Annotated in this window: 55 protein-coding genes and 1 tRNA gene (2 of these 56 running past the window's edge); 39 read left to right on the forward strand and 17 right to left on the reverse strand. The window is 73.2% G+C overall.

All coding sequences use genetic code 11. The annotated features are described in order from the left end of the window. Together AB0B63_RS17950 and AB0B63_RS17955 are read right to left on the reverse strand one after the other, a co-directional pair. On the reverse strand, positions 1 to 294 hold the 5' portion of the coding sequence (locus AB0B63_RS17950; RefSeq protein WP_208568580.1) for a hypothetical protein. The gene continues 60 nt to the left of window position 1, outside the view; the window shows 294 of its 354 coding nt (coding positions 1–294); the start codon lies at positions 292 to 294; the stop codon falls past the left edge of the window. A gap of 162 nt (positions 295 to 456) precedes the next feature. Further along, positions 457 to 897, reverse strand: a complete 441-nt coding sequence (locus tag AB0B63_RS17955) for an XRE family transcriptional regulator (RefSeq protein ID WP_208568579.1) — start codon at positions 895 to 897, stop codon at positions 457 to 459. 265 nt (positions 898 to 1162) lie between these two features. Here AB0B63_RS17955 and AB0B63_RS17960 point away from each other — a divergent pair, with 265 nt between their 5' ends. From AB0B63_RS17960 to AB0B63_RS17985, 6 genes are all read left to right on the forward strand, one after another. Beyond that, on the forward strand, positions 1163 to 1507 hold the full coding sequence (locus AB0B63_RS17960) for a hypothetical protein (protein WP_208568578.1): 345 nt from the start codon (positions 1163 to 1165) through the stop codon (positions 1505 to 1507). Positions 1508 to 1538: 31 nt separating this feature from the next. Then, positions 1539 to 1946, forward strand: coding sequence for a hypothetical protein (locus AB0B63_RS17965; protein ID WP_357019775.1), 408 nt, complete (start codon positions 1539 to 1541; stop codon positions 1944 to 1946). Positions 1947 to 2315: 369 nt separating this feature from the next. Then, positions 2316 to 3731, forward strand: a complete 1416-nt coding sequence (locus tag AB0B63_RS17970) for a PhoH family protein (protein ID WP_208568576.1) — start codon at positions 2316 to 2318, stop codon at positions 3729 to 3731. Positions 3732 to 4018: 287 nt separating this feature from the next. Then, positions 4019 to 4717, forward strand: a complete 699-nt coding sequence (locus AB0B63_RS17975) for a transglycosylase SLT domain-containing protein (protein ID WP_208568575.1) — start codon at positions 4019 to 4021, stop codon at positions 4715 to 4717. Between the two features lie 114 nt (positions 4718 to 4831). Further along, the gene (locus AB0B63_RS17980) at positions 4832 to 5485 is read left to right on the forward strand and encodes a rhomboid family intramembrane serine protease (RefSeq protein WP_208568574.1); all 654 of its coding nucleotides are present in this window, start codon (positions 4832 to 4834) and stop codon (positions 5483 to 5485) included. A gap of 133 nt (positions 5486 to 5618) precedes the next feature. After that, a complete protein-coding gene (locus AB0B63_RS17985; protein WP_208568573.1) occupies positions 5619 to 6587 on the forward strand; it encodes an NAD(P)/FAD-dependent oxidoreductase in 969 nt (322 codons plus the stop codon). 98 nt (positions 6588 to 6685) lie between these two features. On the opposite strand, the gene AB0B63_RS17990 is transcribed toward AB0B63_RS17985, so the two are convergent. Next, positions 6686 to 7372 carry a TetR/AcrR family transcriptional regulator gene (locus AB0B63_RS17990; protein WP_208568572.1) on the reverse strand — a complete coding sequence of 229 codons (687 nt, stop codon included), beginning with the start codon at positions 7370 to 7372 and terminating at the stop codon, positions 6686 to 6688. A 142-nt stretch (positions 7373 to 7514) separates the two neighbouring features. Here AB0B63_RS17990 and AB0B63_RS17995 point away from each other — a divergent pair, with 142 nt between their 5' ends. Beyond that, on the forward strand, positions 7515 to 8468 hold the full coding sequence (locus AB0B63_RS17995; RefSeq protein WP_357019782.1) for an NAD-dependent epimerase/dehydratase family protein: 954 nt from the start codon (positions 7515 to 7517) through the stop codon (positions 8466 to 8468). A 95-nt stretch (positions 8469 to 8563) separates the two neighbouring features. On the opposite strand, the gene AB0B63_RS18000 is transcribed toward AB0B63_RS17995, so the two are convergent. Together AB0B63_RS18000 and glpX are read right to left on the reverse strand one after the other, a co-directional pair. Beyond that, positions 8564 to 9535 carry a DMT family transporter gene (locus tag AB0B63_RS18000; RefSeq protein ID WP_357019786.1) on the reverse strand — a complete coding sequence of 324 codons (972 nt, stop codon included), beginning with the start codon at positions 9533 to 9535 and terminating at the stop codon, positions 8564 to 8566. Further along, positions 9532 to 10563, reverse strand: a complete 1032-nt coding sequence (glpX, locus tag AB0B63_RS18005) for a class II fructose-bisphosphatase (RefSeq protein ID WP_208568569.1) — start codon at positions 10561 to 10563, stop codon at positions 9532 to 9534. Before glpX ends, AB0B63_RS18000 begins: the two co-directional genes overlap by 4 nt. A 158-nt stretch (positions 10564 to 10721) precedes the next feature. On the opposite strand from glpX, the gene AB0B63_RS18010 reads away from it, so the two are divergent. Both AB0B63_RS18010 and AB0B63_RS18015 read left to right on the forward strand, forming a co-directional pair. Then, positions 10722 to 11432 (forward strand): DUF4245 domain-containing protein, encoded by a 711-nt coding sequence (locus tag AB0B63_RS18010; protein WP_357019790.1) that lies wholly within the window; start codon positions 10722 to 10724, stop codon positions 11430 to 11432. A 266-nt stretch (positions 11433 to 11698) separates the two neighbouring features. Further along, positions 11699 to 12544: a hypothetical protein gene (locus AB0B63_RS18015; protein ID WP_219467125.1), complete on the forward strand. Its 846-nt coding sequence runs from the start codon at positions 11699 to 11701 to the stop codon at positions 12542 to 12544. Positions 12545 to 12631: 87 nt separating this feature from the next. On the opposite strand, the gene AB0B63_RS18020 is transcribed toward AB0B63_RS18015, so the two are convergent. From AB0B63_RS18020 to AB0B63_RS18030, 3 genes are read right to left on the reverse strand one after another with little or no spacing between them, the layout of a single operon-like run. Beyond that, positions 12632 to 13546, reverse strand: a complete 915-nt coding sequence (locus AB0B63_RS18020) for a PLP-dependent cysteine synthase family protein (RefSeq protein ID WP_208568566.1) — start codon at positions 13544 to 13546, stop codon at positions 12632 to 12634. A gap of 1 nt (position 13547) precedes the next feature. After that, positions 13548 to 14951, reverse strand: a complete 1404-nt coding sequence (locus tag AB0B63_RS18025; protein WP_208568565.1) for an EamA family transporter — start codon at positions 14949 to 14951, stop codon at positions 13548 to 13550. Positions 14952 to 14963: 12 nt separating this feature from the next. Continuing rightward, complete coding sequence (locus AB0B63_RS18030; protein ID WP_357019795.1) at positions 14964 to 16046, reverse strand: serine O-acetyltransferase; 1083 nt, start codon at positions 16044 to 16046, stop codon at positions 14964 to 14966. A gap of 222 nt (positions 16047 to 16268) precedes the next feature. Here AB0B63_RS18030 and AB0B63_RS18035 point away from each other — a divergent pair, with 222 nt between their 5' ends. Together AB0B63_RS18035 and AB0B63_RS18040 are read left to right on the forward strand one after the other, a co-directional pair. After that, complete coding sequence (locus AB0B63_RS18035) at positions 16269 to 17687, forward strand: PLP-dependent aminotransferase family protein (RefSeq protein ID WP_357019798.1); 1419 nt, start codon at positions 16269 to 16271, stop codon at positions 17685 to 17687. A gap of 39 nt (positions 17688 to 17726) precedes the next feature. Next, positions 17727 to 18464: an alanyl-tRNA editing protein gene (locus tag AB0B63_RS18040; protein ID WP_208568562.1), complete on the forward strand. Its 738-nt coding sequence runs from the start codon at positions 17727 to 17729 to the stop codon at positions 18462 to 18464. 7 nt (positions 18465 to 18471) lie between these two features. Here AB0B63_RS18040 and AB0B63_RS18045 read toward each other — a convergent pair whose 3' ends face one another. Both AB0B63_RS18045 and xseA read right to left on the reverse strand, forming a co-directional pair. Further along, complete coding sequence (locus AB0B63_RS18045; protein WP_208568561.1) at positions 18472 to 18684, reverse strand: exodeoxyribonuclease VII small subunit; 213 nt, start codon at positions 18682 to 18684, stop codon at positions 18472 to 18474. Continuing rightward, on the reverse strand, positions 18681 to 19907 hold the full coding sequence (gene xseA / locus AB0B63_RS18050; RefSeq protein WP_357019803.1) for an exodeoxyribonuclease VII large subunit: 1227 nt from the start codon (positions 19905 to 19907) through the stop codon (positions 18681 to 18683). Before xseA ends, AB0B63_RS18045 begins: the two co-directional genes overlap by 4 nt. 179 nt (positions 19908 to 20086) lie before the next feature. Here xseA and AB0B63_RS18055 point away from each other — a divergent pair, with 179 nt between their 5' ends. Both AB0B63_RS18055 and AB0B63_RS18060 read left to right on the forward strand, forming a co-directional pair. Next, positions 20087 to 21073 (forward strand): 4-hydroxy-3-methylbut-2-enyl diphosphate reductase, encoded by a 987-nt coding sequence (locus AB0B63_RS18055; protein ID WP_219467161.1) that lies wholly within the window; start codon positions 20087 to 20089, stop codon positions 21071 to 21073. Positions 21074 to 21330: 257 nt separating this feature from the next. Further along, positions 21331 to 21798, forward strand: coding sequence for a hypothetical protein (locus tag AB0B63_RS18060; protein ID WP_357019807.1), 468 nt, complete (start codon positions 21331 to 21333; stop codon positions 21796 to 21798). Positions 21799 to 21887: 89 nt separating this feature from the next. Here the strand turns inward: AB0B63_RS18060 and AB0B63_RS18065 are convergent, their stop codons facing one another. Further along, positions 21888 to 23039, reverse strand: coding sequence for a DNA recombination protein RmuC (locus AB0B63_RS18065; RefSeq protein WP_357019810.1), 1152 nt, complete (start codon positions 23037 to 23039; stop codon positions 21888 to 21890). A gap of 53 nt (positions 23040 to 23092) precedes the next feature. Here AB0B63_RS18065 and AB0B63_RS18070 point away from each other — a divergent pair, with 53 nt between their 5' ends. Further along, positions 23093 to 23878, forward strand: a complete 786-nt coding sequence (locus AB0B63_RS18070) for a hypothetical protein (RefSeq protein ID WP_208568556.1) — start codon at positions 23093 to 23095, stop codon at positions 23876 to 23878. Positions 23879 to 24060: 182 nt separating this feature from the next. On the opposite strand, the gene ppc is transcribed toward AB0B63_RS18070, so the two are convergent. Then, complete coding sequence (gene ppc / locus AB0B63_RS18075) at positions 24061 to 26847, reverse strand: phosphoenolpyruvate carboxylase (protein WP_357019815.1); 2787 nt, start codon at positions 26845 to 26847, stop codon at positions 24061 to 24063. 164 nt (positions 26848 to 27011) lie between these two features. Further along, positions 27012 to 28034 carry a hypothetical protein gene (locus tag AB0B63_RS18080; protein WP_357019818.1) on the reverse strand — a complete coding sequence of 341 codons (1023 nt, stop codon included), beginning with the start codon at positions 28032 to 28034 and terminating at the stop codon, positions 27012 to 27014. A gap of 83 nt (positions 28035 to 28117) precedes the next feature. Between AB0B63_RS18080 and AB0B63_RS18085 the strand changes: the two genes are divergently transcribed. After that, entirely contained in the window at positions 28118 to 29158 is a 1041-nt protein-coding gene (locus AB0B63_RS18085; protein ID WP_357019821.1) for a S66 peptidase family protein, read from the forward strand. 306 nt (positions 29159 to 29464) lie between these two features. Here AB0B63_RS18085 and AB0B63_RS18090 read toward each other — a convergent pair whose 3' ends face one another. After that, positions 29465 to 30361: a helix-turn-helix transcriptional regulator gene (locus AB0B63_RS18090; protein ID WP_219467173.1), complete on the reverse strand. Its 897-nt coding sequence runs from the start codon at positions 30359 to 30361 to the stop codon at positions 29465 to 29467. A gap of 151 nt (positions 30362 to 30512) precedes the next feature. Between AB0B63_RS18090 and mfd the strand changes: the two genes are divergently transcribed. From mfd to AB0B63_RS18110, 4 genes are all read left to right on the forward strand, one after another. Further along, positions 30513 to 34160: a transcription-repair coupling factor gene (mfd, locus tag AB0B63_RS18095; RefSeq protein ID WP_357019824.1), complete on the forward strand. Its 3648-nt coding sequence runs from the start codon at positions 30513 to 30515 to the stop codon at positions 34158 to 34160. Between the two features lie 123 nt (positions 34161 to 34283). Continuing rightward, complete coding sequence (locus AB0B63_RS18100; RefSeq protein WP_208568550.1) at positions 34284 to 35069, forward strand: hypothetical protein; 786 nt, start codon at positions 34284 to 34286, stop codon at positions 35067 to 35069. After that, positions 35066 to 36055, forward strand: a complete 990-nt coding sequence (locus tag AB0B63_RS18105) for a nucleoside triphosphate pyrophosphohydrolase (RefSeq protein ID WP_357019977.1) — start codon at positions 35066 to 35068, stop codon at positions 36053 to 36055. Before AB0B63_RS18100 ends, AB0B63_RS18105 begins: the two co-directional genes overlap by 4 nt. Before the next feature lie 137 nt (positions 36056 to 36192). Next, positions 36193 to 37812, forward strand: a complete 1620-nt coding sequence (locus AB0B63_RS18110; protein ID WP_357019828.1) for a DUF885 domain-containing protein — start codon at positions 36193 to 36195, stop codon at positions 37810 to 37812. A 55-nt stretch (positions 37813 to 37867) separates the two neighbouring features. Here AB0B63_RS18110 and AB0B63_RS18115 read toward each other — a convergent pair whose 3' ends face one another. Together AB0B63_RS18115 and AB0B63_RS18120 are read right to left on the reverse strand one after the other, a co-directional pair. Then, positions 37868 to 38704, reverse strand: coding sequence for an NUDIX domain-containing protein (locus tag AB0B63_RS18115; RefSeq protein ID WP_357019831.1), 837 nt, complete (start codon positions 38702 to 38704; stop codon positions 37868 to 37870). Between the two features lie 275 nt (positions 38705 to 38979). Then, complete coding sequence (locus AB0B63_RS18120; protein WP_208568548.1) at positions 38980 to 39672, reverse strand: hypothetical protein; 693 nt, start codon at positions 39670 to 39672, stop codon at positions 38980 to 38982. A 222-nt stretch (positions 39673 to 39894) separates the two neighbouring features. On the opposite strand from AB0B63_RS18120, the gene eno reads away from it, so the two are divergent. The 20 genes from eno to AB0B63_RS18220 all read left to right on the forward strand — a co-directional run bounded on the left by eno (position 39895) and on the right by AB0B63_RS18220 (position 56980). Then, complete coding sequence (gene eno, locus AB0B63_RS18125) at positions 39895 to 41178, forward strand: phosphopyruvate hydratase (protein WP_208568547.1); 1284 nt, start codon at positions 39895 to 39897, stop codon at positions 41176 to 41178. A gap of 31 nt (positions 41179 to 41209) precedes the next feature. Continuing rightward, positions 41210 to 41833, forward strand: coding sequence for a septum formation initiator family protein (locus AB0B63_RS18130; protein WP_357019836.1), 624 nt, complete (start codon positions 41210 to 41212; stop codon positions 41831 to 41833). 34 nt (positions 41834 to 41867) lie between these two features. Then, positions 41868 to 42425 carry a DUF501 domain-containing protein gene (locus AB0B63_RS18135; protein WP_357019980.1) on the forward strand — a complete coding sequence of 186 codons (558 nt, stop codon included), beginning with the start codon at positions 41868 to 41870 and terminating at the stop codon, positions 42423 to 42425. Beyond that, positions 42422 to 42928, forward strand: coding sequence for an amino-acid N-acetyltransferase (locus AB0B63_RS18140; RefSeq protein WP_357019839.1), 507 nt, complete (start codon positions 42422 to 42424; stop codon positions 42926 to 42928). The genes AB0B63_RS18135 and AB0B63_RS18140 overlap by 4 nt, the downstream gene beginning before the upstream one ends. Before the next feature lie 166 nt (positions 42929 to 43094). After that, on the forward strand, positions 43095 to 44336 hold the full coding sequence (locus AB0B63_RS18145) for a hypothetical protein (RefSeq protein ID WP_357019842.1): 1242 nt from the start codon (positions 43095 to 43097) through the stop codon (positions 44334 to 44336). Between the two features lie 213 nt (positions 44337 to 44549). Next, positions 44550 to 45491 (forward strand): Ppx/GppA phosphatase family protein, encoded by a 942-nt coding sequence (locus tag AB0B63_RS18150; protein WP_219470674.1) that lies wholly within the window; start codon positions 44550 to 44552, stop codon positions 45489 to 45491. A 370-nt stretch (positions 45492 to 45861) separates the two neighbouring features. Further along, positions 45862 to 46194: a PadR family transcriptional regulator gene (locus AB0B63_RS18155; RefSeq protein WP_088642881.1), complete on the forward strand. Its 333-nt coding sequence runs from the start codon at positions 45862 to 45864 to the stop codon at positions 46192 to 46194. Next, positions 46191 to 47264: a hypothetical protein gene (locus AB0B63_RS18160; protein ID WP_357019846.1), complete on the forward strand. Its 1074-nt coding sequence runs from the start codon at positions 46191 to 46193 to the stop codon at positions 47262 to 47264. The genes AB0B63_RS18155 and AB0B63_RS18160 overlap by 4 nt, the downstream gene beginning before the upstream one ends. A 108-nt stretch (positions 47265 to 47372) precedes the next feature. Beyond that, complete coding sequence (locus AB0B63_RS18165; RefSeq protein WP_244252778.1) at positions 47373 to 47864, forward strand: hypothetical protein; 492 nt, start codon at positions 47373 to 47375, stop codon at positions 47862 to 47864. Positions 47865 to 48079: 215 nt separating this feature from the next. Continuing rightward, the gene (locus tag AB0B63_RS18170) at positions 48080 to 48766 is read left to right on the forward strand and encodes a dienelactone hydrolase family protein (RefSeq protein ID WP_208568659.1); all 687 of its coding nucleotides are present in this window, start codon (positions 48080 to 48082) and stop codon (positions 48764 to 48766) included. Between the two features lie 33 nt (positions 48767 to 48799). After that, positions 48800 to 49609 (forward strand): uracil-DNA glycosylase, encoded by an 810-nt coding sequence (locus tag AB0B63_RS18175; RefSeq protein ID WP_357019850.1) that lies wholly within the window; start codon positions 48800 to 48802, stop codon positions 49607 to 49609. Positions 49610 to 49628: 19 nt separating this feature from the next. Further along, positions 49629 to 50366: a DUF4129 domain-containing protein gene (locus tag AB0B63_RS18180; RefSeq protein WP_357019985.1), complete on the forward strand. Its 738-nt coding sequence runs from the start codon at positions 49629 to 49631 to the stop codon at positions 50364 to 50366. A gap of 72 nt (positions 50367 to 50438) precedes the next feature. Continuing rightward, entirely contained in the window at positions 50439 to 51026 is a 588-nt protein-coding gene (locus AB0B63_RS18185; RefSeq protein WP_357019853.1) for a hypothetical protein, read from the forward strand. Then, positions 51026 to 52033: a MoxR family ATPase gene (locus AB0B63_RS18190; RefSeq protein WP_208568540.1), complete on the forward strand. Its 1008-nt coding sequence runs from the start codon at positions 51026 to 51028 to the stop codon at positions 52031 to 52033. Before AB0B63_RS18185 ends, AB0B63_RS18190 begins: the two co-directional genes overlap by 1 nt. Beyond that, positions 52033 to 53403, forward strand: coding sequence for a DUF58 domain-containing protein (locus AB0B63_RS18195; RefSeq protein WP_208568657.1), 1371 nt, complete (start codon positions 52033 to 52035; stop codon positions 53401 to 53403). The genes AB0B63_RS18190 and AB0B63_RS18195 overlap by 1 nt, the downstream gene beginning before the upstream one ends. 5 nt (positions 53404 to 53408) lie before the next feature. Continuing rightward, a complete protein-coding gene (locus tag AB0B63_RS18200) occupies positions 53409 to 53969 on the forward strand; it encodes a hypothetical protein (RefSeq protein ID WP_219470682.1) in 561 nt (186 codons plus the stop codon). 91 nt (positions 53970 to 54060) lie between these two features. Further along, positions 54061 to 55398: an NAD(P)/FAD-dependent oxidoreductase gene (locus AB0B63_RS18205; RefSeq protein WP_208568539.1), complete on the forward strand. Its 1338-nt coding sequence runs from the start codon at positions 54061 to 54063 to the stop codon at positions 55396 to 55398. 153 nt (positions 55399 to 55551) lie between these two features. Next, positions 55552 to 55635 (forward strand) — tRNA-Leu (locus tag AB0B63_RS18210). A gap of 110 nt (positions 55636 to 55745) precedes the next feature. Further along, positions 55746 to 56567, forward strand: a complete 822-nt coding sequence (locus tag AB0B63_RS18215; RefSeq protein WP_208568538.1) for a Bax inhibitor-1/YccA family protein — start codon at positions 55746 to 55748, stop codon at positions 56565 to 56567. A 92-nt stretch (positions 56568 to 56659) separates the two neighbouring features. Continuing rightward, a complete protein-coding gene (locus tag AB0B63_RS18220) occupies positions 56660 to 56980 on the forward strand; it encodes a hypothetical protein (protein ID WP_208568537.1) in 321 nt (106 codons plus the stop codon). A gap of 4 nt (positions 56981 to 56984) precedes the next feature. On the opposite strand, the gene AB0B63_RS18225 is transcribed toward AB0B63_RS18220, so the two are convergent. Continuing rightward, a protein-coding gene (locus tag AB0B63_RS18225) for an acetyl-CoA C-acetyltransferase (protein WP_357019859.1) crosses the window boundary here: on the reverse strand, positions 56985 to 57142 show its final stretch. Its footprint extends 1105 nt past the window's final position; 158 of the gene's 1263 nt are visible here — the last part of the coding sequence; its start codon lies beyond the right edge, outside the window — the gene reads right to left on this strand; the stop codon is at positions 56985 to 56987.

A 57142-nucleotide genomic window follows, 5' to 3' on the forward strand; every position in this document is an offset into this window, starting at 1 on the left:
CTGGTTGAGCAGGTAACCCTCGACGAAGCCGGTGTTCCGGTCGCCGGTGCGGGCCTCGATCTCGTTGAGCCGCGCCACCATGAAGTCGGTGAGCGCGCTGACCCGGTCGTCGAGTCGGTCGTGCAGTTCGGCGACCACCGCCAGGACGACGGCGGTGCCGGCGGCGGTGAGGGCGAAGAGGTTGACGACCAGCGGAATCTGCCCACCGGTGCCCAGACCGACCACCAGGTTCGCGGTCACGCACGCGGTCAGGGAGACTGCCGCGACCACGACTGCCCACCATTTCAGGGTCATGGACAGACCCCTCCTTCTGTCCCGCAGGGCTGAGTTCGGCCTTGTCCCGTCCCCCCGCCGACGACGAGCCCAAGCAGTACGGATACGGACGCTAGCGTGCCCGTTGCGGCCCCGGAGCGAAACGGTCGGGTCTGCTCAGGCGTTCTTTCGCCATCTGAGGAACTACCCGGCCTGCTCGCCTCCATTTCGGACATCGAGGGGGAGCGTAGGGCGGTATGCGAGATAACGGATGGTTTCCCGGATGTGGAACTTCTCCGCGTCCGACACGGCGGGATCGACCAGCCGGCGCAGCAGCGCCTCGACGTCCGGGTCCATCGGAGGGGTGTTCGCCGCACCCCGGGGAGCGGCGGCCCGGTCCCAGCCGAGGGCGGTGAAGGCGGCGGCGGGGTTGAGGCCGAGCCCCTCACAGAACGCCACCACCCGTTCGGCCTCCGGGTCGCTGGCCCAGTCGCCGCGGACCCACCGGTTGATCGTCTGGCGGGAGACGCCGGTGCGGCGGGAGACCTCGGTGCCGGTCCAGGCCCGCATGGCCCGGGCGTCGTCGAGCGCCCGGCGAACGAAGGTGGCGAATGCGATCTTCCGGGCGGGGGCGGTCTCGGTCACCCCGTGACGGTACGGCCGTAACGCCCGTCCGGGGTGCCCGGGGCGGATCTTTGTCACGCATGTGAGACGCGCTCACCGTGCGACCCGACGCCTGGTGATTCCTCGCTTCATGGGTGTTTACCTGGGCATAATAGCCGCGTTGCGGGTCGGGGGGAACCGGGCAAAAAGCTGATACTGTCACGCTCATGGGACATTCTACGGTTTGTCACGTGCTTGAGACGATCACTGCTCACATGCGTCACGCGTCCGGTGCCAGGGGGGCGCGGTGACCGAACTCACGACCCGCGCCCAGGCGTTCGGCCTGATCGCGGAGGGGGTCGCCGCAGGACTCAGCGCACCCTGGCGGCTCTACCTGGCCCGCGGTTGCCGCTACCTGTCCCTGAGCGTCGGCGACCGGGACGAGTGGAACGCCTGGCGGACCCATCTGGGCTGCCCGGAGATGAGCGTCCGGGTCTACGACGCCGGGGGCGAGATCCGACGGTCCTCAATGGCCGAGGTCGTCCTGGACGGCTGCCGGATCAGCGTGGAGCTGGTCGAGGAGGTCAGCACCGAGGACCTGGAACGGTTGCTGGTCGTCGATCCGAGCCCGGCCGAGCCGGAGGACCGGTGATCCGGCCGACGCGGCCCACCGGAGCCGCCCGATGAGCCCGCTCCTCGCCGTGTTCCTCGTCCTCGTGCTGGGTGCGACCAGTTACGCCGCCGGTCGGTTGCACGGCCAGCTCAGCTACCGGATCGGCTACCGCTTCGGTTACCGGCAGGGTTACTTCGACGGGGACCGGGGCGCCTGGAACCGGCGTCGGCGTGACGCCCAGGCGGTGCTCGCCTCGGCGCTCGCCGTCCCGACCGGGACGGCTGCGGCTGCGGCTGGACCGTCCGCCCCGGCGGTCCGCCAGGGCACCACCTACGCCGGCTCCTCGTTCACCGCCCCGCCGGGCCCGGTCGCCGTCCGTCCTGGCCCGATGGTCGCCCCGCCTGGCCCGGTCGCTGCCCGTCCGGGGCCGGTCACCGGTCGGCACCCGACCGGCACGCTGGTTCGCCGGACCGGCTGAACCGCAGGGGCCACCTCCGTCGGTCACGGCGGACGCGGCCCAGCAGCTGGCTCGTCACCCTCCACGGCGTCGTCGACGATGTCGACCGCGTCGGACGGGTGACGCGGTTCCACCGGCCGGGATGCGCGCAGGGGGCTGGCATCCCGGCCGGTCCGCCGTCGGTCACCGCACCGGGGGCGGATCCTCGTCTGCCTCTAGCCGAGGCGGCCCGACGCCGCTAGCGTCTAGGCATGACCCGGGGTTCTCCCGGGTCAGCCGGCCGCCCGGATCTGCGACCTCGCACACGGGGTTCCGCATCCGACCCCGTGTCCCCGGGCACCGGAGGAGGCGGAACGCGGATGGCGGATGCCCGTCCGTCGGAGCAGGCCTGTGACGACTCGCCGTACGCCCGCCGGTGTCGACCAGATCCCGGCCGCGACTGCCACGACCCGCCGATCCACCCGGAGCCGCCGTACGACGGCCGCTGCTCCGCCCGGCCCCGAGGAGCCCGGACCAACCGGCCAGGTGTTCGTCCTGGACACGTCGGTGCTCCTGTCCGACCCGGCGGCCTTCCACCGCTTCGCCGAGCACGAGGTGGTCCTGCCCCTCGTGGTGATCTCGGAGCTGGAGGGCAAGCGGCACCACCCGGAGCTGGGTTGGTTCGCCCGCCAGTCCCTGCGGATGCTCGACGAGCTGCGGGTCCGGCACGGTCGGCTGGACCGCCCGGTGCCCGCCAACGAGTCCGGCGGCACGCTCACGGTGGAGCTGAACCACTCGGACGGCGGCGTCCTGCCCCCGGGCTTCCGCAACGAGTCCAACGACGCCCGCATCCTGTCGGTGGCGCTGAACCTGGCCGCCGAGGGGCGGGAGGTGACCCTGGTCAGCAAGGACATGCCGTTGCGGGTCAAGGCCGCCGCGGTGGGCCTGCGGGCCGACGAGTACCGGCACGGCCAGGCCAGCGATCCGACCTGGACGGGGATGGCCGAGCTGGAGCTGGGTGAGGACGAGATCGGCCGGCTCTACGCCGGGGACTGCCTCGACCTGGACGCCGCCGCCGGGCTGTCCTGCCACACCGGCCTGGTGCTGCACTCCACCCGGGGGTCGGCCCTGGGTCGGGTGCTGCCCGACAAGACGGTCCGGCTGGTCCGGGGCGACCGGGAGGCGTTCGGGGTGCACGGGCGGTCGGCCGAGCAGCGGATCGCGCTGGACCTGCTGCTGGACGAGTCGATCGGGATCGTGTCGCTGGGCGGTCGGGCCGGCACCGGCAAGTCGGCGTTGGCGCTCTGCGCCGGGCTGGAGGCGGTGATGGAACGCCGCCGGCACAAGAAGGTGGTGGTCTTCCGCCCGCTCTACGCCGTCGGCGGCCAGGAGTTGGGCTACCTGCCCGGCTCGGAGTCGGAAAAGATGTCGCCCTGGGCGCAGGCCGTCTTCGACACCCTCGGCGCGGTGGTGCACGAGAACGTACTGGAGGAGGTCACCTCCCGGGGCATTCTGGAGGTCCTCCCGCTGACCCACATCCGGGGCCGGAGCCTGCACGACGCCTTCGTCATCGTCGACGAGGCGCAGTCGCTGGAGCGGGGGGTGCTGCTCACCGTGCTGTCCCGGATCGGGCAGGGCTCGCGGGTGGTGCTGACCCACGACGTCGCCCAGCGGGACAACCTGCGGGTGGGCCGGCACGACGGGGTGACGGCGGTGATCGAGGCGCTGAAGGGACATCCGCTCTTCGCGCACGTCACGCTGAACCGGTCCGAGCGTTCCCCGATCGCGGCGATGGTGACCGATCTGTTGGAGGACATCCCGGGCTGAGTCCTGCGCGGGGTGGGGTCGCCCCCCATCGTCCGCATTCACTTTGTGGCACAGGTCACAATTCGCGCGCCGGGTTTCCCATCAGCCTCACTGTGCGCGATCGTGTCCCACGAGCGCCCACGTCCCGGTGGGGGTCATTGGTGAACGTTCGTCCCATCCGTGGACGAGCCGCCACCGCCCGCCGGTACGTCGGCGGCGACCGGCTGAGGTCGGGGCGCTCGTGGTGCGACCACGCCCGGCACGGGCTGGTCCGCGCCGCGCCATTGCCCCCGACGAAGGGATACTTCGTGAGTCGGCTGTGGAGCCGGTTCGGTGCCCGTACGGCCGCTGTCGCACTGCTCTCCGTGGGCGTTGCCGGCGGTTTCTACCTGGGCGAAGACCGGGAAACCCAGCAACAGGGCCTGACCGCACAGGTCGGCCTCCAGGTCGACCAGGCCGAGTACGACTACCAGCGTGACCGGCAGGCCGACCACCGGCGGGAGTCCGCCAAGCAGCGGTCCGCCGAGTACCAGGCGCGGCAGCGGGCCGCCGCAGCGGCCAAGGAAGCCGCCCAGCGGGCCAAGGCCGCCGAGGCCGCGGCGGCGTCGCGCAAGAAGGAACGTGATGAGGCCGAGGCCAAGGCCAAGTCGGAGGACGGGAAGATCAAGCCCTTCGCCGGCCCGGTCCCGGCCTCGTGCAGTTCCTACAGCGGGCACCGCAAGACCGGTTGCGCGATGCTCCTCCAGGCGGGCTTCAAGATCGACCAGATGCCCTGCCTGGACAAGCTCTGGAACAAGGAGAGCGGCTGGAACCCCAAGGCCAGCAACTCCTCGTCCGGCGCGTACGGCATCCCGCAGGCCGTTCCGGGCAACAAGATGAGCTCGGTCGCCAGCGACTGGCGGACCAACCCGGTCACCCAGATCAAGTGGGGCCTCGGCTACATCGAGGGCCGGTACGACAGCCCGTGCGGGGCCTGGGCCAAGAGCCAGAGTTCCGGCTGGTACTGATCGACGGGTACGACGGCGGGGCGGGTGGGCGACCACCCGCCCCGCCGTCGTCGTACCCCCGGTGGCGCGGGACCCGGGTGGCGGTCGGCGAAGAATGCTGATAGCCATGGTGGGGTGACCCTGCACCCGACGGGCGGCGACCCCGACCGGTTCGGCACCGAGGCGTTCTACGCGTCGCTCGGCCGGGCCTTCGTCGCCATGTGCGCGGTGGTGCCGTTCCTCTTCCTCATCGAGGCCCTCGACCAGGGGCTCGGCTTCGGGCTCGACGTGGCCGCCGGGATCATCCCGCAGCGCATCCAGGGACTCGACGGGGTGTTCTTCTCGCCGTTCCTGCACCACGGCTTCGACCACCTCTACAGCAACAGCATCCCGCTGATCCTGCTCGGCACCTTCGTGCTGGCCGCCGGTAGCCGCCGGTTCCTCTGGTCCACCCTGGTCATCATCCTGGTCAGCGGCCTCGGCGTCTGGTTCACCGGCTCGCCCAACTCGGTGGTCGTCGGTGCGAGCGGGGTGATCTTCGGCTACCTGGGACTGCTGTTCACCCGGGGCGTCGTCGAGCGGAGCTGGTGGAACTTCGGGGTGGTGCTGCTGGTCGGCCTGCTCTACGGCTGGCAACTGCTCGGCATCCTGCCCACCGACGAGCGGATCTCCTGGCAGGGGCACCTGTTCGGGCTGCTCGGCGGGGTAGTCGCGGCGATCCTGTTCCGGCGTCGCCGCCCGTACGACCCGTACGGGGAGTACCGGGTCGAGTCCACGCTGAGGTCCTGAGCGGGGCGCGACCCGCCCGGCACACGGTACGGCCGGGAGATGCTTGCCCGGACGGGGTGGCGGGCCTACCGTCGGCAGCAGCACGCGTTGATCCAACTGTGTGTGCCCGCCAGCGGAAAGCGACGGTACGCCCATGCGCGAGGTCGATGTCGCCGTGATCGGAGCCGGTCCGACGGGGCTGTTCGCCGCGTACTACGCGGGTTTCCGGGGTCTGTCGGTGGCGGTGGTCGACGCGCTGCCCGAGCCGGGCGGGCAGATCACCGCCATGTACCCGGAGAAACTGATCCTCGACGTCGCCGGTTTCCCCGCCGTCAAGGGCCGGGAGCTGGTGGCCAACCTGGTCGCCCAGGCCGCGCCCTACCACCCGGAATACCTGTTGGGCACCCGGGCCGAGAAGCTCGCCCACCTCGACGGCCGACCGGTGCTGGGCCTGGCCGGCGGCGAGCAGCTGCGCTGCGGTGCGGTGGTGGTCACCGGGGGGTTGGGCAGCTTCACCCCGCGTCCGCTGCCGGTGGCGGACAGCTTCCTCGGTGGCGGGATCGTCTACTTCGTACCGGAGCCGGCCGCGCTCGCCGACCGGGACGTGCTGATCGTGGGCGGTGGTGACTCCGCGTTCGACTGGGCGGCGACCCTGCAACCGTTGGCCCGTTCGGTGACCCTGGTGCACCGCCGGGAACGGTTCCGGGCGCACGCCGGCACGGTGGCCCGGGTGCTGTCCCTGCCGGTGCGGGTCGTCGTCAACGCCGAGGTGACCCGGCTGTACGGCGACGACACGGTGACCGCCGCCGAGATCACCGTACGGGGTGGCGCGGCGGAGACCCTGCCGGTCGACACGGTGGTCGCGGCGCTCGGTTTCACCGCCGACCTGGGGCCGCTGGCTGAGTGGGGGCTGCGGCTGGACCGGCGGCACATCGTGGTGGACAGCGCGATGGCGACCAACCTGCCCCGGGTCTTCGCCGCCGGGGACATCACCGAGTACCCGGGCAAGGTGCGGCTGATCGCCACCGGTTTCGGTGAGGCCGCCACCGCCGTCAACAACGCCGCCGTGGCCATCGACCCGGCGGCGCATCTCTTCCCCGGCCACTCCTCCGACGCCGGCTGACCCGCGTGACGTCGGCTGGCCCGTGCGACGTCGGCTGACCGGTTGGATGCGCACCGGCCTGCGGCGACCCGCCCGGCACCGGCCGGCGCACCACCGGGTCAGGGGAGGCCGACGAGGTCGGCCATCAGGGCGGTCTGGTGGTCGAAGTAGGCGTCCCGGTGGGGCAGGGCCGGGCCGAGGCGGCCGAAGAGGTCGAAGCTGATCAGTCCGAAGAGCTGGGTCCAGCCGGCCATGCCCCGGGCCAGCAGGGCCTCGGGCAGGCCGGGGAAGAGGCCGGTGGCGATCTCGGCGAGGTCGGAGCGGACCGGTTCGGGCAGGTCGTCGTCGGGTGGGGCGAGCCGGCCGTCGGCCACCCCGTCGCGGAGGATGCCGATCAGGGTCCGTGGCGGGCGCTGGGCGGGGAGCACGGTGTCGACCGGGGCGGCGTACCCGGGGACCGGGCTGCCGTAGAGCAGGGCGTACTCGGCGGGGTGCGCCAGCGCCCAGGTGCGGGCGGCCCGGCACGCGGCGTGCCAGCGTCCGCGCAGGTCGGCCCGGTCGACGGCGGCGTCGGCGGACTCCACCGCTTCGCCGAGTGCGTGGTACGCCTCGATGATCAGCGCGGTGAGCAGGTCGTCGCGGCTGGGGAAGTAGCGGTAGATCGCGGACGAGACCATGCCCATGTCCCGGGCGACCGCCCGTAGGGAGAGGTCGGCACCGTCGGTGGCGAGGTGGCGGCGGGCGGTCGCCTTGATCTCGTCGATCATCTCGGCGCGGACCCGGGCGCGGATCGAGGAAGCCGGCATGGCCCCACTCTGCCACGACCCAGAGCGGCAATCAAAATAGAGAGCACTGCTCTTGACGGGGGGTGGTCGGTCGGACATGCTGAACACGAGTTCAACGAGAGCACTGCTCTCGATTCAGTCTTCCGCTCTGAAGGGTTCTCCCATGTCGCTGCACGTGATCGTCGGTGCCGGTCCGGTCGGCACCGCCACCGCCCGCCACCTCGCCGAGCGGGGCGAGCAGGTCCGGCTCGTCACCCGACGGGGCACCGGCCCCGTCGACCCGGCCATCGAGCGGATCGCCGCCGACGCCGCCGACACCGACCGGCTGACCGCCCTCACCGACGGGGCGGTCGCGCTCTACAACTGCGCCAACCCCGCCTACCACCGGTGGGCCACCGACTGGCCGCCGCTGGCCGGCGCGCTGCTCACCACCGCCGAGCGCACCGGCGCGGTGCTCGCCACCGTCGGCTGCCTCTACGGCTACGGCCCGGTCGACGCGCCGATGACCGAGGACACCCCGCTCGCCGCCACCGGCACCAAGGGGCAGGTCCGCAACCGGATGTGGACCGAGGCGCTCGCCGCCCACCGCGCCGGCCGGGCCCGGATCACCGAGGTACGCGGCTCGGACTACCTCGGTGCCGAAGGCAACTCCCTGCTGCCGTTGGTGCTGCCGAAGGTGCTCGCCGGGCAGCGGGTCTTCCTGCCGGTGAACTGGGACGCCCCGCACAGCTGGACGTACGTCGGGGACGTGGTGCGCACCCTGGTCGCCGCCGCCACCGACGAGCGGGCCTGGGGACGGGCCTGGCACGTGCCCAGCAACCCGGCTGTCAGCGCCCGCGAGCTGGCCGGACGGGTGGCGCAACTGACCGACGCCCCGGCGCCGAGGCTGGTCCGGATGCCCTACCCGTTGCTCTGGCTCGGTGGCCTGAACGACCCGTTCGCCCGCGAGCTGCGGGAGACCGCACACCAGTTCGCCCGGCCCTTCGTGCTGGACTCGACCCGGGCCACCGAAACCCTGGGCATCACGCCGACCCCGCTGGACGAGGCGTTGGCCGACACCGTCCGGGTCCTCGCCGCGACCATCCGGACGCCCGCCCCGGCGGGCGAAGCGCACTGACCGCCGCCCGCCGGCCGGGCCGCGCGGACGGTCGACCGGCCGACGGCCGGGCCACGCGGACGGCCGACCGCCCGACGGGCGGTCCGGTGCGCAGGTCAGCGACGGTGCACCGGACCGAGCGCCGCGACCAGCACCGCGACCAGGGTGAGTGCCGCGCCCGCCAGGGTGGCCGGGCCCGGGTGCGACGCCGCCGTCGGGAGCACCACGTCCAGGACGACGGCCCCGACGACCTGACCGGCGATGGTGGCGAGCCCCAGCAGCAGCACCCCGGTGAACCGGACGAGTGCCGCCGCGACCGCGATGAAGACGATGCCGATCGGGCCACCCAGATAGAGCCACGGCTCGGTCGGCAACCGGCCGGCGGGGCCACCCCGGATGGCCACGTCCACGCCGAAGGCGACCAGCAGGGCCGCCGTACCGACGGCGAAGTTGACCAGGGTGGCGGTCAGCGCGCTGCCCGCGGCCGCGCGGACCAGGCCGTTGACCGCCTGCTGCCAGGCCAGGCCCAACCCGGCCAGCAGGGGCAGCAGAGCCAGCGCCAGGGTGCCCGGGTTACCCAGCCGGTCACCGACCGCCAGCAGCACGGCCAGCACGGTCAGCACCGCGCCGGCCAGCCGGGCCACGGTCACCGGCTGACGCCCACCCGGCCCGATACCCGCCCGGTCCACGGCCAGGCTGCTGGCCGACTGCCCGGCGACCACCGCCACCGTGAAGACCGCCACGCCGAGCACGCCGATGGTGAGGCCCTGGGTGGCGACCAGGAACGCCCCGCACACCCCGCCCAGCATCTGCCAGGGGCGCAACGTGCCGGAGCGCAGCGCGGCACGCAGGTCGGTCAGCCCGCGTCGCCCACCGGGCAGCGCGGGGACCAGCACCAGCAGCACCAGCAGGCCGAGACCGAAGGAGACCACCGCCGCGGCGATCCCGTCGGCCAGGCGTACGCCCAGCTCGCCGTTGATCCGGGACTGGACGGCCACCCCGACCCCGGCGGCGGTCGCCAGCCCGATCCCGGCGATCCGGCGGGAGGTGGGCAGGACGGCGGGAACCGCCGTGCCGGTCGCGGTCACTCCTGCTCTGCCAGGGGCCTGCCGTCGAAGTCCACCGCCGAGTAGAGGGCCAGCTTCTCCAACCGGTGGTACGAGTCGATCACCCGGATCGTGCCGCTCTTGGACCGCATCACGATCGACTGGGTGTACGCCCCACCGGCCTGGTACCGCACCCCGCGCAGCAGGTCACCGGAGGTGACCCCGGTCGCCACGAAGAAGCAGTTGTCCCCGGTGACCAGGTCGTCGGTGCCCAGCACCCGGTCCAGGTCGTGCCCGGCGGCGAGCGCCTTCTCCCGCTCCTGTGCGTCCTGCGGCCAGAGCTTGGCCTGCATCGCCCCGCCCATGCACTTGAGCGCGCACGCGGAGATGATCCCCTCCGGGGTGCCGCCGACGCCCATCAGCACGTCGACGCCCGACTCGCCCCGGGCGGCGGCGATCGACCCGGCGATGTCGCCGTCGGAGATGAACCGGATGCCCGCCCCGGTCCGCCGGATCTCGTCCACCAGGTCCGCGTGCCGGGGACGGTCCAGCACGCAGACGGTGACCTCGGCGACGTCGGTGCCCTTGACCTTGGCGATCCGTCGGATGTTCTCCGCCGGCCCGGCCTCGATGTCGACCACGTCGGCGTACTCCGGGCCGACGGCCAGCTTCTCCATGTAGAACACGGCGCTCGGGTCGAACATCGCCCCCCGCTCCGAGACGGCCAGCACCGCGAGCGCGTTGGGCATGCCCTTGCTCATCAGCGTGGTGCCGTCGACCGGGTCCACCGCCACGTCCACCTCGGGGCCGGTGCCGTCACCCACCTGCTCGCCGTTGAACAGCATCGGGGCGTTGTCCTTCTCGCCCTCGCCGATCACCACGACGCCGCGCATCTGGATCGAGTTGATCAGCTTGCGCATCGCGTCGACGGCTGCCCCGTCGCCGCCCTCCTTGTCGCCCCGGCCGACCCACCGACCGGCGGCCATCGCCGCGGCCTCGGTGACCCGGACCAGGTCGAGGGCGAGGTTGCGGTCGAGATCCTGTGGGACCCGCGTCCTGGTGTTCGTCATGGCGGCTTTCCTCCTCGCGACGGTGCGGGGTGGACCGGCAGGGGCTGCGCTCGCCACTGCCAGCTTTGTCGCTGATCCTCACACGATGCCAGGTCCGGCGGCGGGGCGGGGCGATGGTGGGCGGGATCGCCCCACCGAGCGGCTGCCAGAATGGGCCGGTGGAGCCCGCACAGCCTGCCGACCGCGTACCCGCCGATCCGACCCCGCCGGACGGCCAGCCGCCGCTGCCCCCGGGTGACGGGCCGGTGACCGGTGCCGCCCCCGCCGGGCCCGCCCCCGCCGCCGAACCGGCGCTGGTCGCGGCGGCGGACGACCGGGCGGGCGAGCCGGTGCCGGTCCGCTCCGGCCGGGCGGAGAAGTCCCGCTCCGAGCGCTCGCCGAAGGACATGGCGTTGTCGCTGCTGGTGCTGCTGGTGCCCATCGCCCTGCTGCTCGCCTTCTACCGGGGCTTCCTCGGTGGCGAGCAGCCCACCACCGTCGACGCCGTCCCCGCCTACGAGCAGGCCCGCGCCGCGAACGTCTTCCCCGTCACCGAGCCGTCCGGGCTCGGCTCCGGGTGGCGTACGGTCAGCGCGAGCTTCCGCACCGTGGACGACGGGGCGAACCTGCGGGTGGGCTATCTCACCCCGGAGGGGCGGGGCGCCCAACTGGTGCAGAGCAACGTGCCGCCGGAGCGGTTGCTGCCCGCCGAGCTGACCGCCGAGGGGCAGCCGCAGGGGCCGGCCGACCTGGGCGGGGCGAACTGGCAGCGGTACACCGGGCGGGGCAACGAGCAGGCCCTGGTGCTGCTCGAACCGGGCCGTACGGTGATCGTGGTCGGCGACGCCCGGGACAACGAGCTGCGCGAACTGGCCGGCGCACTGCGCTGACCGGCCGCGTCACCATGGTCGGCGCGGTCCTGCCGACGGTCGGTGCGGTGCTGATCGTGGTCGGGCCGTGCGGCGTCGGTCAGGAAGTCCGCGGCAGTTGCGGGCGGGTGGATTGCGGAAGGCGACGCGCGGGAACAGAAGGGACGCGACCCCCGGGGTCCGGCGCGACCGGGCGGGGATCGCGCGCCACGCGGGAAGCGTCACGCCCGCGACGCCACGCCCCCGACGCCCGCCGGGGGTCGGACGACCCGACTGGAGAGCCTGACGTGACCATTCGACGTTTCAGCGCGGCGGTCTTCGCCGCAGCGCTGCTCACCCCCGGCCTGGCTGCCTGCAACAACGCCGGGAGCGGCGAGGCGGGGGCCTCCGCATCCCCGACGGTCTCCGGCGGCGCCGCCTCGGGCAGCGCCTCGCCGGGCACCTCCGAGGCCAAGCAGGCCCTGCTGAACTCCACCAACGAGATCCGCAACGGCAATTTCCGGTTCACCATGACCGGGGTGGGCTCCACCGCCGAGGGGCAGGTGCACCAGCCCAGCCAGAGCGCCCAGATGAAGCTGAGCATCGGTGACGCGTCCTCGGACCTGATGATGAACCTGGACCTGATCCACGCCAAGCCGGACAGCTGGGTGAAGCTGGACCTGGGCGGCAAGTCCGCCAGCAGCATCCCCGGCGCGCAGAAGCTCAGCCTCGGCAAGTACCAGCACCTCGACCAGACCCGGATCAAGGGCAACAAGTCGCTCGGCTTCGACTTCGAGAAGGTCGACCCGGCCGGCAGCGCCGTGCTGACCCAGGGCATCACCGAGGTCCGGCAGACCGGCGAGGGCGCCTACGCCGGCACCCTGGACGTGTCGAAGGCCGCCGAGGCCGGTTCCGTCGACCAGACGGTGATCACCGCGTTGGGCGCCCAGGCGCAGTCGGTGCCGTTCACCGCGAAGCTGGACCCGCAGGGCCGGCTCAGCGAGCTGGTGGTGCAGATCCCGGCCGCCGGCCAGGTCGCCGCGCAGGACATCAAGATCACCTACTCCGACTACGGCAACGCCACCGCCGCCCAGAAGCCCGCCGCCGACCAGGTGGTCGAGGCACCGCAGGAGCTGTACAACCTGTTCAGCTGAGCGTGTGTACCGACGGCGGGGTGGCCCCGGGGCCACCCCGCCGTCGTCGTGTCCGCCTCAGCACCCGGTGATGCGGTCAGCCCCGGTTCACAGCAGTTCCAGGTAGTCGTTGACCCGGTCGTAGGCCACCGTCAGCAGGGTCAGCGGCTCGTCCGAGGCGGCCAGCAGCCGGCGGCACGCGGCGATGTTCGCCCCGGTCGACGGCCCCGCGCCGATGCCCTCGCACTCCATCAGCCGACGCATCCCGTCGATGGCGTCCGCCTCGCTCACCGTGACCATCTCGTCGATGATCCCGGTGTTGAGCACCGGCGGGATCATGCCGATGGACAGCCCCTGGATGCGGTGCGGGACGAACACGTCGGCGAACATGTCGCAGCCCTCCGGCTGCACGCCGAGGATGCGCAGCCCGCCCTGGTGCTGCCGGAGCACCTCACCGATGCCGGTCAGGTGACCGCCGGTGCCGATACCGGCCACATAGGCGTCCACCCGGGTGCCGTCCAGGTCGGCGATGATCTCGCGGACGGTGGTCAACCGGTGGATCTCCGGGTTGGCCGGGTTGGCCGCCTGGTTGAGCATCACGTACTCGGGGTGCTCGAACTGGATCTCGGTGGCCAACTCGCCGTGCGAGTTGTTGCCCCGGGTGCTGTCCGAGAGCCGGACGTCCACCCCGAAACTGGCCAGCAGGCGACGCTTCGACTCGCTGTAGTTGTCCGGAATGACCAGCACCACCCGGTAGCCGAGGACCGCGGCGGCGATCGCGATCCCCATCCCGGTGTTGCCCCCGGTGGGCTCCAGGATGGTCTGCCCGGAGCCCGGCTTGAGCAGGCCGTCCCGCTCCGCCGCCCGGATCATGTTCAACGCGATGCGCATCTTGTGGCTGCCGCCCGGGTTGTTCAGCTCCAGCTTGAGCAGGATCTCCCCGGGCAGGTCGGCGGTGAGCCGGCTGAGCCGCACCAGCGGGGTGCCGCCCACCGTGTCCAGGATCGAGTCACGAATGCCCATCTCAGCCCACCTCCGCCGTACGCCGGTCCGGGCCGGGCAGGAAGCGCAGCTCGGTGTAGTCGCCTTCGACGCACCGGAACAACCGTGCCTCCCGGACGCCGGTGTCGTCGATGCCGACCACCAACTGCTCCAGCGTCGGATAGAGCGGCGCCCCGTCGACAAGGGCGTTGCGCCGGTCCTCGTCACTGAAGTAGGCCCGGCCGTTGGGATGCGAGTGGTAGAGCACCACCACCGGGTCGTCCCCGTCGAGGTTGTCCTCCAGATAGATCAGGTCGGCCGGGGCCAGCACGTAACCGGTGGCGGCGGTGCGGGGGAACCGGACCGGGTCCTGCCGGTGCATCTCGTCGGCCGTGTTGCGCGCCTCGTGCACCCGTCCACTGGCGTGCACGAACCCGCACGCCTCCCCGGGGTAGGCGATCCGCGCGTGCTCGTAGACCACGTCGAGGGTGGACCCGTCGAGCGCCGCCCCGTCGTCCACGGGCACCGGTGCGGGCGTCGCCGCCGACCCGCCCCCGGTCGCCTTCTTGGTCAGACCGAACGCGGCGAGCATGACCACCGCCAGGACCACCGCCAGGGCCGGCAGTGCCGAGTTCTCCAGCACCGCCGAGCCGAACAGCGCCACCACCGGGAAGAGCACGAAGACGTACGACACCAACACCGCGTCGACGTGCTGGAGCAGGTAGAAGTAGGCGGCGAAGCCGATCACCGAACCGACCAGCCCGAGATAGAGCACGCCGGTGAGGGACCGGCCGGAGACCGCGCCGAGGTCGGGCTGCTCGACGGTCACGCCGAGGACCACCAGGCCCAACGCGCCGAGCCCGATCGGGAGGGTCTCCTGGGTGAGCACGTGCACGGTGCCGCCGTAGCGGGCCATCACCGCGTACGTCAGGGCGTGCATCACCGCGGCCAGGAGCACGGCGGCCGGCGCGAGGACGCCCCGGGCGCTGATCCCGGCGGTCAGCTGGACGATGCCGACCAGGCAGCCGAGGCCGACCACCACGCCGGCCCACTGCATCCAGCTCACCGAGATCCGTGAGATCAGCACGGAGAACAGCAGCAGGAAGACCACGACCGACGAGAAGATCAACGCGGCCAGGCCGGAGCTGATGTGCTGCTCACCGTAGTTGATCAGGGCGTACGGGACGGCGATGTAGACCACCGCGATGAACGGCACCACCCAGCGTCGCCCCGGCGGCGGCAGCAACGACACCCCGGGTGTGGCGAGACAGACGGCGAGCAGGAACGGGAAGGCCACCAGGAAGCGCAGCCCGGCCGCGGTGATCGGGGGCAGGGTCTCCACACTCATCTTCATGCCGTACCAGGTGGTGCCCCAGATCAGGCACACCAGCAGATAGAGCAGCCCGAGCTGCCAGCGGCCGGCACGCCGGCCGGTGTCGTTCGTCATGTCATCTCCTGGTCACGCGAAGCCGAACTCGTCGAGCGCTCGCCAGAGTTGCTGGAGGTTGTAGAGGACCGTCTCGTTCCCGCAGGTGTCGATGATCCGGAGCCGCTCGTCGGTGCCGGGACGGTTCACCGCGCACCGGACCCGCCGGTCGTCGCGTTCGAGGACCACCACCGGGCGGTGCTGGCCGGTGCTGGTCACCAGGTCGACCTCGATCGCGGCGAGACCGGTGCCGTGCACCTCGACCACGCCCTCGCAGACCGGTACGACGCCGAAGACCCGGACGTTGCACTCGCCGGAGGTGCCCTGGTACTGGTTGAGCAGCCGGACCCGGCGGTGGCTCGGCACGTCGGTGGTGACGATGATCCCGGGCCCGATCAGCACGTCGTCGCCGACCGTCACCGCACCGAGGATGCGGGCGAACGCCCCCACCTCGACCCGGTCGCCGAGCCGGGGGTGCCGCCTGCCGTTGGGGTTGTCGGCGATACCCCGGGCACCGAGCACCACACCCTGGAGGATGTACGCGTCGTCGCCGATCACCGTGGTCTCGCCGATCACCGTGCCGAGCCCGTGGTCGATGATCAGCCGTCGTCCGATGCGGGCGGCGGGGTGGATCTCCACGCCGGTGCGGACCTTGGCGACCTCGGAGACCCGACGGGCCACGGCGAGCCGGACGTCCTGACCCAGCGGGGTGTCCTCGGCCCGGTGGATGGCGTGCGCCACCCGGTAGGCGAGGGTGGCCCGGTAGGCGATGTAGCTGTCCCAGACGTACCGCCACGAACTGCCGGCGGCCGGGTCCCGGCGGGCCAGCGCGAGCAGGTCCTCCATGGCGTGCGCGCAGATGGTGCGCAGTCGTTGCGGGGACAGCAGCACCTGGGTCACCGACGAGGACGCCTCGGCCTCGGTGATGCGCACGATCTCCTGCCGCAGCAGCGGCTCCAGGGCGTCGGTCGACTCCCGGGCGACGTCTGCCGCCCGGGAGGTCACCGGCGACGGCCTGTCGTCCGGCCCCGGGGGCGGTGTGGAGCCGGTACGGGGGCCGGGCACGCGCTGCCCGGTGCCGGTCGAGCCTGCGGTTTCGTGCAACGACGACTCCATGCGGCTCCTGCTCCCCGTTCTGCTGTGAACCGTCTCCTTTGGCGGCTCGAGTGAGGTGACACTCGCTGCGGTGTCACGACCCGGGAAGCTGGTGATGGCCGCCGAGCGGGCACGGGGCGTTACCAGGTGGTAGTCACAGCCCCCCGCTAACGTGACGATGGAATATTGCTCAAGTCAGTGGCTGAGGGAAATAGCCAATCCTCAGTCCATTGGGGGGAGAGCATGAACGCGGAAGAGTTGGCGGCTCAGCTCGGTGCGTGGAAGCAGGACCAGACCCGGCTCTACCGCGGGCTGGCCGAGCAGCTGCGGCTGCTGATCCGCCTCGGCTCGCTGCCCCCGGGCAGCGAGCTGCCCCCGGAACGCCGGCTCGCCGTGGTGCTGTCCGTCAGCCGGACGACCATCGCCCAGGCGTACAGCCTGTTGAAGGACGAGGGTTGGCTGGTCAGCCTCCAGGGCAGCGGCACCCGGGTCGCGCACGCCCAACCCGCCGTCCTGCCGCCCGCCGACTACGGTGCCGCGGCGAGCGGTTTCATCGCCGACGTCGTCCGCGACCGGGTGCGTACCGTCGACCTGACGGTCCCGGCGCCACCGCCCGGCCCGTGGCTGATGACGGCGATGTCCCGGCTGCCCGCCCTGGCCGCCGCGGCACTGCCCGGCCGGGTGTACGAACCGGCCGGCTACCCCGCGCTGCGGGACCGGATCGCCGGCAAGCTGACCGCCGACGGCCGGGTCACCGCCGCCGAGGAGGTGATCGTCACCAACGGCGCGACCCAGGCGCTGTCCCTGCTGGCCGGGGTGTTGACCCGCCGGGGCGACACCGTGCTGGTGGAGGAGCTGACCTGCCCGACCGTGCTGGCGTCGCTGCGTACCGCCGGACTACGGCTGGTCGTGGTGCCGATCGAGCGGGAGGGGGCCGACCCGCAGGCGGTCGAGGCAGCCGTCCGCCGGTACGAACCCTCCTTCATCTATGTCATCCCGACATACCACAACCCGACCGGGTGGACGATGACCGAGCAGCGCCGCGCAGCGGTCGCCGCCATCGCCCGCCGGTACGGGGTCCCGCTGGTGGAGGACCTCACCCTCGCCGACACCCGGATCGACGGCCCCCTCCCGCCGCCCCCGATCGCCGCGTACGCCCCCGGCGCGCAGATCTACACGGTGGGCAGCCTCAGCAAGGTCTGCTGGCCGGGGCTGCGGATCGGCTGGCTGGTCGGGCCCCGCCGGGAACTGCAACGGATCGTGCACCTGCGGGCCATGTACGACCTGGGCTGCCCGCTGCCGACCCAGTTGCTCGCCGTCGAACTCCTCGACGACCTGCCGCAGATCCGGCTCGAACGGCAACGGGACCTCCTCCCCCGTCGCGACACCTTGCTCGCCGCGCTCGCCGAGCACCTGCCGCAGTGGCGGTACGAGTCACCGCACGGTGGGCTCAGCATCTGGTGCGCGACCCCCCGACCGCTGCAACAGCTCAACCACGTCGCCCAGCACCACGGCATGCAGTTGATGCTGGGTGCGCACTTCGCCGTGGGGGCACGCTCCTACCTGGACCATGTCCGGCTTCCCTTCACCCTCGACGAGGGGGAGCTGGTCGAGGTGGTCAAACGGCTGGCCGGCTACTGGGCCGAGGCCGGGCGTGGCTAGGCTCACGATGCGCGACGATCGGTAGTACGCTGCGCCCCCATGGGCATCTCCCACCACGGACGCACCGAACGTCTCGACCTCGCCGACCCGTCCCTGCGCGAGTGGACCTGCCGGGTCGTGCACGTCGACCCCGAGCGCGGCATCGTGCTGGACCGGTCCGCTTTCTACCCCGGCGGCGGCGGACAGCCACCGGACCACGGCGTCCTGCTGTGGCAGGGGGTGCAGACCCGGATCGTCGGCACCCACAAGGGTGACGACCTCTATCTGATCCCCGCCGAGGGCGACCCGACGCCGCCGGTAGGCGCCGAGGTCCAGGGCGCGATCGAGGACGAACGCCGGTTCACGCTGATGCGTACCCACTCGGGGCTGCACGTGCTCTGCGGGGTGGTGTTCCGCGACTTCGGCGCGCTGGTGACCGGCGGCAACATGGAGCCGGGCGAGGCCCGGATGGACTTCAACCTGCCGCAGCCCCCCGAGGGCTTCAAGGGGCTGCTGGAGGAGGCGGTCAACAAGGAGTTGGCCACCGACCGGCGGATCTCCGTGCGGGTGCTGCCCCGCGACGAGGCGTTGGCCATCCCCGACATCGTGCGCACCCAGACCAACCTCATCCCCCCGGACGAGCAGGAGGTCCGCATCGTCGACATCGAAGGTCTCGACGTGCAGGCCGACGGCGGCACCCACGTCGCGTCCATCGGGCAGGTCGGGCGGCTCCAGGTGGTCAAGGTGGAGAGCAAGGGCAAGCAGAACCGTCGGGTCCGTATCCGCCTGGTCGGCTGACGCCGGATCAGGCGTCGGTGGCCGACCGGGCGGCGTCGATCCGGGCCCGCGCGCCGTCGAGGGAGCGTTGGCAGGCGGCGGCCAGCCGCTCGCCGCGCTCCCACAACGCCAGCGACTCCTCCAACGATGTGCCACCCGTCTCCAGCCGCTCCACCACCTGGGCCAGCTCGGCCCGGGCCTGCTCGTAGCTGAGCTGCTCGTCGGCTTTCCGGTCGCTCATCTCGTCCTCGTCTCCTCGACGGTCGTGGTCAGTTCGCCCTCGGCGAGGCGTACCCGCAGCGGATCGCCAGTGGCCACCTCGCCGGCCGCCCGGACCACGTGCCCGTCGGCCCGTTGCACGATGGCGTAACCCCGGTCGAGGGTGGCGGCGGGGGAGAGCGCCCGTAACCGGGCCAGGGTGTGCCGCAGGTCGCCGGTGGCCGCGTCGAGCCGGTGGTGCAGGTTGCGCCCCGCGCGGTCCCGCAACGCCGACACCTCGGCCGCGCGCTGCTCGACCATCACCTGCGGGCGGGCCAGCACCGGCCGGGAGCGCAGCAGGGTCAGCCGGTGCGACTCCCGGTCGACCAGGTTGCGGACCGCCCGCTCCAGCCGGGACCGGGCCTGGCCGATCAGGCGTACCTCGTCGGCCAGGTCGGGCACGACCCGCTTGGCGGCGTCCGTCGGGGTGGAGGCGCGCACGTCGGCGACGTAGTCGACAAGCGGGGCGTCCGTCTCGTGGCCGATCGCGCTGACCACCGGGGTACGGCAGGCGAAGACCGCCCGGCACAGCGCCTCGTCGGAGAAGGGCAGCAGATCCTCGATGCCGCCGCCGCCCCGGGCCAGGATGATCACGTCGATGGTCTCGTCGGCGTCGAGGACCCGCAACGCGTCGACGATCTGCGACACCGCGCCCGGCCCCTGCACCGCCACGTTGACGGTGCGGAACTCCACCGCCGGCCAGCGTCGCCGGGCGTTGGTCAACACGTCCCGCTCGGCGGCCGACGCCCGGCCGGTGACCAGGCCGATCCGCTGTGGCAGGAACGGCGGTCGGCGCTTGCGGGCCCGGTCGAACAACCCCTCGGCGGCGAGCAGCTTCTTGAGCTTCTCCAGCCGGGCCAGCAGCTCACCGAGCCCCACCTGGCGGATCTCGTCGGCGCGCAGGCTCAGCGTGCCCCGGGCGGCATAGAACTCCGGCTTGGCGTGCAGCACCACCCGGGCGCCCTCGCGCAGCTCCGGTGCGCCCGAGTCGAGGACGTCCCGGTTGGTGGTGACGGTGAGGCTGAGGTCGGCCGACGGATCGCGCAGGGTGAGGAAGACCGTGCCCGCCCCCGGCCGGCGGCTGATCTGCGCCACCTGCCCGTCGACCCAGACCCAACCGAGCTTGGCGATCCAGGCGCCGACCTTCTGGCTGACCACCCGGACCGGCCAGGGTTCCTCGGGGGTGCTGCGGGGGGCGTCGGTCACCCGCCCACCCTACGGTCCGCCTCCGACGACCCGGGGCAGCCCCGACCGCCCGCGCCACGCGTCCCGGCCGGGTCCCGCAAGCTGCCGCGTGAGCACGCCACGGGACGGGACGGCGTACCCCCGCTGTGGTACGGGTCGCAGCTCCTGCCGGTGGAGATGCCGGCACGTACGATGGGCGGGTGACCGAGGCTGAGGCGACCCCCAAGACCGGCAAGCGCGTGCTCCTGGCCAAGCCCCGCGGCTACTGCGCGGGGGTGGACCGGGCGGTGCAGACCGTCGAGGAGGCGCTGAAGCTCTACGGTGCCCCGATCTACGTCCGCAAGCAGATCGTGCACAACAAGCACGTGGTGCAGACCCTGGAGGCCCAGGGCGCGATCTTCGTGGAGGAGAACGAGGAGGTGCCCGAGGGCGCCACCGTCATCTTCTCCGCGCACGGCGTCGCCCCCGAGGTCTACGAGCAGGCCAAGGCCCGGTCGCTCAAGGCGATCGACGCGACCTGCCCGCTGGTGACCAAGGTGCACCAGGAGGCCAAGCGGTTCGCCGCCGAGGACTACGACATCCTGCTGATCGGCCACGAGGGGCACGAAGAGGTCATCGGCACCGCCGGGGAGGCTCCCGCCCACATCCAGCTGGTCGACGGCCCCGATGACGCCGACACGATCACCGTGCGGGACCCGAGCAAGGTCGTCTGGCTCTCCCAGACCACCCTGTCGGTCGACGAGACGCTGGAGACGGTGGCCCGGCTCAAGACCCGGCTGCCGCTGCTCCAGTCGCCGCCCAGCGACGACATCTGCTACGCCACCTCCAACCGGCAGCACGTGGTCAAGGAGATCGCCCCCGACTGCGACGTGGTGATCGTGGTCGGCTCGCGCAACTCCTCCAACTCGGTACGCCTGGTCGAGGTGGCCCTGGACGCCGGGGCCCGCGCGGGGCACCTGGTCGACTTCGCCCACGAGATCGACGACGCCTGGCTGACCGGTGCCGCCACCGTCGGGCTGACCTCCGGTGCGAGCGTGCCCGACGAGCTGGTCCAGGAGGTGCTGGCCCACCTGGCCGAGCGGGGCTTCACCGACGTCGACGAGGTGGTCACCGCCAACGAGCGGTTGACCTTCTCACTGCCCCAGGAACTCAAGCGCGACATGAAGGCCGCCGCCGCCCGCGGCTGACGGTCCGCCGCATCCTGGGCTGACGGGCCGCCGCCGCGTTGCGCCGGTCCGCCGCGTCATGGGTTGTCGGGCCGCCGCCGCCGCGCTGCGCTGACGGTCCGCCGCGTTGGGCTGGCTGACCGCGGCCCGCTGGGCTGTCGGGCCGCCGTGGCCGGGCTGTCGGGCCTTTCGGGCCCGTGGCCGTGGCCGACGGGTTTCCCCGGGGATCGATGCCGGTCCCACGGAACGGAACGCGGAGGGGGTGCGTCCCAGTGGGTATGAGAACTCCTCGGATGGTGTTGGTCGTGCTGCTGGCCGCCGGTGTGGCGCTCACCGGCTGTGGCGGGGACGATGCCGACGTCACCGGCCCTCCGGCCGTGCCGACCAGCTCCCGGACGGACCCGGCCACCCCCTCGCCGTCTGCGTCGCCGGCCTCGGTGGCCCCGTCCACGTCACCCGCAGGCCCGGTGCCACCCGGCGCGTCGGTGCCACCCGGCGGGCCCAAGTTGCCCGGTGGCGGGCCGAAGGTGCCGCCCGGTCCGGGCGCGACCGAGCTGACCGGCACGGTCGAGTCGGGGGTCGAGCCGGGCTGCCTGCTGCTCGACGGGCACCAACTCGTCGGCGGCCCCAAGGACGTGCTCGTCGTGGGGGCCCGGGTCAGCGTCACCGGCCGGGCCCAGCCCGACCTGATGAGCACCTGCCAGCAGGGTGTCCCGTTCGTGGTGGAATCCGCCCGCCGCTCCTGACCCGTCCGGCCCGCCGGCCCCGGGCACGGCCGCAGGCGTGGGCACGGGGCCGGCGGGCCGGACCGGCAGGTGGAGCGGGTGGGGGCGGCCTAGGAGCGGTCGTCGGTGGGGAGCAGCTCGGGGGCCTGGGGCTGGCGGGGGGCCAGCTCGACCTGGGCCGGGACGGTCAGCTCCTGGTCGGAGACGCCCAGCTCGGCCAGTTTGCGCGCACTGACCAGGACACGGGCCTCCAGCGAACCGACCGCCCGGTTGTACGCCGTCACCGCGCCACCGAGTGAGCTGCCGAGCTTGCCGACGTGATCGCCCAGGGTGGACAGTCGGCCGTACAGCTCCCGGGCGAGCGAGTGCACCGCCACCGCGTTGCGGGCCAGCGCCTCCTGCCGCCACGAGTAGGCCACCGTCCGCAGCAGCGCGACCAGGGTGGCCGGGGTGGCCAGCACCACGTTGCGGGCGAACGCGTGCTCCAGCAGCGTCGGGTCGCGCTGCAACGCCACGTCCAGGAACGGGTCGGCCGGCACGAACAGCACCACGAACTCTGGGGTGTCGTCGAACGCCGCCCAGTAGGTCTTCGCGGCCAGCGCGTCGACGTGCCCGCGCAGGTGCTTGGCGTGCCGGTCGAGGTGGGTGTCGCGGCCGTGCTCGTCGCGCGCCTCCATCGCCGTCAGGTAGGCGTCGAAGGGTGCCTTGGCGTCCACCACCACCGTGCGCCCGCCGTGCAACCGGACCACCAGGTCGGGGCGTACCCCCTGGTGGTCGGTGGTGGCGGTGACCTGTTCGCTGAAGTCGCAGTGCTCCAGCATCCCGGCCGCCTCGACGATCCGGCGGAGCTGGTGCTCGCCCCAACGCCCGCGCACCTGCGGGGCGCGCAGCGCGGCGACCAGCTGTTTGGTCTCGGTGCGCAGCTCGCTGGAGACGGCCCCCATGGAGCGGACCTGTTCGCGCAGCTCGGCGTAGGCGTCGACCCGGTCGCGTTCCAGCTCGCCGACCCGGGTCTCGTAGCGGCGCAGGGTGTCGTGCAGCGGGGCGACCGCGCGGGCAACCGCCTCCTGGGACTGGGCGGTCGCCTCGTAGCTGAGCGCCCGCATCGACTGCTCCAACCGGCCCTCGCCCTCCCGGGTGGCGGCGAGGGTGGCCTCCAGCCGGGCGATCTCGGTGGCCGACCGGGAGCGGGCGGCGTACCAGCCGAGGGCTCCACCGGCGGCGAGACAGACCACCACCACGGCCAGCGTCGAGAAGTCCATCACCAGAGCTTGCCAAACGGGTACGACTCGACGCCCCCGGGTACGTTCGTAGGATGGAATTTCTGCTCGTGGCGATCCTGATCGCCCTGCTGGTCGGTGGTTTCGTCTGGTGGCGGCGGGAGAAGGCGGCCCGGGAGGCGCGCAGCCTCGCCGACGTGCGGGCCGACGCCCAACGGTGGTACGAACGCCTCGGCGGTCAGGTGATGAACCTGCACGGCGACGACCCGGCGGTGCGTCAGGCCCTGGTCGACGCGGGTGAGCGGTACAACGCGGCGGGCAGCCAGTTGGAGCAGGCCCGGACGGTGCACCAGTTCCGGCTGGCCCGGGAGACCGCGTTGGAGGGGCTCGCCTACGCGCGGGCGGCCCGGGTGGCGCTCGGCCTGGACCCGGGCCCGGAGCTGCCCCCGCTCGCCGCCGCGCAGGGGGCCGGGGAGATCACCCGGGAGCGTCAGGTGGACGTGCAGGGGCAGACGTTCAGGGCCGGCCCGCAGCCCGGCCGGGACACCCCGTACTACTACCCGGGCGGGCGCTACCAGGGGCGGCCGGTGCCGGCCGGCTGGTACTCGACGCCCTGGTGGAAGACCGCGTTGGGGGCGGGCGTCGGTGTGGTCGGCGGGATGCTGATCGCCGACGCGCTCTTCTCGCCGGCCTTCGCCGACCCGGGTTACGACGCCGGCTACCAGGAGGGCTTCGGCGACGGCGCGGACTTCGGCGGCGACTTCGGCACCGCCGGGGACGCCGGCGGCGGTGACTTCGGCACCGCCGGTGACTTCGGCGGGGGTGACTTCGGGGGCGGCGACTTCGGTGGCGGTGACTTCGGTGGTGGCGGCGACTTCTGACATCGGGGCCCACGCTGTGGGCCCCGACCGCTCCCTACCCGCCGCACACCGACCGCGATCGGGCCGGCCCGGATCGCTTCGGCCAGGCCGGATAGCTGCGGTCGGCCCGGATCGCATCGCTGCGGCCGGGTCGCCGGAGCGGGCCCCTGCGGTAGCCGTGGCGTCGGCAGGGGCCCGGCGCGTCAGCCGGTGTTGCGCATCCCGGCCGCGATGCCGTTGACCGTGGTGAGCAGGGCGCGTTCCAGGGCCGTACCGTCGCTGGGGGCGCGTCGGCCGCCCGGCGCGGTGATGACCGCCCGGCCGGCGGCACCGGAGTCCCGGTACTGCCGCAGCAGCGCCACCTGGAGGTGGTGCAGCGGCTCCAGGTAGGTGTCGCGTACCGCCAGGGTGCGCTGGAGCACCGGCGAGTTCTCCAGCAGGGCCGGCGACGAGGTGACCGCCAGCACCTCCTGCTTGGTCAGCTCGTACTCCTGCTGGATCTTGTCGAAGATCGGGTGCAGCTCCTCGGGGACCAGCGTCTCGACGTACCGGCGGGCGATGCTGAGGTCGGTCTTGGTCAGCATCATCTCCACGTTGGACAGGAACGTGCGGAAGAAGTGCCAGTTGCGGTTCATCTCGGCCAGCACGTCCTCCAGGCCGGCGGCGCGGGCGGCGGCGAGGCCGGAGCCGACCCCGAACCAGCCGGGCACGATCTGCCGGGTCTGCGTCCAGCCGAACACCCACGGGATGGCCCGCAGGCCGCCCAGACCGGCCCCGGTGTTGGGTCGCTTCGCCGGCCGGGAGCCGATGTTGAGCGCACCGAGCAGCTCGGTCGGCGTGGACGCCCAGAAGTACGCCGGCAGGTCCGGGTCCTCCACCAGGCCACGGTAGGACCGGAAGGCCGACTCGGAGACCACGTCCATCGCCGCGTCCCAGGTCTCCAACTGCTCGGCGGGTTGCCGGGGTGCGGTGTGCAGCAGCGTGGCCTGGAGCACCGCGGCCACGGTCAGTTCCAGGTTCTCCCGGGCCAGCGCCGGCAGGGTGTACTTGTCGGAGATGACCTCACCCTGCTCGGTCACCTTGATCGCGCCGTCCAGGGTGCCGTACGGCTGGGCCAGGATCGCCTCGTGGGTGGGGCCGCCGCCGCGCCCGACCGTGCCGCCCCGGCCGTGGAACAACCGCAGGTGCACGCCGTGCTGGGCGGCCACGTCCCGCAGCGCCCGCTGGGCCCGGTGGATCGACCACTGGCTGGTGGTGATGCCGGCCTCCTTGTTGGAGTCGGAGTAGCCCAGCATCACCTCCTGCACGTCGCCCCGGGCCGCGACCAGCGCCCGGTAGGCCGGCAGGGAGAGCAGTTCGTTGAGCATCTCGCCGCCGGCGTTCAGCTCGGCCGGGGTCTCCAGCAGCGGCACGAAGCCGATCCGGGCCCGCCCGGTGTGCACGTCGACCAGGCCGGCCTCCCGGGCCAGCACCACCGCCGCGAGCACGTCGTCCACACCGAGGGTCATCGAGATGATGTACGACTCGATGACCTCGCCGCCGAACCGGTCCTGCGCCTCGCGGATTGTCCCGAACACGTCGAACGTCTTGCGCGCCCCCTCGGTCAACGGGGTGTCCAGGGCGGACAGCGGCCGGCGGCCGGTCAGCTCGTCGGCGAGCAGCTTGGTGCGCTCCAGCCGGGTCAGCGACGGGTAGTCCGACACCTCGCCGACCGCCGCGTAGAGCTGGGTGAGCACCTCGTGGTGCTTCTCGGCGTGCTCCCGGACGTCCATGGTGGCCAGGTGCAGGCCGAACGCGGAGACGGTACGGATGGTCGAGGCGAGCCGGCCGACGGCGGTGAGCTGCCCGGAGTTGCGGGCCAGCGAGGCGCGCAGCAGCTCCAGGTCGGCGATCAGCTCGCCGGAGCCCTGGTAGTCGCGACCCGGGACGTGCGGGGTGCCGGCGCGCAGCCGCTCCCGGGTGTTGGTCAGCTTCGCCTTCACGCAGCGGGCCTTGAGCCGGTAGGGCTCCTCGGCGTTGACCCGGCGGAACCGGGGGGCCACCTCGGGCAGCGCGTCCAGGTCGGCGGCGAGGCTGGCCGACAGGTCCAGCGACACGGCGCGTAGCCGGCGGGAGACGGAGACCTCGTTGACCAGGTGCTCCATCGCCGCCTCGGTGGCGGTGATGCCGTGCTCGTGCTGGATACGCAGCACCTCCCGGGTGACCACGGGGGTGACGAACGGGTTGCCGTCCCGGTCGCCGCCGATCCAGGTGCCGAAGGTCAGCGGACGCGACGTCGGCGAGGTCTCCACGCCGAGGGTGCGCAGCGTGTCGGCCAGGTCGTCGAGCACCTGCGGGGCGGCCTCGGCGTACAGGTCGCGCAGGTAGTAGATGGCGTTGCGGGCCTCGTCGGTCGGGTCGGGCCGGTCGAGGCGCAGCTCGTCGGTCTGCCACATCAGGTCGAGCAGTTCGGCGAGGCGGCGGTTGGCCGGGCCCTCGTCGCTCGCGCCGTAGAGGATGGCGTTGGCGGTCTCGGTGTCCAGTTCGTCGGCGATGGCGCGCAGCTTGGACAGGATCGACCGGCGGGCCGCCTCGGTGGGGTGGGCGGTGAAGACGGGGCGTACCGCGAGGCGGCGGGCGGCGGCGGCGATCTCCTCGGCCGGCACCCCGCGCTCGGCGATCATCTTGGCCGCCTGGTCCAGCCAGCCGCCCTGGATCGCCCGACGGCGGCGCAGGTCCCGGGCCCGGTGCACCTGCTCGGTGATGTTGGCCAGGTGGAAGTAGGTGGAGAAGGCGCGGGCCAGCTTGGTGCCGGTGGTCACGTCCAGCCCGCCGAGGCGCTGCGCGGCGGCCGGCGCGTCGGAGCGGACCTGGGCGCGGATCTCCTCGACCAGGTCGAGCAGTGGCCGACCCTCCTGCCGGGCCAGGGTCTGGCCGAGCAGGGTGCCGAGCCGGCGGATGTCGGCCCGCAGGGCGGCGTCGGGCCCGTCGTGATCATGCTGGTCGGTCACCGTGCGCTCCTTACGTGAGTACGAAGGACAGCGCTGTCCGACTCCCTGGATGGTATCTGCGCGGCCCGGTCGGCGAGGAAGGGGTTCGGTGTGTCACCTTCCCCACGATCGCCGTGTCCCACCCCCGCCCGGTGGATTCGATCCCGCCCGCCGACGGTCCGGCCTCACCCGTCCGGTCGGGTGTCGACCCGGTGGGTGGCGGTCCGGGGGCCCCGGAACCGGGCGGCGGTGAGCAGGCCGAGCAGCCCCAGAACGGCCCAGGTCAGTAGCCCTGCCAGGGGCCAGCGGGCCGACCGCCAGTCGAAGTAGACGGCCGACTTGAGCAGGTCGGTGGCGAGGCCGGGGACGTTCCAGCGGTGCATCCCGCGTAGCGCGGCGGGTAGGAACTCCGGGGCGTAGATGCCGCCCGAGCCGGGGTTGCCGAGCACCACCAGCAGCAGGATCACCAGCCCGGTGCCGAGCAGCCCCAGCCAGCCCTGCACGGCGGCGGCGACCATCGCGGCGGTGAAGACGGTGAGCATGCCGACCGCCGCGACCGTGACCAGGTCGTGGTCCCAGACGTCGAGGACCGGGCCGACCAGCACCGCGCCGATGGTCCCGAGCAGCACCGCGTGCACGGCCAGGGAACCGATCCGCAGTCCGGCCCGGCGCAGGCCGCGTGGGGCGGTGCCGAGCGAGACGCCGAGCGCGGTCGAGGCGAGGTAGCCGCCGAGCACCAGCCCGACGGTCAGGTAGAACGGCACCAGACCGCGCGGGTCGTCGGGGGAGACCGGCACCTGGTCGGTGACGGTGAGCGGCAGTCGGGCCTGCTGGGCGGCCGGGGTGAGGACCCCGGTGACGAGTTCGGTGGCGGCCGGGGCGGAGGCGCTGGCGGTGGCGAGGGTGAGCGTGCCGTCGGGGGCCGAGGTGAGCACGGCGTACACCTGGCGGGCGGTGAGGGCGTCGTCGGCCGCGCCCGGGTCGGCGTACCCGATGGGCTCGATGGTGTCGGTGCGGGCCCGCACGGCGGTCAGCAGCGCCTCGGCGCGTTGGTCGCCGGTCACCACCCCGACCGGCACGTCCCGGGGGTGCGGCTGGTGCAGCGCGCCGACGTAGGCCGCGATGAACGCGCTGGCCAGCACCAGCGTGCCGAACAGCAGCGCCGCCGTGCGGGGCAGCCAGGCCCGGGTCCGGGGCTCCTCGTCCACCGACCCAGCCTATGGCCCGTAATGCCCTTCCTGTGGGGTTTCGTCGGGCGAAAACCGCTGGTGACGGGCGGTAGGTTCCGACCGTGAGCCGTCCCGCGTACCCCGCCAAACCGAAACCCGGCGACCGGGTCGCCGTGGTCTCCCCCTCCGCCGGCCTGCCGGGTCTGTTCCCGCACGTGTACGAGCTGGGCCTGCGCCGGCTGCGCGAGGAGTTCGGCCTGGTGCCGGTGGAGTACCCCACCACCCGGCAGACCCGGGCCGACCCCCGCGACCGGGCGCGCGACCTGACCGCCGCCTTCGCCGACCCGACGGTCACCGCGGTGCTCGCCACGGTCGGCGGCGACGACCTGATCACGGTCACCCCGCACCTGGACGACGCGGTGCTGCGGGCCAACCCGAAGCCCTACTTCGGCTACTCGGACAACACCAACGTCCTCAACCACCTCTACCGGCTGGGGATGGTGGCCTACCACGGCGGCTCGGTGCTGGTGCACCTCGGCCGACCCGGCGCCCCGCACCCGCTGACCCTCGACTCGCTGCGCGCCGCCCTGTTCACCTCCGACTGGTACGAGCTGACCCCCGCGCCGCAGTGGGGTGACGAACCGGGCGACTGGCGGGACCCGGCCACGCTCGCGGTCGAACCGCCGATGCTGCCCGGCGAGGGCTGGCGCTGGCGGGGCCCGTCGACGGTCGTCGAGGGCCGCACCTGGGGCGGGTGTCTGGAGATCCTGCACTGGCTGATGGCCGCCGACCGGGTCCCGTCGGCCGCCGACCTGGCCGGCTCGGTGCTGGTCGTCGAGACCTCCAACGAACTGCCCGACGCGCAGGAGGTGTTCCGGATCATCCGGAACATGGGCGAGCGGGGACTGCTCGCCGCCTTCCCGGCGGTCGTCGTCGGCCGACCCAAGGCGTGGGACTTCGCACGACCGCTGCCGGTGGCGCAACGGCTCGCGTGGGCCGCCGCCCAACGGGGTGCCATCGTCCGGGCGCTGAGCGCGTACCGCCCGGACGCGGTGGTGGTCTTCGACGTCGACCTGGGCCACACCGACCCGCAGTTGATCATCCCGTACGGCGGGGAGATCCGGGTCGACGCGGTCGAACGCCGCATCGCCGTGCGCTACTGAACGGGACGCGGCCGGGCGTGGAGGTGCCGCACCGGGGTACGGCACCTCCACCGGGCGCCGGACGGCATCCCCGGTCAGCCCGACTGGGGGGTACGCGGGCCTCCCCGAACAGGTCCGCGTCTCCCTCGGCCGTCGCAACGTCGACCGACCGGGCTGGCTGTTCCATCCTCGGTCGGCACGGGGGTCGAAATCTTGAAGATTCGTGCGCGGTTCGGTTCGACCGGCGGCCCCGCCACGACGAGCGCCCCGCGACTCGCGCCCAGCGTCCAGCGCCCGGCGACTCGGGAGCCGGGCCGCCGGGCCCTGTCAGTCGGCGGGTGCGAGCAGTCGACGCAGGCGGGCGGGCGGATGGCCGACCCGCTCCCGGACCACCCGGCTCAGGTGCGCCTGGTCGGCGAAGCCGTACTCGGCGGCGATCGTCACCAGCCGCGGCGGATCGGAGCGGCCCAACAGGTCCAGCACCGCCCGGACCCGCAGCTCGTTGCGGTAGGCGGTGAGGCTGCGCCCGGTGACCCGCTGGAACACCCGGCTCAGGTGGTGCGGTGAGCAGCCGACCAGCCGGGCGACCTCGGTGAGCCCCAGGGTGAAACCCGACGCGGCGAGCACCTGGCGGGCCTGGTCGGCGAGGCGTCGATGGGCGGCCAGGGTGGCCGGTCGCCGCCCCACCGCACGGTCCAGGTCCGCGCCCGGGGCACCCCGGCCCAGCGGGCTGCCACTGAGCAGGGTGGCCAGGAACTGGTGGGTGTGCTCGGTCAGCTCGAAGCCGTCCAGACCCCGCCGGCTGCGGGCCACCAGCATCCGGTGCTCCAGGTCCAACGCGGCGTCGAGCTGACCGTCCCAGCTGCGCCGGGTGAACCAGTCGCGGGCGTCCGGGCGTTCCTCAAGGACCTCGGGGCGGATCTCCAGGCACGAGTAGACGTCGCCGCAGCCGAGCGGATGGGCCACGCTCATCTCGTCGCCGGGTCGGGTCAGCAGCACCGACGTCGCATCGGCGAACGCGATCTCACCGTTGAGCCGGCGCAGGTAACCGCCGGAGCGCCCCAGGTAGACCCGGTAGCCGAGATTGGGCACCGGGCCCACCCAGCCCGGCTCGTCGATCAGGCAGCGCACCTCGTAGAAGGTCATCCCGTCGGGCAGGCCCAGACCCCGCCACCGTCCCTGGGTGGTCTGTTGGCGTGGGTCCGCGCCCCACTGCTGTGGCATTGGTCCTCCCCCGTTCCGGCACCGCCGCTGCGGGCTCGATTGTCTCCCTCGCGAGATAGGCTGGCGGCCGTGCACCCCCCGGCCCGGCCGGGCGTGGGGGCATCTTCGCGCGCCCCGGGCCGACCGGCGGCTTTCCTGGAAGTGATCACTGATGCTCACCGGACTCTTCTCCGCCGCCCTGGCCGACCCGGGGCTGGCCCGTGCTCGTGACCTGGCGCGCTCCGGTGCCGCCCAGGTCGACGGGCTGGACCTGACCGCCCCGGCCGCGCTGCGTCCGTTCGCCGTGGCCGCCGTCGCCGCCGACGAGCCGGTCGGCGGGGCCGGCCGGCCGGTGCTCGCGGTGACCGCCACCAGCCGGGAGGCCGACGACCTGGCCGCCGCGCTGGGCAGCCTGCTCCCGGCCGGGCAGGTGGCGGTCTTCCCGTCCTGGGAGACGCTGCCGCACGAGCGGCTCTCGCCCCGTTCCGACACCGTCGGCCGGCGGTTGGCCGTGCTGCGCCGCCTCGCCCACCCGGACACCGCCGACGCGCAGGGGGTGACCGGCCCGCTGCGGGTGGTGGTGGCCCCGGTGCGCTCGCTGCTGCAACCACAGCTCAAGGGCCTCGGCGACCTGGACCCGGTGCAGCTCGCCGCCGGGGAGGAGGCCGACCTGGAGCAGGTCGCCCGCCGGCTCACCGACCTGGCGTACGCCCGGGTCGACCTGGTCACCAAACGCGGCGAGTTCGCCGTGCGCGGCGGCATCCTGGACGTCTTCCCACCCACCGACGAGCACCCGTCCCGGGTGGAGTTCTGGGGTGACGAGGTGGAGGAGATCCGCACCTTCGCCGTCGCCGACCAGCGCACCATCGAAGGCGTACCGCAGCTGTGGGCCCCGCCGTGCCGGGAGCTGCTGCTGACCCCGGCGGTGCGCCGGCGGGCCGCCGCGCTCGCCGGGGAGCACCCGGAACTGGCCGAGATCCTCGACAAGCTGGCCGAGGGCATCCCCGTCGAGGGGATGGAGTCGCTGGTGCCGGCGCTGCTCGGCAGCGAGAGCCTGGAGCTGCTGGTCGACACCATGCCGGCCGGCACCCACGTGCTGCTCTGCGACCCGGAGCGGATCCGCACCCGGGCCCACGACCTGGTGCGTACCTCGGAGGAGTTCCTCCAGGCGAGCTGGGCCGCGGCCGCCGTCGGCGGCCAGGCCCCGGTCGACCTGGGCGCCGCCGCTTTCAAATCCCTGGCCGAGGTACGCGCCACCGCCCGCGCCCTGCGCCAGCCCTGGTGGACCCTCGCCCCGTTCGGGCTGGTCGAGGCGGACGCCGCCACCCCCACCCGGCAGCCCTGGGAGGATGCGCCGGGCGGGACAGACGTGACCCCCGACGACGCGATCGCGGTGACCCTGGCCGCCCAGCCGGCCCCGCTCTACCACGGTGAGACCGGCCGGGTGGTCGACGACATCAAGCGCTGGACCGGCGAGGGCTGGGCGGTCGCGTTGGTCTTCGAGGGGCACGGTCCCGCCCAGCGGGCCGTCGAGGTGCTCCGCGACGCGGGCCTGGGCGCCCGGCTCACCGAGCAGGTGCCGGCCGCGCCCGCCCCCGGTGAGGTGCTGGTCACCTGCGGCTGCCTGACCGCCGGCTTCGTCGACGAGGCGTCGAGGTTCGTGCTGCTCACCGGCAACGACGTCACCGGTGGCCGGGGCACCTCCACCCGGGACATGCGCAAGATGCCGAGCCGGCGGCGCAACACCATCGACCCGCTGGAGCTGAAGGCCGGCGACTTCGTCGTGCACGAGCAGCACGGCATCGGCCGGTACGTCGAGCTGGTGCAGCGCACCGTCAACGGCGCGTCCCGCGAATACCTGGTCATCGAGTACGCGGCCAGCAAGCGCGGCCAGCCCGGCGACCGGCTCTTCGTCCCCACCGACCAGCTCGACCAGCTCTCCCGCTACGTCGGCGGCGAGCAGCCCACCCTGCACAAGATGGGCGGCTCGGACTGGCAGAAGTCCAAGGCCCGCGCCCGCAAGGCGGTCCGGGAGATCGCCGCCCAGCTGATCCAGCTCTACGCCGCCCGCAAGGCGTCCAAGGGGCACGCGTTCGCCCCGGACTCCCCGTGGCAGCGGGAGCTGGAGGACGCCTTCCCGTGGCAGGAGACGCCCGACCAGTTGGCCGCCATCGAGGAGGTCAAGCGGGACATGGAGCAGACCGTCCCGATGGACCGGCTGATCTGCGGTGACGTCGGGTACGGCAAGACCGAGATCGCCGTCCGGGCGGCGTTCAAGGCGGTGCAGGACGGTAAGCAGGTGGCGGTGCTGGTGCCGACGACGCTGCTGGTGCAGCAGCACTACAACACGTTCGCCGAACGGATGAACCAGTTCCCGGTGACCATCCGGCAGCTGTCCCGCTTCCAGACCGCCAAGGAGAGCGAACGGACGTTGGAGATGGTCGCCGACGGCACCGTCGACATCGTCATCGGCACCCACCGGCTGCTCCAGACGGCCACCCGGTTCAAGTCTCTCGGCATGGTGGTCATCGACGAGGAGCAGCGCTTCGGCGTCGAGCACAAGGAGCACCTCAAGACGCTGCGCGCGTCGGTCGACGTGCTGAGCATGTCGGCCACCCCGATCCCGCGGACGCTGGAGATGGCGATCACCGGCATCCGGGAGATGTCGACCATCGCCACCCCGCCGGAGGAGCGGCACCCGGTGCTGACCTTCGTCGGGTCGTACGACGACCGGCAGGTGGCCGCGTCCATCCACCGCGAGTTGCTGCGCGACGGGCAGGTCTTCTACCTGCACAACCGGGTGGAGTCGATCGACCGGACGGCGCGCAGGCTGCGTGAGCTGGTGCCCGAGGCGCGGGTGGCGGTGGCCCACGGGCAGATGGGCGAGGAGGCGCTGGAGAAGGTGATGGTCGGCTTCTGGGAGAAGGAGTTCGACGTCCTGGTCTGCACCACCATCGTGGAGTCCGGCATCGACATCCCCAACGCCAACACCCTGATCGTGGAGCGGGCCGACCTGCTCGGCCTGGCCCAGCTGCACCAGATCCGGGGCCGGGTGGGCCGGGGCCGGGAGCGGGCGTACGCGTACTTCCTCTATCCGCCGGAGAAGCCGCTCACCGAGCACGCGCACGAGCGGTTGGCCACCATCGCCCAGCACACCGAGCTGGGCGCGGGCATGTACGTGGCGATGAAGGACCTGGAGATCCGGGGCGCCGGCAACCTGCTCGGTGGCGAGCAGTCCGGGCACATCGAGGGCGTCGGGTTCGACCTGTACGTCCGGATGGTCGGCGAGGCGGTGTCGGCGTTCAAGGGGGAGAGCACCGAGTCCGACGAGCTGGCGGCCGACGTCCGCATCGATCTTCCGGTCGACGCGCACCTGCCGCTGGACTACGTGGGGGTGGAGCGGCTGCGGCTGGAGATGTACCGCAAGCTCGCCGAGGCGCGTGACGACGAACGTTTGCGCGAGGTGGTCGCCGAGATGACCGACCGGTACGGCGAGCCGCCCGCACCGGTGCAGAACCTGGTCGCGGTGGCCCGGTTCCGGTTGCTGGCCCGCCGTTACGGCCTCTCCGACGTGAGCGTGCAGGGCAAGCACCTGCGGTTCGGGCCGCTGCCGTTGCCCGATTCCAAGCAGTTGCGGCTCAAGCGCTACCACCCGGACTCGGTCTACAAGCCGGCCACCGACCAGGTCAGCGTGCCCCGGCCGAGCACCCGCCGGGTCGGTGGCGAGCCGCTGCGTGACCAGGCGCTGTTGGAGTGGTGCGCCCAGCTCCTCTCCGACGTCCTCGGCGAGCCGGCCCCGCTGGCCGGGGCGCGGGCATGAGCGGCCGGTCGGGTCCGGCGACCCGGGGTGGCCGGGGCCGGGGGCACGAAAGCTGCGGGCGGGGGCCGCAGCGCGTGGTGGGCGGCGTCACCGTAGCCGGGCAGGCATGAGAGAGTGACCGTCATGCGTGCACGCCGTCTCATCGCCGCCGCCAGCGTCGCGGCACTGGGTGTCCTCTCCCTCACCGCCTGCGGCAAGGCATCTCCGGATGTGGCCGCATACATCGGCGACAGTCGCTACTCGGTCGCCCGGGTGGACGCGATCTACACCGACGCGCAGACGAGGTACGCCGAGGCGGTGCGGCAGGGCGCGGCCCAGTCCGGCCAGACCCCGGCACCGGAGCAGCTGCGGGCCGGGGTGACCCGGCAGGACGTGGTGAACCTGCTGGTCAGCATCGACCTGGGCAAGCGGGTCGCGGCCGAGAAGGGCCTCCAGGTCCCCGACCAGATCACCCCGGACCAGCTGGCCCAGCAGTTGCAGATGCCGCCGCAGGCGGAGTTCGCGAAGCTCTGGGGTGAGTGGGCGGACCTGTTCTCCGTGCTCAGCCAGCAGTTGCCGCCGGCCGACCTGAGCGACGAGTCGGTGATGGCGGTCTACCACGCGATCGAGAAGACCGGCGGCATCGACAAGGGGCTGCCGGTGGCGCAGGTGCGGCAGCTCTTCGGCGACGGCGGTTTCGTCCGCAGCGCCGCCGCGTTGAGCACCGCGCTGGGGGAGCAGGCCGACAAGCTCGACGTCGAGGTCAACCCCCGGTACCGGCCGCTCGGCGTCCCGGCCTGGGTCAACAAGGGTCAGGAGCTGGTCTTCTACGCGCTGCCGTACATCGACGCCAGCGGCCCGGTGACCGACGTGTCGACCCCCGAGCCGGTCGGCAGCCCGACCCCGGCGCAGGGGCCGGTGGCCTCCTGAGCACGTCCCACCGGATCGTCCTGCTGGTCACCTCGCCCCGGTTGCCGGCCGGTCTGCTGACCGCCGCCGCCTGGGACGTGCTGCGCTCCGCGCCGGTGCTGACCGGCGCACAGAGCGCCCAGGTCGCGGCGGTACGCGCGGCGGGCGTCGAGGTCACCGTCGTCTCCGGCGGAGCCACCGACGCGTTGCTCGACGCGGCGGCGGCGGGCGGTACGGCGGTCTGGCTGGCCGGCCCGGCCGGCGACGAGTCCCTGGCCCGGGAGTTGGGTCTGGGGTTGGCCCGGCAACCGGGGCTGGCCGAGCTGGAGCTGATGTACGGCTCGTGGGACCCGCCGGGGGCCCGGTTGCTCGATGCGGTCGAGGTGATGGACCGGCTCGCCTCCCCCGGCGGTGACCCGTGGAAGCGGGCGCAGACCCACCGTAGCCTCGCCGGTTTCCTGATCGAGGAGTGCTACGAGGCGTACGACGCGATCAGCGACGGTGACACCGACGCGCTCCGTGAGGAGTTGGGCGACGTGCTGCTCCAGGTGCTGCTGCACGCGCGCCTGGCGGAGGACCTGCCCGAGGGTGAGCGGTGGAACGTCGACGACGTGGCCGGCACCCTGGTCGACAAGATGGTCCGCCGGAACCCGCACGTCTTCGCCGGTGCCGAGGCGGGTTCGCTGGCCGAGATCGAGGCGAACTGGGAACGGATCAAGCGGGCCGAGAAGGCCCGTGCGTCGGTGCTCGACGGCATCGCGTTGAGCCAGCCGGCGCTGGCTCTGGCGGCCAAGGTGCTGGACCGGGCCGGTCGGGCCGCCCTGACCGCCCCGCTGCCGTCCCCCGACGCCCAGCCCGACCCGGAGTCCCGCCTGGGTGCCACCCTGCTGGCCCTGGTCGCCGAGGCCCGCCACGCCGGCCTGGACCCCGAGGCGGCTCTCCGCCGCACCACCCTGGCTCACACCCAAACCCTCCGCACCACCGAACCCCCCACCTCGTCGAGTTGACCAAGAGGTTTGCGTCAGCCCTGCGCGATCCGGTGACGCGAACCTCTTGATCACGAGAGCGGGGTGGGTGTGCGGTGCCGCGAACCTCTTGATCGACGAGGCCGGGGCGGGCGGTGGGGAGTGGGTAGGGTCGGGGGATGGGTTCATTCGTGCCGTTGGCGGAGCGGATCGTCGAGGCCGTGCTGGAGAGCCGGCCGGGGGTCGCCACGTCGAGCGGGGACCACCGCTACGACGACCGGTTGCCGGATCTCTCCGCCGGGGCGGTCGCGGCCGACCAGGCGATGCTGGGGGAGGCCGCCGACGCGCTCGCCGAGGTCGACACGGACTCGCTCGACGTCGAGGAACAGGTCGACCACGCGCTGCTCAGCGCCCTGGTCGACCGGGAACTGTTCGAGTTGAGCGAGATCCGGGCCTTCGAGTGGGACCCGCTGGTGCACAACCCCGGTCCGCTGCTGCACGCCCTGCTCGCCCGCCCGTACGCCCCGGTGGAGGAGCGGCTGGCCCACCTGGCCGGGCGGCTGACGGCCGTACCCGACGCGTTGGCGACCGCGCGGACGACGTTGCGGGACATGCCCCGGGTGCACGCCGAGACGGCGGTCGGGCAGTTCGTCGGCACCGCCGCGCTGATCCGCGACGAGGTGCCGCTGCTGCTCGCCCAGGCCCCCGCGCTGGCCGGCACGGTCGGGCCGGCCGCGACGGCGGCGATCGCCGCGCTCGACGAGTTCGTCGGCTGGCTGCGCGCCGGGCTGGCCGCCGAGACCGGGCCGGGCCGCGACCCCCGCCTGGGCCGCCGCCGCTGGGAGGCCCGCCTCTGGCACACCCTCGACACCGAGCTGGGCGCCGCCGAGGTGCAGCGCCGGGCCTGGGCCAACCTGGACCGGGTCACCACCGAGATCCGCGCGGCGGCCGTCGAGCTGGTCGGTGGCCCGGCCGACGACGAGACGGTACGCCGGGCGCTGGACCTGCTGGCCGCCGAGCACCCCGACGACCACTCCATCGTGGACCTCGCCTCGGTCACCCTCGACGAGGCCGTCGACTTCGTCCGGGCCCACGACCTGGTCGGCCTGGTCGACGACCCGTGCGTGATCCAGGAGATGCCGGAGTTCGCCCGGGGCGTCGCGGTGGCCTACTGCGACTCGCCGGGCCCGCTGGAGCCGGCCGACCTGCCCACCTTCTACTGCATCGCGCCCACCCCGGCGGACTGGCCAGCCCACCGGGTCGACTCGTTCTACCGCGAGTACAACGACCACATGATCCGGAACCTGACCGTGCACGAGGCGATGCCGGGGCACTTCCTCCAGCTCGCCCACGCCCGCCGGTACGCCGGCCCCACCCGGGTCCGGGCGCTGACCGAGTCGGGGGTGTTCATCGAGGGCTGGGCGGTCTACACCGAGGAGCTGATGGCCGGCCTCGGCTTCGGCGGCCTGCCGGTCCGCCTCCAGCAGCTCAAGATGCAGCTGCGGATGACCATCAACGCGCTGCTCGACCAGTTGGTCCACTGCGACCAGATGACCGAGGCGGACGCGTTGGCGCTGATGACCGAACGCGGCTTCCAGGAGGAGGGCGAGGCGGCCGGCAAGTGGCGGCGGGCGCTGCTCACCTCGACGCAGCTCTCCACCTACTTCGTCGGCTACAGCGAACTGGCCGACGTCGCCGCCGCCCGGCCGGCCGGGGTGTCGGTGCGGGACTGGCACGACGCGATGCTCGCCCACGACTGCCCGCCCCCGCGCCACCTGCGCACCCTGCTCGGCATCTGACCGCCGCGCCACCCCGGCCGGGCGCCCACCGGTCCGGGCCGGCGCGGGGGCCGGCTCAGCCGCGGGCGGCGACGGCGTCGATCAGCCAGCGGGAGATCGAGTACGCGGGCGGCAGCTCCGCCGGCAACGCGTCCACCGGGAACCACCGGGCCCGTACCAGCTCCCGCCCGTCCACCACCGGTTCGGCTCCGGCATCGGCGGCGGTGGCGGTGAACCCGGCGAGCAGCACCCCCGGCCCGGAGATCGCCCAGGGTTGGCTGCCGAAGTAGTCGATCGTGTCGAGGTCGAGCGAGACCTCCTCGGCGACCTCCCGCCGGACCGCCGTCTCCAGCGACTCGCCGGCCTCCACGAAGCCGGCGACCAGCGCCCACAGCTCGGTCGGCCCGGACGCGTGCCGGACCAGCAGCAGCTCGGTGGGGCCACCGGCCGGGCCGGGGCGGGTGATCGCGGTGAGCACCGCCGGGGAGAGCCGCAGCGGCACGTACAGGCCGCAGTCGGGGCAGCGGCGGGCCGTCTCGCCCGGCACGTCGACCAGCGCCGCCCGGCAGGCCCCGCACCAGCGGTGGGTACGCCGCCAGGTGACCACGGCCACCGCCCGTCCGGCGAGCGTGGCGACCGGCTCGGGCAGCTCGGCGGCGAGCGCCCGCCAACTGCGCCACCGCCCGACCGGCCGTCGACCCCCGGCCCTGCTCCCCACGGTCTCCCCGCTCCCCGGCTCCCCGCCCCCGGTCGGGTTGTCCCGGGTGGCTGGCCGGCCCGGGTCGGCCGTCTCGAGCGCCCAGGCCGGCACGCCGTCGAGCGTGCCCAGCGGCACCCATCCGGTCCCGGTCGGCAGCTCGCCGACCCGGGGCAGGCCACCGTCGGGGGTGGTGAACAGCCGGGTACCGGCCACCAGCAGACCCAGATCGCCCGACGCGGGCGCGGGCCCGGCAGCGTGGCCGGCCGCGTCGTCGGCCGGGGGTGTGGGACCGGCAGGGCGGTCGGTCGCGGTCGTGAAGGTCGCCGGGTCGTCGGCCGGGGGTGTGGGACCGGCAGGGCGGTCGGTCGCGGTCGTGAAGGCCGCCGTTTCGTCAGCCGGGGGCGTGGGGTCGGCGGGGCGGTCGGTGGCGGTCGTGGAGGTCGCCGGGTGGTCGGCCGGGGGCGTGGGGTGTCCGGGCGGTGGGACGGTCACGACGACGCCGGCCGGCGGTCCGTCACCCCGGCACCGGCCGGCAGGTCGAACGCCGTCGGGGTCACCGAGTCGGTGAAGCGTTCCAGGGCCAGCTCGACCGGCTGGCCGTCGAGCAGACCGGTGAAGCTGCCGAGCACCCCCTCGGTGGTGACGCAGGCGTCGAAGTCCCCGGCGGAACGCCGAACGGCGACGCAGGTGGCGTGGTGGCCGACGAGTGTGGTGTCGCTCTGCTTGACCTGGGCCTGCGGGTCCAGGGCGGCCTCGGTGAGCAACCGGATGACGGCGGGCGGGGTGACCAGCCCGGCCTTGCGGGCCTCGGCGAACAGCGGCACGGCGGCCTTGCCGGACATCAGCACCGGCGGCTCCACCGTGCAGGCGGTCCGCCCGGCGGTGGTCGCGCACCGGGTGATGGCCTGCTCGGAGACGGTGATCTTGCCGGCGGCCCAGGTGTACGCCGAGCGGGCCGGCTCCTTCTCCTGGGCGATGGTGGTGGTCCGGCCGCCGGGGAGCCGGTATTCGGCGGTCCAGGTCTGGACCAGGGACTCGTCCAGCCGGGTGGCGAGATCGTTGATCAGATCGGACCTGCCGAGGGTGCGTCCGGTGTCGTCGAGGGTCTGACAGCCGGTGACGGTGAGCGACGCGATGACCGACACGGCGAGCACGCGGAGGGTGGTCGAGACGGCGGGCATGGCGACCAGCGTGGTCGATCGTGTCCACCCGGCGCAAACCGGTTGCCGGTTGAGGGGTGAGAATCCGGGAATGTCCGTTAGGGCGGGCTGATTAGGGGTGGGCTACGTGTGCCCGGACGCCGTGCGGCCGAGCGTCGCCCGATACGCTGCGTTCAACACAACTGCCCCAGCCGCACCGTCGCGGCCCATACCGGATTCGCACAACGAACGAGGAGCGACTCAGTGGCAACCATCGAGGGAATCGTCGCCCGGGAGATTCTCGACTCACGGGGCAACCCGACGGTCGAGGTCGAGGTAGGGCTGGACGACGGCACGATCGCTCGCGCCGCCGTACCCTCCGGCGCCTCCACCGGCGCCTTCGAAGCGGTCGAGCTGCGCGACGGTGACAAGGACCGCTACCTGGGCAAGGGCGTCGAGAACGCGGTCGCCAACATCGAGGACAAGATCGTCGACCAGCTGATCGGCTACGAGGCCAGCGAGCAGCGGCTGATCGACCAGAAGATGCTCGACCTCGACGGCTCCGACAACAAGGGCACGCTGGGCGCGAACGCCATCCTCGGGGTCTCCCTGGCGGTGGCCAAGGCGGCTGCCGGCAGCGCCGAGCTGAGCCTGTTCCGTTACCTGGGTGGCCCGAACGCCCACCTGCTGCCGGTGCCGATGATGAACATCCTCAACGGTGGCGCGCACGCCGACTCCAACGTCGACGTCCAGGAGTTCATGATCGCGCCGATCGGGGCCCCCAGCTTCCGGGAGGCGCTGCGCTCCGGTGCCGAGGTCTACCACGCGCTGAAGTCGGTGCTCAAGAAGAAGGACCTCTCCACCGGTCTGGGTGACGAGGGTGGTTTCGCCCCCAACCTGCCCAGCAACGCCGCCGCGCTCGACCTGATCGCCGAGGCGGTCGAGAAGGCCGGTTACCGGCTGGGCACCGACATCGTCTTCGCCCTCGACGTGGCCGCGACCGAGTTCTTCGACAACGGCACCTACACCTTCGAGAGCGCCGCCAAGAGCGCCGAGGAGATGAGCAACTACTACACCAAGCTCATCGGCGACTACCCGATCGTCTCCATCGAGGACCCGCTGGCCGAGGACGACTGGACCGGTTGGGCCACCCTGACCGCCGCCGTCGGCGACCGGATCCAGATCGTCGGCGACGACCTGTTCGTCACCAACCCGCAGCGCATCGCCCGGGGCATCGCCGAGAAGTCCGCCAACGCGGTCCTCGTCAAGGTCAACCAGATCGGTTCGCTGACCGAGACCCTGGACGCGGTGGACCTGGCCCACCGGGCCGGCTTCAAGTGCATGATGAGCCACCGCTCCGGCGAGACCGAGGACACCACCATCGCCGACCTGGCCGTCGCCACCGGCTGCGGCCAGATCAAGACCGGTGCCCCGGCCCGGTCCGACCGGGTCGCCAAGTACAACCAGCTCCTGCGGATCGAGGAGGAGCTGGCCGACGCGGCGCGGTACGCCGGCGCCGGCGCGTTCCCGCGTTACCGTTCGGCCTGACCCAGGCGAACCTCGGGGGAGGGGTGTGACGATGCAGCAGCGCCGCACACCGGGTGGCCAACGCCCGGCCCGCCGGCCGACCGGTCGGCCGGGCGGGGCCCGGGGCGCCCGGACGCCGCTGCGCGACGGCGGGGTCCGCGCCGAGCCGCGGGCTGCCGCGGCCCGGTCGCGGACCGCCGACGGGGTACGGTCGGCGAACCGTCCGGCGGCGGCCCGTCGGACGGCGGCCGGCGGCACCATCCGGCGACTCACCGCACCCCACCCCCGACGGTTCACCGGCCGGGCCACCGTCCTGTTCGCGGTGCTGCTCGCGCTCGCCCTGGCGTACACCTATCCGGTCCGGGTCTATCTCGACCAGCAGGTCGACATCGAGCGGATGGAGGCCAGCCAGGCCGCCCAGCGTACGGAGATCGCCGAGCTGTCGGCCCAGGCGGCGAAGTGGCAGGACCCCGAATACATCAAGATCAAAGCGCGGGAACGGTTCTTCATGGTGGCCCCCGGTGAGACGCCGGTGATCGTGCTCAACGACGCGGACGGCGCGGCCCGGGACGCCAACGGCGGCCGGCCGCCGACCCCACCCAAGACCCCCGACCCCTGGTACGACACCCTGTGGTCGAGCGTCCAGGCGGCGAACGGCGACGCCCCGGACCAGTGAGCAGCACCCGCGTACCGAACGAGAGATGGGCACCGTGACTGTCGTACCACCGCAGGAGCCGGCGGCGGACTCCGTACCCCCGCCGGAGCACCAGCCGGCCACCGAGGCCGACCTGGCCGCGGTGGCCGCGCAGCTCGGACGCCCGCCCCGCGGCACCCGGGCGGTGGCCCACCGCTGCCCGTGCGGCCTGCCCGACGTGGTGGAGACCACCCCCCGGCTCGCCGACGGCACCCCCTTCCCGACGCTGTTCTACCTGACCTGCCCCCGGGCGACGGCGGCGTGCAGCCGGCTGGAGTCAGCCGGGCTGATGAAGGAGATGGCCGAGCGGCTCGCCGGGGACCCGGAGCTGGCCGACCGGTACCGGGCCGCGCACGAGGACTACCTGGCCCGCCGGGCCGCGATCGGCGAGGTGCCGGAGATCGCCGGCATCTCCGCCGGTGGGATGCCCGGCCGGGTGAAGTGCCTGCACGTGCACCTGGGCCACGCGCTCGGTGCCGGCCCCGGCGTCAACCCGTTCGGCGACGAGACGCTCGCCCTGGTGGAGAAGTGGTGGGCGGCCGGGCCGTGCGTGGACCTGCCGGCGGCGCAGTGACCGACGGGATCGTGGTACGCCGGGCCCGCACCGGCGACGTACGCGGCATCCGCCGGCTGGTCGACACCTACACCGACGACCGGCGGCTGCTCAGCAAGGCCACCGTCACCCTCTACGAGGACGTGCAGGAGTTCCGGGTCGCGGTCACCGGCGACGGGCGGGTGGTCGGCTGCGGGGCGCTGCACGTGATGTGGGAGGACCTCGCCGAGATCCGTACCGTGGCCGTCGACCCGGCCTGCCGGGGCCGGCGGCTCGGCCACCGGATCGTCACCGAGCTGATCGACGCCGCCCGGGAGTTGGGCATCGCCCGGATCTTCGTGCTCACCTTCGAGACGGCGTTCTTCGGCGCGTTCGGGTTCACCGAGATCGACGGCGCCCCGGTGCCGCAGCCCGTCTACGAGCAGCTGCTGCGCTCCTACGACGAGGGCGTCGCCGAGTTCCTCAACCTGGAACGGGTCAAGCCGAACACCCTGGGCAACACCCGGATGCTGCTGCGCCTCTAGCCCCGCACGGCGGGATCCGCGCCCGGCTGCGCCTCTGGCCCCGGACGGCGGGGTCCGCGCCCGGTGCTGCTGCGCCTCTGGCCCCGGACGGCGGGGTCCGCGCCCGGTGCTGTGGTCCGAAGGTGCAGCTCCGGCCGGTCTTGACCCGGCCCGCCACCCTGGGGCGGTGACGATCGTGCGCCGGTTGGGCGCGGTGCTCGCCGCCCTGGTGACCCTGTTCGCCCTGGTCGGCATCGCCCGGCTGATCGCCCCGGCGACCGGCGGCGTCGACCGTCAGCCGCCCGGGGTGGACCGGCAACTCGACTACCTGCGGGTCGAACTGGACGACGGTGCCGGCGAGGACGCCCAGGCGATGTTCCCGGAGGGCTGGTTCTTCGCCCACGCGCTGTACGGGCTGGCCCGGGTGGAGACCGGCCTGCGGCAACCGCCGCAGGGGCGTGACGAGGCGCTGCGGGAGGCCCGGTGGGCGCTGGCCCGGCTGGAGTCACCGGCCGGCACGGCCCCGTTCAGCCGCGACCTGACCCCGGCGTACGGCGTCTTCCACGCCGGCTGGACGAACTGGCTGCGCGGCGGGGTGCTCGCCCTGCAACCGGAGTCGGGGCGGGACCCGGCCGAGGTGCGCCGGTTCGCCGAGGCGTCGGCGACCCTGGCCGCCGCGTTCGACGCCTCTCCCACGCCGTACCTCGCCGCCTATCCCGGGCAGGCGTGGCCGGTCGACTCGACGGTGGCGGTGGCCTCGCTGCGGCTGCACGACGCTCTGCTACCGCCGCGTTTCGCGCCGACCACCGGCCGCTGGCTGGACGGGGTACGCCAGCGCCTCGACCCGCGTACCGGTCTGCTGCCACACCGGGTCGACCCGGGCACCGGAGCACCGGCCGAGGTGGCCCGGGGCACCTCGCAGAGCGTCATCCAGCGGTTCCTACCGGAGATCGACCCGACCTTCGCCCGCGAGCAGTACCTGCGCTTCCGCACCGACTTCGTGGTGTCGCCGCTGAGGCTCGGCCCGGCGGTGCGGGAGTACCCGCGCGGCCTGGACGGCCCGGGGGACGTCGACTCGGGACCGCTGCCGCTCGGGGTGAGCTTCTCCGCCACCGTGGTGACCCTCGGTGCGGCCCAGGTGCAGGGCGACGACGCGTTGGCCGGGGCGTTGGCCAACTACGGCGAACTGGTCGGCTTTCCCCTGGACACCCCGCACACCCGCCGGTACGCCTTCGGCCTGCTCTCGATCGGTGACGCCTTCCTGGCCTGGTCGAAGACCGCCCGCCCGTGGGTCTCCGCGCCCACCGACCCGCCACCGGCGACGGTGGACCCGTGGTGGCGCGCGCCGCTGGTGGCGCTGCTGGTGCTGCTCGCCGTGCTGCCCTGGGCGCCGTGGCTGCTGCTGCGACGACTGTCCCGGCGTCGGTGACCGCCGCCGGCCCGGTTGGCGCTGCCGGGTGCGGTTGGCGCTGCCGGGCACCCTGTCGGTGCTGCCGGGCATCCGGTCGGCGTCGCGGGTCGCCCGGTGCTGCCGTGCGTCGGGGCGGTGCAGTCGGGTGCCCGGTCGGTGCGGTCGGGCGTCGGGTCGGCGCTGCCGTGCGCGGGCGACTGCTGCCGTAGGGTTGCTGCCGTGACGACGCGTGTGGCCGCCATCGACTGCGGGACCAACTCCATCCGCCTGCTGGTCGCCGACCTGCCCGACCCGTCGGCCGGGCCGCAGGCCCCACTGGTCGACCTGGCCCGCCGGATGGAGATCGTCCGGCTCGGTCAGGGCGTCGACCGGACCGGCCGGCTGGCCCCGGAGGCGATCGAGCGGACCCGGGTGGCGCTGGCCGGGTACGCCGCCGAGATCGACAAGCTGGGCGTCGACCGGGTGCGGATGTGCGCCACGTCGGCGTCCCGGGATGCCAGCAACGCGGCCGACTTCCGGGCCATGGTGGAGCAGACCCTCGGGGTCGCGCCCGAGGTGGTCACCGGCGACGAGGAGGCCCGGTTGTCGTTCACCGGCGCGGTCCGGGGGCTGCCCGCCGACGCGGAGCCGCCGTACCTGGTGGTCGACATCGGCGGCGGTTCGACCGAGTTCGTGGTGGGCACCCGCGACTCCGGGGTGCAGGCGGCGATCTCGGTGGACATCGGCTGCGTCCGGATGACCGAACGGCACCTGCACGGCGACCCGCCGACCGTCGCCGAGGTCGCCGCCGCGCAGGCCGACATCGCCGCCGCCGTCGACCGGGCGCTCGCCGCCGTCCCCGGCCGGGAGGCCGCCACACTGGTCGGGCTCGCCGGTTCGGTCACCACCGTCGTCGCCATCGCCCAGGACCTCCAGGAGTACGACCCCGAGCGCATCCACCACGCCCGGGTGCCGTACGAGCGGGTGGCCGGGGTGACCGCCGACCTGCTGGGCCGGACCGCCGCGCAGCGGTTGGCGATCCCGGTGATGCACCCGGGCCGGGCGGACGTGATCGGTGCGGGTGCCCTGGTGCTCAAGGTGATCATGGAGCGGGCCGGGATGTCCTCGGTGGTCGCCTCCGAACACGACATCCTCGACGGCATCGCCTGGAGCCAGCACCCCACCCCCAGCTGACCCCCACGCTCCCCCTCCCGCTCCCTCCCCCCTCTCCCCCTCCCTCCCCACCGCTCGACATCGAGCCCGGTGATCAAGAGCTTTGCGTCAAATTTCCCGGCGGGAACGACCCAAACTTCTTGATCACCGGGCCGGTGGTGTGGTGATCAAGAGGTTTGCGTCGGAAATCCGGGTGGGGATGACGCGAATCTCTTGATCACCGGGGCCAGGGCCGGGGCGGGGCCGGGGGCGGGGGATGGGCCGGGGGCTGGGGTGGGTCGAGGGCTGGGGCTGGGGTGGGGCGGGGGTGGGTGGCGGGGGGAGATGGGAGCGGGGGGGTGGGGTATGGCGTTGTTGACGGTAGTGCGCAGTGCGCAGTAGTGTGTGATGCGTGGACACCACACAACTACTCAAGGGTGTGCTCGACCTGGCGGTGCTCGCCGTGTTGCGGGATTCCGACGGGTACGGCTACGACATCCTGCGGCGGCTGCGCGAGGCCGGGCTGGAGGAGGTCGGCGACGCGTCGGTCTACGGGACCCTGCGCCGGCTCTTCGCCGCCGGCCTGCTCACCACCTACGTCGTGCCGAGCGAGGCCGGCCCGCACCGTAAGTACTACGCGCTCAACGCCGCCGGCCGTGACCAGCTCACCCGCTCCGGCAAGACCTGGCGCGCGTTCGCCACGACGATGGACCAGCTGCTCGACGATCGGGGGATGGCGGCATGACCGTCACTGGGCAGGAGATAACGGACTACGTCGAGCGGGTGCGGACCGCCCTGGCCGACCTGCCACCGCAGGTACGCGAGGAGCTGACCGAGGACCTTCCGGAACACCTCGCCGAGGTGGCCGCCGAGGCCGACGGTTCCCTGGTGGACCGGCTGGGCACCCCCGAGGCGTACGCGGCGGAGTTGCGCGCCGCCGCCGGGGCGGGTGACCCGGCGGCCGGCCGCCGGGCGCTGGAACGGCGGATCGCCACCATGCTGGGGCGGGCCCGGGCCCGGGTGGATCGGGTCGACGCCCGGCTCGGCCCACTGTTCGGCCACGCCACGGCGGGGGAGTTCCTGCGGCTACTGCGCCCGGCGTGGTGGGTGGCCCGCGCCTACCTGGTCGCGATGCTGCTCACCGCGCTCAGCACCGACGGGCCGCTCGGCCTGCTGCCCCGGCTCGACGACCACATGTTCGTCGGCCTGCTGGTCTTCGCCGGCCTGGTGTGCGGCTCCGTCTGGTTGGGTCGGCGCACCCCTGAGCTGCGGTCCTGGCGGCGCTGGGCGTTGCACGCCAGTTCGGCGGTGCTGGCGTTGTTCGCGATCGCCGCGGTGGCGAACGTGGACGACCAGGCCCGCTCCGGCTACGGCTACGGCTACGAGACGACCTCCGTGCAGAACCCGTACGACCAGGTGCAGGACGTCTACGTCTACGACAGCGAAGGGCGGTTGGTGGAGAACGCCCGGCTCTTCGACCAGAACGGCACCCCGATCCGGTTGGGCTGGCCGTCCTGCGACGATCTGGTCCTGCCCGACGTCAACCCGGTGCAGCGCGGCTACCCGTACTGCCCGCAGCAGGCGCCGTTCCGGCCGCATCCGCCGGCCGTCGCCCCGCTCCCGCCCGGGTCTGGCGTGAGCCCCGGGGGGTCGCCGTCGCCGACCGCGCCGGGTGTTGCGCCGTCGCCCACCGCGCCGGGTGTGGCGCCGACGGCCACCGCGCCGGGCAACCCCGTACCCACCGGATCGGTGCCGGTCGCGTCGCCCTCGGTGTCTGGGCCTGCGGGGGTGCCCCTGCCCACCGCCACCGGCTGACCTGCCGTTGCTGGGAAATGGCTGAACGGACGAGGGGAACGGGGCAGCACGCGCTGATCTTCGTCGCTACGTTGTCGTCTGCTCATTCGCCCCTCGGAAGGAAACTCAGTGTCAGAGCAGGTCGCATCGTCCCCCGCGCCGCAGGCAGAGCAGGTGGGCCAGCCCGAGTCGGTCACCCCGGCCCCCGCCGCGCAGCCGGAGGAGCCGAAGGGTGGCGGGGCGAAGAAGGTGCTCGGCATCGTCGGCGCGATCGTCGCCTTCCTGGTGATCGCGGCGCTGAAGTTCGGCGTCGCCAGCGCCATCGGCAACTTCCTCAACCCCGACGAGACGGCCGAGGCGAAGGCCGGTGACTGCATCGCCGAGCTGCCGGAGGTGACCGGCACGCAGGAGAAGTCGGTCAGCGACGCCAAGGTGGTCAAGTGCACCTCGACCGACGCCGTCTACAACGTGGTCGGCCGGGTCGAGGAGCAGACCGAGGCGCAGGCCAAGACCGGTAAGGCGTGCGAGCAGTACATCAAGGAGGGTGAGGACGGCTACGTCTTCTACAACATCGCCCCGGGCGGCAAGGGCTACCTGCTCTGCCTCACCAAGAAGGCGTGACCGGCAGGGCCTGACCGGTCCGTACGACGATCAGCCGACGGCGGCGCGGGATTCCCGCGCCGCCGTCGGCGTGTTGCACGCCACCGTTCGATGAACGCGAGGTATATGCCACTGTTCTGGCATCTTCCCGGCACGCGTACGGCGTGGCAGGCTACCGACACGTAGGAACGCCCTGCGACCAGCCGACGATGACTGACCGACAGGAGGACGGGCCGATGGGCGAGATGGTGAGTTACCGCCGCAACGCAGGGACCGGCGAGGGGTATCTCGCGGTACCGGCCAGTGCGACGGCCAGCCCGGCGGTCATCGTCATCCAGGACTGGTGGGGTCTCGTCCCGCACATCCGTTCGGTGGTGGACCGGTTCGCCGAGGCCGGCTTCGTGGCGTTGGCCCCCGACTTCCGGCACGGCCAGCCGGCCAGCAAGCCCAGTGAGCCCCGGCAGATGCTCAACAGCACCCAGATGGACGAGGCGGCGGCCGACATCGCCGGGGCGGCGGAATACCTGGCCGGTCGGGCAGAGGTGACCGGCAAGGTGGGGTGCGCCGGGTTCTGCGCCGGTGCCAGCCTGGCGCTGTGGGCGGCCACCCGCGCCGAGCGGATCGTCGCCACCGCCGCCTTCTACCCCCGGCTGCCGTGGGACGGGATGCCCACCGAGTGGACCGACTACGCGGGTAAGGCGGCGGTCGTGCACTGCTCGGAGGCCGACGGCCTGTCCGCCGCCGACGGCGTGCAGACGGTACGCCGGGCCGTGGAGAACGCCGGCGGCACCTGCCAGACCTACGACTACCCGGGCACCGCGCACGCGTTCTTCAACGAGGACCGGCCGGAGAACTTCGACCAGCGGGCCGCCGCCACCGCCTGGGCCCGTACCCTCGAACTCTTCCGGGCCAAGCTTGGCTGAGCGCCGGTCAGCCGACGGGCGCAGGCGTTGACGGTGCCCCGGCCGACCGTGTCCCGTACCCCCGCCGAGGTGGTCGCCCGCGCCGCGCGGGCGACCGACCTGGCCGACCTCGACGCGGCGGTCAGCGACTGTTTCGCCTGCCCGCGCCTGGTCGACTGGCGGGAGGAGGTCGCCCGGACGAAACGGGCCGCGTTCCGCGACCAGGACTACTGGGGTCGCCCGGTGCCCGGCTTCGGCGCCCCCGACAACCGCACCGGGCGCGGCGGCGCGGGCCCGCCCGCCACCCCACCCGGCCCGGTGTCCGAACCCCGGATCGGGATCCTCGGCCTGGCCCCGGCGGCCCACGGCGGCAACCGGACCGGGCGGGTCTTCACCGGCGACCGCTCCGGCGACGTGCTCTTCGCCGCCCTGCACCGGGCGGGGCTGGCCAACCAGCCCACCAGCGTCGCCGCCGACGACGGCCTCGCCCTCACCGGCGTGCGGATCTTCGCCGCCGTGCGCTGCGCCCCGCCGGACAACAAGCCCACCCCGGCCGAGCGGGACACCTGCGCCCCCTGGGTGCACCGGGAGGTGGCCCTGATCCGGCCCACCCTGCGGGTGGTCGTCGCCCTGGGCGCGTTCGCCTGGGCGGCGTGGTGGCCGGTGCTACGCCAGGTGTACGGCGTCCGACCGCCCAGCCCGCGACCGGTCTTCGGCCATGGGGCACACTGGTCCGGGTCGGCCGCTCCCGATCTGCTCGGTTGCTACCACGTCAGCCAGCAGAACACCTTCACCGGGCGGTTGACCACACAGATGCTGGACGACGTGTTCGCCCGGGCGAAACAGCTCGCGGGGGTGGACTGAGCAGCGTGGGGCGGTGGCGATGGACCTCGGCGTACTGCGCAGGTGGTGGCCCGTCGCCCTGGTGACGCTGCTGCTGCTCGCCGCCGCGCTCGCCGCCGGGCACTCCTCGATCGGCGCGAGCCGTATCCCGCCGGCCGCCGACAACATCCCGTACGTGCCGGATTACCCGTCCGCCGAGCCGGCCGCGTCGATCCCGATCGAGCCCCGTGCCGACGCCGAGCAGACCCGGGCGAGTGTTCCGCAGTGGATCGCCACGGCGGCGATCGGCCTGCTCGGGCTGGCGATCCTGGCCGCCGTGGGCTACCTGGCCTGGACGCTGCTGCGCGGCGCGCTGCGCCGGACCACCCGGGCGGTGCCCGCCGCGCGGGCCCGGCGTACCGCCGAGGGGACCGCCCGGGAGGTGGTGGCCGCGCTCGACGCCGGCCTGGAGGAGTTGGACGACGCCGACACCGACCCGCGTACCGCCGTCATCGCCTGCTGGGTGCGGCTGGAGGAGGCCGCCACCGAGGCCGGTGTGCCGAGGCTTACCGGGGACACCCCGACCGACCTGGTCACCCGGTTGTTGCGGGGAGACCCGGCCGCCGGGGTGCCCGCCATCGCCAGCGCCGACGTGCTGGACGGCTTCGCCCACGTCTACCGCGAGGCCCGCTACGCCACCCGCAGCGTCGACGCCCGGATGCGGGACCAGGCCCGGGGGGCGCTGCGCCGGCTGCGTGGCGAACTCACCGCCCTGGCCGACCCGCAGGTGCCGGCGTGACCGCCCGCCAGCACACCGCACCCGGTGGGGTGCCGGCGTGACCGCCCGCGACCCGTCCGGCGGGGTGTCGGGGTGAGCGAGTCGACCGGTCTGGACGACCTGTTCCGTTTCGAGGAGGAGCCGTCGGCCCGGTCCGGCCGGGCCCGGGGCGGGCGCGTGCGCTGGCTGTTCCGGCTGCTCCTGACCACCGCCGGGGTGACCGCCGTGGTCCTGGTCGGCCTGCGCGCGGTCGGTCTGCAACTGTCGATCGGCATCGTGGTGGCGGGGGTGCTGGCGGTGCTCACCGTCCGTCGGGTCACCGCCGCGCTGGCCCCGCCGCCCCCGCCCCGCAGCGGGGCCCGGACCCCGGCCGGTGAGGAGCCGGGCGCCTACAACTGGGCGGCCCGGGACGCGCTGCGGGCCGCGATCAACGGCTGGGAACGACCGCTGGACTGGTCGTCGGGCAACCAGGAGCGGTTCACCGAGCGGATCCTGCCCCGTCTCGGCGAGCTGGCCGACGAGCGGCTGCGCCAACGCCACGGCCTGACCAGGGAAGCCGACCCGACCCGGGCCCGGGCCCTGCTCGGGGACCCGCTGTGGAGTTTCCTCGAGACCCCCTCCCGCCGTCCCCCGTCGCCGCGCGACCTCGCGGCGATCGTCGCCGAACTGGAGAAGATCTGATGAACGACGTGGACCGCAGCATTCCCGCCACGGAGGTCGGCCACCTGGCCCGGGCGGTGCTGGACGCGGTCGGCACGGTCGTGGTCGGCAAGCGGGAGTCCCTGGAACTGGTCCTCGCCGGCATCCTGGCCGGCGGGCACGTGCTGCTGGAGGATCTGCCCGGCCTGGGCAAGACACTGACCGCCCGTTCCTTCGCCCAGGCCCTCGGGTTGGACTTCCGCCGGCTCCAGTTCACCCCCGACCTGCTGCCCGCCGACGTCACCGGCTCGTTCCTCTACGACCAGCGCACCGGCGACTTCTCCTTCCGGGCCGGTCCGCTCTTCACCAACCTGCTGCTCGCCGACGAGATCAACCGGACCCCGCCGAAGACCCAGTCGGCGCTGCTGGAGGCGATGCAGGAGAAGCAGGTCTCCGTCGAGGGCGTCACCTACCGGCTCGACGAGCCGTTCCACGTCCTGGCCACCGCCAACCCGATCGAGTACGAGGGGACGTACCCGCTGCCCGAGGCGCAGCTCGACCGGTTCCTGCTGCGGGTGTCGTTCGGTTACCCGCAGCGCGACGAGGAGTGGGAGGTGCTGCGCCGCCGGATGGACCGCCGCCGCGAGGAGGCGCAGATCGAGCCGGTGGTCGACGCCGCAACCCTGCGGGCCATGCAGGCCGCGTTGGAGGACGTGGTGGTGGAGGACTCCGTCGGCAAGTACATCGTGGACCTCACCGCGGCCACCCGGGAACACCCGTCGGTGCTGGTCGGGGCGTCCCCCCGGGGTTCGCTGGCGTTGCTGCTGCTGGCCCGGGTCCGGGCCGTCTTCGCCGGCCGGGACTACGTGGTGCCGGAGGACGTGAAGGAGGTGGCCGCCCCCGCGCTGGCGCACCGGATCACGTTGCGTCCGGAGATGTGGCTGCGCCGGGTAGACCCGTCGTTCGTGGTCGGCGAGGTGCTGGAGCAGACCCCGGCCCCGGCCAGTGGGGCGCTGCCCAGCTACGCGGCCGGCCGGGCCGGGCGCTGATCGTCGTGCCGGACCGTCAGGAGCCGACGGCGGGCTGGTCGCCCACCTGGGCGCTCGGCCGGGCGGTGCTGCTCACCGGGCTGCTGCTGATCGCCGCGGTGCTGCTCGGCCGGGTCGACCTGGTCGTGCTGGCCACCCCGTTCGCGCTCGGCACCGCGTACGCGTTGCGTCGCCGGCCCTCCGCCGCCCCACAGTTGGAGATCATCGCCGAGGACGCCCAGCTGGTAGAGGGCGGTGACCTGGTCGGCGCGGTGGCGGTGGGCAACCCGGACACCGTGCCGTACGACGTGGTGGTGGTCCGGACCCGCGTCTCGCCGTGGCTGTCGGTGCGGCGGGTCGGTTTTGGCGGCATCGAGCTGGATGTCAGCCGCTCCGGCGGCATGGACCGGCCCTTCGTGACGGCGTTGTCCACCGGCACCGCCGTCGACCTGGAACTGTCCGGCACCGCGCTGCGGTGGGGCCGGCACCCGGTCGGCCCGGCCGGTGCCCGGGCCGCCGCCGCCGACGGGCTGCTGATCTCCCGTGCGGTGCTCACCGAACCGGTGCGGATGCGGGTCTACCCGAAGACCGAGCCGTTCTCCGCGGTGGAGGCGATGCCCCGGGCCGCCGGGCTGGTCGGCGCGCACCACTCGCGCCGGCCGGGGGAGGGCGGGGAACTGGCCGGGGTACGGGTCTTCGGGCCGGGGGACCGGCTGCGCCGCATCGACTGGCGGGTGTCGCTGCGGACCCGGCAACTGCACGTGGCGTCGACCCTGTCCGACCGGGACGCCGAGGTGGTCGTCCTGCTCGACGTGCTGGCCGAGGCGGGGCGGTCCGGCGGGGTGGCCGGAGCGGCATCCGTGCTGGACACCACCGTCCGGGCTGCCGCCGCGATCGCCGAGCACTACCTGCACCGGGGCGACCGGGTGGCCCTGCTGGAGTACGGCCCGGCAGCGCGCCGGCTGCGCCCGGCGACCGGCCGCCGGCAGTACCTGACCGTGCTGGAGTGGCTGCTCGACGTGCACGCCGAGTCCTCCCCACACGAGCCGTACGACCAGGTGTTCGGGCCGCAGGTGCTCTCCGCCGACGCGCTGGTGGTGGTGCTCACCCCGCTGCTCGACGAGCGGTCCGCGCAGATGTTGGCCCGGCTGGCCCGGGGCGGACGGTTCGTGGTGGCGGTGGACACCCTGCCGACCGACCTGGCCCCACCCGGCGACCGGGGCTGGGCACCCGTGGCATACCGGCTGTGGCGGCTGGACCGGGACACGATGATCGCCCAGCTCCGGGAGCACGGCGTGCCGGTGGTGGGCTGGGCCGGCGCGGGCAGCCTGGACCAGGTGCTGCGGGACGTCGCCCGGCTGGCCACCGCCCCCCGGGTGGGTGGCCGGTGAGCCCGGTGGACGCGGCCCGGGAGCGGGTCCGGGCGGCCCGCACGGCGGTGCGTCGGGTGGCGCTGCTGCCGTTGCTGGTGCGCGGGGCGGTCTTCCTGGTGGTGCTGGCCGGCCTGCTGCTGGCGTACCCGGTGGAGCTGTTCCAGGCCCGGTCGCTGCTCGCGCTGACGGTGGTGGCGGTGCTGCCGGCGGTGGCCCCGCGCCGGGTCTGGCCGACCTTCGCCGCGCTGGTCACGGTCGCCGGCTGGGTGTTCGCCTCGGCCGGTTACGACCGCCCGATCGCGTTGTGGCGGTTGCTGGCGGTGGCGACCCTGCTCTACCTCGGGCACACCCTCTGCGCCCTGGTGGCCGTGTTGCCCTACGACGGGGTGACCGACCCGAACGTGGTGCTGCGCTGGCTCACCCGGGCCGGCGCGGTGGTGCTGGCCTCCGCGGTGATCGGTGTGTTGCTGACCCGGGCGGGGCAACTCGGCCCGGATGACGGTTTCCAGACCGCCACGGTGGTCGGACTGCTGGTGGCGGTGGGTCTGAGCGGGCTGCTGGGTTGGCTGCTGCGCCGCAGATAGCGCGACGTTGCGCAGCTCACAGGTGTTGTGCTCCGTCACAGATGGGGGTCTCGAGGGGTATTACCGCAGCCGCCCGGGGAAAGATGGATACGTGAATCCGAAGCGGATCCTTGTCGTGGGTGCCGGGCACGTGGGCCTGTACGCCGCTCTGCGCCTGTCCAAGAAGCTGAGCTCCCGTGAGGCCGAGGTCGTCGTCGTCGACCCGCAGCCGCACATGACCTACCAGCCGTTCCTGCCCGAGGCGGCGGCCGGCAACATCTCGCCCCGGCACTCCGTGGTGCCGCTGCGGCGCGAGTTGCGCAAGTGCAAGGTGGTCGCTGGCGCGGTGACCCGGATCGACCACAGCCGCAAGACCGCGGTGGTGCAGCCGATCTCCGGCCCGACCCGGGAGATCCCCTACGACCACGTGGTCGTCGCCCCCGGCTCGGTGTCCCGCACCCTGCCGATCCCCGGCCTGCACGAGCACGGGATCGGCTTCAAGACCATCGGTGAGGCCATCTACCTGCGCAACCACGTGCTGGACCGGCTCGACGTGGCCGCCGCCACGCCGGATCCCGACGTCCGTCGCTCCGCGTTGACCTTCACCTTCGTCGGCGGCGGCTACGCCGGCATCGAGGCGTTGGCCGAGATGGAGGACATGGCCCGGGACGCGCTGCGCTACTACCCCGAGCTGGAACCGGACGACATGCGCTGGGTGCTGGTCGAGGCGACCCAGCGGGTGCTGCCCGAGGTCGACCGGGACATGGGCGCCTACACGGTGCAGCAGTTGCTCAAGCGGAACATGGACATCCGGTTGGACACCCGGCTGGAGTCCTGCGTCGATGGTGTGGTGAAGCTCTCCGACGGTGACAGCTTCCGCTCCGACACCATCGTCTGGACGGCCGGGGTGAAGCCGTCGCCGATGCTGGACCGCACCGACTTCCCCCGCGACGAGCGGCGGCGGGTCACCTGCCTGCCCACCCTCCAGGTCGTCGACGGCGACCGGGTGGTCGAGGGGGCGTGGAGCGCCGGAGACTGCGCGGCCGTCCCGGACCTCACCAAGGAGCCGGGCAACTACTGCTCGCCGAGCGCCCAGCACGCGGTCCGGCAGGCCGCCCGGATGGCCGACAACATCGCCCTGGTGGTCCGGGGCCGGCCGCCTGTCGACTACAAGCACAAGCACGCCGGCAGCGTGGCCAGCCTCGGCCTGCACAAGGGCGTCGCCCAGGTGTACGGCATCAAGATGACGGGCTGGCCGGCCTGGTTCATGCACCGGACGTACCACATGAGCCGGATCCCGTCGTTCAACCGCAAGGTCCGGGTCGTGGTCGACTGGTCGCTGGCCTTCTTCCTCAAGCGTGAGGTGGTCGCGCTCGGTCAGCTGCACGATCCGCGGGAGGAGTTCGCGGAGGCGTCGCAGCCGATCCCGATCACCAGCCGGGCGGCCTGACCTTCGCTCCGACACCGGACGCCCCTGCCCGCTCCGACAGAACGCCCCTGCCCGCCGGAGCGGGCAGGGGCGTTCGCGTCGCCGGGTACGCCGGGGCGACACGGACCGGTTACCGTGGGACTGCACCGCCGCGCATCGACGCGACGCGCTTTCGCCCGGGTGGTGGAACGGCAGACACGGCCGCCTTAAAAGCGGCTGCCGCAAGGCGTGCGGGTTCGAGACCCGCCCCGGGCACCACACACTCTCAGCTTTCCCACAGCGTCCCGGCCGTACCGGCTGCCACCGGGCCGTTTACCCTGGGAGTGCACGTTTGCGTGCGACTGACCCCCTGAGGGAGGCCTGAGACAGTGAAGACCTCGAACCCGGTGCTCGCCCGGCTCGGCCAGGCGGCCGAGCGGGAGCGCTCCGCCGGGTACGCCCAGCCCGGGCCGTACGGTTACGGACAGCCCGGCGTTCCCCAGCAGTACCCGGGTCAGCCCGGTTCCCCGGTCGCCCCGAAGGTGTCCGGCACGATGACCCTCGACGACGTCGTCGTCAAGACCGTCACGCTCCTGGCGATCCTCGGCGTCTCCGCCGCCGCCGCCTGGATCCTGGTGCCGGATTCGGTGCTCGGCGTCGCCTGGATCGGCGCCGCGATGGTCGGCCTGGTCCTCGGGCTGATCATCTCGTTCTCCCGGGTCGCCAACCCGGCGCTGGTCGTCGCGTACGCGATCGTCGAGGGCGCGTTCGTCGGCCTGGTCAGCAAGGTCTACGAAACGGCCTACCAGGGCATCGTGCTCCAGGCCGTGGTCGCCACCTTCGGCGTCTTCTTCGTGATGACCATCCTCTACAAGGCGCGCGTCATCCGGGCCACCCCCAAGTTCGTCAAGGGCATGATCGCCGTGATGGCGGGCCTGTTCGCCGTCATGCTGATCAACCTGGTGCTCGCGCTGTTCGGCGTGAACACCGGCCTGCGCGACGGCAGCCCGCTGGCCATCGGCTTCAGCCTGGTCTGCATCGTGGTCGCCTCGCTGAGCTTCGTGCTCAGCTTCAAGGAGGTCGAGGACGGTGTCCGGATGGGGCTGCCGGCCCGCTACTCCTGGACGGCCGCGTTCGGCATCGTGGTCAGCCTCGTCTGGCTCTACCTGGAGATGCTCCGTCTGATCAGCTACTTCCAGGGTGACGACTGACGCTTTCGCACCCGACGCCCGCCACCGTGCACCCTGCGGCGGCGGGCGTCGTCGTCTACGCACCCCGACCGGGGTGCGTAGACTCGCCGACGATGAGCGCAGCGGAGTTGGGCCGGGCGGTGGACCTGCTGGTCCGTCAGGTGGGCCACTGGCAGCAGCCGCGCTGGGCGGCGGTCGCCGAGGGCGGCAACGTGTCCCGGGCCGACCTGGTGCACAAGCTGGTGCAGGAGGTCGCCGACCTGGCGGCCGACGCGGAGGGTGAGCCCCGGCGGGACGTACCCCGGTTGGCGCACCCGATGGCGCTGCCCGACCAGCTCCGGGTGGTCACGGCGGACCTGGTGGCCGCCGGCCCGCCGGAGGCGGTGCTGGCCGGGGCCGCCGCCCTGGTGACGGCGACCCGCGGCGCGTTGTAGGGGCTCAGCTGAGCCGTTCGAGCACCATCGCCATGCCCTGACCGCCGCCGACGCACATGGTCTCCAGGCCGATGGTCTTGTCGTGCCACTGCAGGGCGTTGAGCAGGGTGCCGGTGATCCGGGCGCCGGTCATCCCGAACGGGTGGCCGACGGCGATCGCCC

Origin of the sequence: Micromonospora sp. NPDC049081 (assembly GCF_040648835.1) — a bacterium.
In the GTDB taxonomy this organism is placed as follows: domain Bacteria; phylum Actinomycetota; class Actinomycetes; order Mycobacteriales; family Micromonosporaceae; genus Micromonospora; species Micromonospora antibiotica.

Excerpts from the sequence above, each read along its gene's own strand:
- AB0B63_RS17965 (WP_357019775.1), top strand. The coding sequence starts at position 1,539 with ATGAGCCCGCTCCTCGCCGTGTTCCTCGTCCTCGTGCTGGGTGCGACC.
- AB0B63_RS17985 (WP_208568573.1), top strand. The coding sequence starts at position 5,619 with ATGCGCGAGGTCGATGTCGCCGTGATCGGAGCCGGTCCGACGGGGCTG.
- AB0B63_RS17990 (WP_208568572.1), bottom strand. The coding sequence starts at position 7,372 with ATGCCGGCTTCCTCGATCCGCGCCCGGGTCCGCGCCGAGATGATCGAC.
- AB0B63_RS17995 (WP_357019782.1), top strand. The coding sequence starts at position 7,515 with ATGTCGCTGCACGTGATCGTCGGTGCCGGTCCGGTCGGCACCGCCACC.
- glpX (WP_208568569.1), bottom strand. The coding sequence starts at position 10,563 with ATGACGAACACCAGGACGCGGGTCCCACAGGATCTCGACCGCAACCTC.
- AB0B63_RS18020 (WP_208568566.1), bottom strand. The coding sequence starts at position 13,546 with ATGGGCATTCGTGACTCGATCCTGGACACGGTGGGCGGCACCCCGCTG.
- AB0B63_RS18025 (WP_208568565.1), bottom strand. The coding sequence starts at position 14,951 with ATGACGAACGACACCGGCCGGCGTGCCGGCCGCTGGCAGCTCGGGCTG.
- AB0B63_RS18030 (WP_357019795.1), bottom strand. The coding sequence starts at position 16,046 with ATGGAGTCGTCGTTGCACGAAACCGCAGGCTCGACCGGCACCGGGCAG.
- AB0B63_RS18035 (WP_357019798.1), top strand. The coding sequence starts at position 16,269 with ATGAACGCGGAAGAGTTGGCGGCTCAGCTCGGTGCGTGGAAGCAGGAC.
- AB0B63_RS18040 (WP_208568562.1), top strand. The coding sequence starts at position 17,727 with ATGGGCATCTCCCACCACGGACGCACCGAACGTCTCGACCTCGCCGAC.
- AB0B63_RS18045 (WP_208568561.1), bottom strand. The coding sequence starts at position 18,684 with ATGAGCGACCGGAAAGCCGACGAGCAGCTCAGCTACGAGCAGGCCCGG.
- AB0B63_RS18060 (WP_357019807.1), top strand. The coding sequence starts at position 21,331 with ATGAGAACTCCTCGGATGGTGTTGGTCGTGCTGCTGGCCGCCGGTGTG.
- AB0B63_RS18065 (WP_357019810.1), bottom strand. The coding sequence starts at position 23,039 with ATGGACTTCTCGACGCTGGCCGTGGTGGTGGTCTGTCTCGCCGCCGGT.
- AB0B63_RS18070 (WP_208568556.1), top strand. The coding sequence starts at position 23,093 with ATGGAATTTCTGCTCGTGGCGATCCTGATCGCCCTGCTGGTCGGTGGT.
- AB0B63_RS18090 (WP_219467173.1), bottom strand. The coding sequence starts at position 30,361 with ATGCCACAGCAGTGGGGCGCGGACCCACGCCAACAGACCACCCAGGGA.
- mfd (WP_357019824.1), top strand. The coding sequence starts at position 30,513 with ATGCTCACCGGACTCTTCTCCGCCGCCCTGGCCGACCCGGGGCTGGCC.
- AB0B63_RS18100 (WP_208568550.1), top strand. The coding sequence starts at position 34,284 with ATGCGTGCACGCCGTCTCATCGCCGCCGCCAGCGTCGCGGCACTGGGT.
- AB0B63_RS18110 (WP_357019828.1), top strand. The coding sequence starts at position 36,193 with ATGGGTTCATTCGTGCCGTTGGCGGAGCGGATCGTCGAGGCCGTGCTG.
- AB0B63_RS18120 (WP_208568548.1), bottom strand. The coding sequence starts at position 39,672 with ATGCCCGCCGTCTCGACCACCCTCCGCGTGCTCGCCGTGTCGGTCATC.
- AB0B63_RS18130 (WP_357019836.1), top strand. The coding sequence starts at position 41,210 with ATGCAGCAGCGCCGCACACCGGGTGGCCAACGCCCGGCCCGCCGGCCG.
- AB0B63_RS18160 (WP_357019846.1), top strand. The coding sequence starts at position 46,191 with ATGACCGTCACTGGGCAGGAGATAACGGACTACGTCGAGCGGGTGCGG.
- AB0B63_RS18170 (WP_208568659.1), top strand. The coding sequence starts at position 48,080 with ATGGGCGAGATGGTGAGTTACCGCCGCAACGCAGGGACCGGCGAGGGG.
- AB0B63_RS18180 (WP_357019985.1), top strand. The coding sequence starts at position 49,629 with ATGGACCTCGGCGTACTGCGCAGGTGGTGGCCCGTCGCCCTGGTGACG.
- AB0B63_RS18190 (WP_208568540.1), top strand. The coding sequence starts at position 51,026 with ATGAACGACGTGGACCGCAGCATTCCCGCCACGGAGGTCGGCCACCTG.
- AB0B63_RS18220 (WP_208568537.1), top strand. The coding sequence starts at position 56,660 with ATGAGCGCAGCGGAGTTGGGCCGGGCGGTGGACCTGCTGGTCCGTCAG.